The following is a 57,265-nucleotide window of genomic DNA, read 5'->3' as shown; positions in this document are numbered from 1 at the left end:
GCCACACCTGGCGAGCGAAACCACGCCGCCGCTGGGCGACCACGAACTGGACGAGGAGATCGTGGTACAGGCCTGGGACGTACAGGGCCGCCAGGTCTACGCCTCGCATCCGATCTCGCTGCCGCGCGCGGACCTGCCGGGCTTCCATGACCTGCGCGCGCAAGGCCGCGAATGGCGCATCTACGGCGCGCACGTCGGCGAGCGCTATGTGCAGGCCGCGCAATCGCTGGTGTTTCGCCGCAAGCTGGCGGCCTCGCTCGCGCTTGGCGCACTGCTGCCCATTGTGGTGCTGGTCCCGGTGCTTGGCCTGCTGATCCACTTCGTGGTGCGGCGCTCGCTGCGCCCGGTGGAGGAGATCGCGCGCGCGGTCGGCAGCCGCTCGGCCGACAGCCTGGCGCCGCTCGACGACAGCGGCCCGCCTGAACTGGTGCCGGTGGTGGAAGCGCTCAACGCCCTGCTCGACCGGCTCAGGCAATCGATGGACACCCAGCGTGCGTTCGTCGCCGATGCCGCGCATGAGTTGCGCACACCGCTCACGGCGCTCAAGCTGCAGTTGCAGCTCGCCCTGCGCGCCGACAGCGCTGACAAGCAGAAGCTGGCGCTGGCCAAGCTGGGCGACCGCCTGGACCGCACCACCCACCTGGTGGCGCAGCTGCTGACGCTGGCGCGCAGCGAGGACAGTACCTCCGCGGCCCAGTCGCTGGTCGGCGACGTGCGCCTGCACGACGTGGCCGTGCAGGTGGTACGGGAGCTGCTGCCCATGGCCGAAGCCAGGGAGGTGGACCTGGGCCTGGAAGCCCGCGACCCCGAATGCCGGGTGCGCGGCGTGGCCGGCGATCTGTTCATCCTGCTGCGCAACCTGGCCGACAACGCGATCCGCTACGCCGGCGCCGGCGGCCGGGTCGACCTGCGCATCGAGCTGGCCGATGGCGCGCCCGTGCTGGCCGTGACCGATACCGGCCCGGGCATCGCGCCGGCCGAGCGCGACAATGTGTTCCGGCGCTTTCACCGCGGCAATGCCAGCGACGCGCACGGCAGCGGGCTGGGCCTGGCGATCGTGCAGAACATTGCCACGCGCCATGGCGCCACGGTGCGGCTGGAAGACGGCCCGGCGGGCCGCGGCCTCACCGTGGCCGTGGTGTTTCCGGCGCAGGGCAGCGCATGAGCGATCACAAGCATCCGATGCAAGACCGATCTCCCACTCGCGTTCACACCGAGGTTCACCCCGAAGATCACGCCAACGCGCAACCCCGCGGACCCGAGTGGCTTGCCCGGCCGGTGGCGGGCCTGCCGGCCGGCATCTGGCTGCTGGCAGGCCTGGCGGTGCTGCTGCTGTGGTTCGGCACGCTCGGCGCCCGCCACCTGCTCAGCTCCGACGAGGGCCGCTATGCCGAGATCTCCCGCGAGATGTTCGCCACCGGCGACTGGGTCACGATCCGCTACAACGCGCTGAAGTACTTCGAGAAGCCGCCGTTCCACATGTGGGTCACGGCGCTGTCGTACACGCTGTTCGGCGTGGGCGACTGGCAGGCGCGCCTGTGCGTGGCGCTGTCGGGCATGGTGGGGCTGGTGGCGTCGATGTTCGCGGCGGCCCGCTGGTACGGCAAGCGCGCGGGCCTGCTGACCGGCCTGGTGCTGGTGGCCGCGCCGATGTGGAGCGTGGCGGCGCATTTCAATTCGCTGGACATGACGCTGTCCGGCGCCATGGCCTGCGTGCTGGCCTTCATGCTGGTGGCCCAGCATCCCGCGGCCACGCCGGCGGCGCGCCGCTACTGGATGTGGGCATGCTGGGTGGCGATGGGCGTGGCCATCCTCAGCAAGGGGCTGGTGGGCATCGCGCTGCCCGGGCTGGTGCTGGTGGTCTACACGCTGATTTCGCGCGACGTCGCCCTGTGGAAGCGTCTGCATCTCCTGACTGGCATCGCCTTGATGCTGGCGGTCACCGTGCCGTGGTTCTGGCTGGTATCGGCGCGCAATCCCGAGTTCCCGCACTTTTTCTTCATCCACGAACACTGGCAGCGCTATACCTCAACCGTGCATTCGCGCGGCGGGCCGGTCTGGTATTTCGTGCCGCTGCTGGTGGCGGGATTCCTGCCCTGGCTCGGGCTGGCGCCGCGCATGTGGGCGGTGCTGCGCGACGACCGCGCGGCGGCGCGCACGGCGACGTCACGGCAGTTCCGCCCGCCGCTGCTGCTGGCGGCCTGGGCCGGCGCGATCTTCGTCTTCTTCAGCCTGTCGGGCTCCAAGCTGCCCGGCTACATCGTGCCGGTCTTCCCCGCCCTGGGCATGCTGGCCGCCATTGCGCTCGAGCGCATCGACGACCGCGGCTGGCGCCGCCAGGTCAGCGGCATGATGGCGATCATGGTGGTCGGCCTGCTGGCCAGCCCGGTAGTGGCCACGCTGCATTCCAACCACACGGCCAACGCCGACTACCGCCGCTACGCGGTCTGGGTGGCGGCCGCGTTCGTCGTGATGCTGGCAGGGCTGTGGCCCGCCCGCCGGCTCCTGCGCACCCATGGCCGGATGGCCAGCATGCTGGTGTACTCGCTCGCCTTGTTCGCCGGATTTACCACGGCGCTGCTCGGGCACGAATCGATCGGTGGCCCGGCCTCCGGCGCGAACCTCGTGCCGGCGATCCGGGCCGTGCTCACCGACGACATGCCGATCTACGGCGTACGCACGCTGGATCACACGCTGCCGTTCTACCTGCGCCATGCCACCGTGATGGTGGAGCACCCGGACGAACTGGAGTTCGGCACGCAGCAGGAGCCGGAAAAATGGCTGCCGACACTCGATGCCTTCATCGCAAAATGGCAGGATGGCCAGCATGCCGTGGCGATCATGTCGCCCGAAACCTACCGCCTGCTGCAAGAGCGGAAGGTGCCGATGTCCAAGATCGGCGAGGACAAGCGCCGGGTGGCAGTGAGCAACTTTGCGCCGTAGGATCGCCTGATCCGGCGTCTGTGCTGGCCACGGGGGCGTGTCCTCAGCCCTCCTCAGAGCTGGACCGAGGCGTGTCCGATGCCATCGAACTCCGCGGTCACGAGGTCGCCTTCGGACGCGTCGAGGATGCCCACCCAGGTGCCAGTGGTGACAACCGTACCAGCCTCCACGCGTCGTCCCTCGCGCGTGGCGTGGCGCAGCCACGCAAGCAGTCCGTAGGCCGGATCGCCGAGCGCATGGGTGCCGCGGCGCTCGGTCGCTTCGGTGCCGATCTGCACCCGGCAACGCTGGGTAGCCCAGTCCCGGCCGACATAGTCACGCCACTCTCCGAGCACCAGTGCGCCATGTGACTGCAAGTCGGCGAGCTTCAGCAGGGCTGGCGCGGCCACGTACTGCTGCCAGCGCGAATCGACGACTTCAATGGACACCGCCATCGCATCGACCAACGCCCCCGCGCCGGCGCGGTCAAGACTGGCCGCTTGCGCGGCGTCGACGCTGCGACCGATCCGCAGCGCAATTTCAGCCTCGATGCCGCGCCTTGTGAAGGGCCAGTCGCCGGCCTGCGCGGGACTGGCCCACACGCCGGCTGACGGCAGCTGCGCATGTGTCAGCGTCGCGTCACGCGAAGCACCCCCGGATTTCCAGTAGGCGGTGCCGGCGTCTTTCCAGCCCAGCGAACGCGCCACGATCGCCTGAACGGCATAGGCCTGGTCGGCGTTTTCAAGTGCGGTGGCGAAAAGCTCCGCATCGGCGCAACGGCGCTCGCCCCGCGCGCTGAGCAGCGCCTGCGCAACCCGGTCGATATTGGATGATGTCATGCGTTCAAGTACCTCTTCAAATGTGATGAATATCGCCTTCAGCGCCGCTCGCCGGCGAGCGTGCAACGCGCGCTGCGGCGAGCGGACCGGCTTTCACGACCGGATTGCACTCGCTGTACTGCCATCGACTGCCGGGCCGGCTTCGTCGTCGGCGGCGGTCTCACCCATGGCGCGCCCGAAGGTTTCCGGCGCGAACTGCACGCTCAACGCAAACACGGCGTACATTGCAGCGAGCATGCTGAACATGCCGCCAACACCATGGCTTTCAAACACGCGGCCACTGACCAGCGGCGTCAGCGCTCCCGCCAGCGTGCCAAGCGCCAGGATCACCGAGGTGCCGAATGCGCGCACATGGGTCGGATATTGCTCCGGCGCGAAGATCCAGATCGAGGTGTTCAGCAACACCACACAGAACGTAAAGGCGGCGCCAAATAGCAGCACCAGCGCTACGTTATAGGTCAGGAAGCCGAAGCACAGCCCGGCCGCGCAGGCCAGCCCCGCGCCGACCGTCAGCACGCGCTTGCGCGGAAAGTGATAGCCGCAGTATGACGCCGCCAGCGCGCCAAACAGACTGCCGCTTTGCATCACCATGGTAAAGAGAAAGCTCTTCGAGATGGTGTAGCCCTGCGACATCAGGATGGTCGGCATCAGGGTCAGCACCGAGATCTGCGCGCCGTAGGTCATCGATACCGCAATGCCCAGTGCGATCGTGCGTCGCCCCAGTCGCCCCCTGAAGATATCGCTCAACCGCACCTTGGTGCGCGGGGCGTCGTCCTGCACCGCAGCCTTGATATAAGGTGTCGGCTCCCCGTCGAGCTTGCCCAGGCGGCCGGACGCGAGGACCGACAGCACCCGGTTAGCTTCATCCACGCGCCCCTTGGACAGCAGGAAGCGCGGCGTCTCGGGGATAAATCGCCGGTAGAACACGACAAAGAACGCCGGCAGCACCAGGCAAGCAAACAGCCAGCGCCAGCTGTCCGGCCCCGGGAACAGGGCGAACACGGCCAAGCCGAAGGCCGGGGCCAGCATATTGCCCAGGCCACCGCTGCCCACGCTGACCATCCCTACCGCGGTACCGCGGAAGCGCGTCGAGCACAATTCGGCCAGCATGGTCACGGCAATGGAGATTTCGCCGCCGAGGCCGATGCCGACAATGAAGCGGCCCGCCGCCAATACCCCATAGTTGGGTGCCAGCGCGCAGATGATGGCGCCCAGCGTGAACAGCAGCAAGTTCACGCTCAGCATCGTGCGCCTGCCGTAGCGGTCCGCGATATAGCCGGAGCCGATGCGCCCCAGCGCGGCGGCGCTGAAGGTCAGCGTATTGAGGAAGCCAATTTCCGCGACCGAGATTCCCCACTGCTCTCGCAATATGGGGCCGACCAGGCCAACGGCGTTCTGCTCGAAGACGTCGAACATCACCCCCAGCATGATCAGGAAAATGATCTTCTTGTGCGAGGCCGTTACCCCGATGCCATCCATGGCCCGGTCGAGTTCGTGCTGCTGTGGGGAATTCGGCGATTGAACTACAGTTTCTGCGCCCATCTTTGTCTCCTCCTCGTTGCGAGGGTGTCGCGGTATGTCCGCGACCTTGTCGCCGCCGTGTCCGGCGGGCGTTTGTAGAGCAGCGATAAAACTTCGTTCCGACGGCTGTTCGCTATGCCAGCGCTGGTGTCGAGTGCGGTGGCCGGCGCGCGCGCAACGCCTGCTCCGCGGCAAAGGCAAGCCGTATCAGCACGGGTTCCGTGAAAGGGAGGCCAAAGAACTCCAGTCCGACCGGCACGCCCTGGCGTGCATGGCCGTCCGGTGCCGAAAACCCGGCCGGAATGACAATGGCCGGAAAGCCGGTGGCCGATGCGAGCACACCATTGCGCTCTGCCTGGGTCTCGCCAACCGGCACCACCAGGCGCCGCTGGTGCGGAAACGCCAGAGCGTCGAGCCGATGACGCGCCATCAGGTCCTGCAGCCGCTCGCGCAATGCCTGCTGGCGCCGCAGCCGCTCGCGGTACTCGCGTTCCCGACCGCTCAGGGCAGCAGCGGTAACCAGCGTTCCCGCCACGCTCGGATGGACCTCCCCCGCGGCGATGATGTCCTTCATCGAGCGCACTGGCACGCCGGGTGCCATCCCCTTCAGGTAGGCGTCGAGATCGCGCTCCATCTCGTAGTGGTGCACAAGCGTGGAGGCCAGCAATTCGTCCGGGCTGATGGCGTCTTCAATCGCGACGAGCTCGGCGCCCTGGGCAGCGATCACCGACAGCGCTGCCTGCATGACGGCGTTGACGGGACGGTGCACCTCCTGGTCGCCGAAGAAATGGCGCAGCACGCCGATGCGCGCGCCCTTGAGTCCATCGCGGTCAAGGCTTGCGGTGTAGCTCGCCGGAATGTGCGGCGCGCCCACGCTGGTGACCGGGTCGGCATCGTCATAGCCGGAAATGACATCGAGCAGCCGCGCCGTATCGGCGACGGTGCGGGTGATCGGGCCGATGGTGTCCTGCGTCAGCCCGCACGGGACCAGCCCCGACCGGCTGACCAGCCCCATGGTCGGGCGCAGGCCAACCAGGCTGTTTGCAGAGGCCGGCGAGCGGATCGAATTGACGCCGTCGGTGCCGATGCCCAGCAAGCCGAAGCTGGCGGCGATGCCGGCGCCGGTGCCGCCGCTGGAACCGCCAGGCGTGCGCGTCAGGTCATAGGGGTTCAGGGTCTGTCCAGCCAGGGTGCTGACCGTCTCGCCTCCCGAGGCGAGTTCATGCAGGTTGGTCTTGGCCAGGACGATGGCGCCGGCCTCGCGCAGGCGGCGGATGACAAAGGCATCGCCGGCGGACAAATTTCCGCGCAGGCAGGCGGCGCCCGCAGTGGTTGCCATGCCATCGCATTCGATGTTGTCCTTGACCAGCACCGGGATGCCGTGCAGGGGCGCAAGGGCCTGTGACGGGTTGCGCCCGGCGATGGCGTCGATGCGCGCGGCCTCTTCCAGCGCGAGCGGATTGCATTGCAGGATGCTGCGCAGCATGGGACCGCTCTGGTCATACGCCGAAATGCGGTCCAGGCATTCGCGCGCCAGCTGGAGCGCGGTCAGCCGGCCCTCCCGCATCGCGGCATGCGCGCTGGCAACGGTAGCTTCCACCACGCTGAACGGGGCGTGATGTCGCGGGCCGTCCGGCCCCGGTTCGTACGAGTTTGTCATGAGAGCTTCCATGCGCCGGCAAGGGCGCGCGAAGTGTTGACGAAGGTTGCTGTGGTGCCGGGGATGCGGAGCCAGGGCGCAACGCCCGCGCCCCGCATCACCTGCTATCGGTTGACCAGCTTGGCGGGCAGCGTCCAGATCGCGAAGGCGCCAAGGATCAGAATCCCGGCGATCATGTAGTAGGCGCTATTGCCGCTCTGGGTCACGTCGCGGAGGTAGCCGATCATGTAGCCGCTGGTAAAGCCGGCGAGATTGCCGATCGAGTTGCTCATGGCAATCGCCGTCGCCGCCGCCGCGCCGCTGAGGAATGCCGTCGGCAAGGACCAGAACAGCGGCGTGCAGGTCAGGATACCGGCTGCGGCGATCGACAGGAACACCAGGGACAGCGCGGTGCTGTGCATGACCCAGGGCAGTGCCAGGAAACCGATCGCCCCCATCATGCAAGGGATGATCAGGTGCCAGCGCCGCTCGCGGTGCCTGTCGGCGCTGCGCCCGAAGTAGTACATCGCGACGATCGCCGCCATATAAGGGATGGCGCTCAGCAAGCCGATATGGAAAGGGTCGCTGACACCGGTCGACCTGATGAACGTGGGCAGCCACAACGTGATGCCGTACTGGCCCGTGACATAGCAGAAGCAGATCAGGCTGATCAGCCAGACGCGAGGGTCGGTGAATACCTTGCCGACGCGCGCCTGCGGATCCGCCGCCTTGACGTCCTCGGTCTTTGCCTGCTCGAGGACTTGTTTCTCTTCGCTGGTCAGCCACTTTGCCTTGGCAATGGAGTTGTCCAGGTAGTAGAAGCAGAAGCATCCGAGCAGGACTGCCGGTACCGCCTCGATGAGGAACATCCACTGCCAGCCGCTCCAGCCGGCCACACCCGCCATGCCGCCCATCAAGTACCCGGACAGCGGATTGCCGATGATGCCGGACAGCGGCGAACCCATGCAGTAGATGGCCATGATCTTGGCGCGCCGGTGTGACGGGTACCAACACGACAGGTAGTACACGATGCCCGGCGTGAAGCCGGCTTCGGCCAGCCCCAGCAGGAAGCGCAGCGTGTAGAACTGGGTTGGCGTCTGCACGAACGCGAAGCACGCGGAAAGCAGCCCCCACGTGATCATGATCCGGCCGATCCAGATCTTGGCGCCAAACTTGTGCAATGCCAGGTTGCTCGGCACTTCGAACAAGAAGTAGCCGATAAAGAAAATCCCGGCGCCCAGCCCGTAGACGGTTTCGCTGAAGCCCAGTTGCTGCGCCATCTGCAGCTTTGCAAAACCTACGTTGACACGATCGAGATAAGCGATCAGGAAGCAGACCATCAGGAATGGCACAAGTCGCCAGCTCACCTTGCGATATGTCGCATCCTCGAACGTCCTGATCTTTGCTCCCGCCTGCAGTGTTGTATCCACAGCGTCTCCTCTGTTTTTTGTCAGGTACGGCAGTGCTGCGCTGATCCGTTGCGATCCGTCCCGGCAGGCGCGTTGGGCACGCGTGGCGCCCGCCCCTGTCCGGGATGGAGTGGCTACGTCAGGCCGCAGCCTTGAGCGGCAGCGGCGTGGCGTGCGCGGCGAGATAGTCCATGGCGGCCACAGTGCCGCTTGCCGCGACCGGCACGCCCGACATCTTCAGGCCCATTTCGCAGCCGGCCAGCGTGGCCATCAGCGTGAGGTCGTTGCAGTCGCCCAGATGGCCGATGCGGAACATGCGGCCCTTGACCTTGCCGAGGCCCGCGCCAAGCGACATGTTGAAGCGGTCATAGATGTTCCGGCGCACCAGGTCCGCATCGACCCCGTCGGGCATCATCACGCCGGTGAGCACCGGGCTGTAGACCGCCGGGTCAGCGCACTGGATCTCCAGGCCCCAGGCACTGACCGCGCGCCGGCAGGCTTCGGCCAGGCGCTGGTGGCGGGCAAACACCTGGTCCAGCCCTTCCTCCAGGATCATGTCGAGGGCTTCGGACAGGCCATAGAGCAGGTTCGTGTTGGGCGTATAGGGCCAGTAGCCGGTGYGGTTCATCTCGATGATCTCCTCCCAGCCCCAGAAGCTGCGCGGCAACCGGGCCGCGCGAGACACTTCGATGGCCTTGGGCGACACCGCATTGAAGCTGATGCCCGGCGGCAGCATCAGGCCCTTCTGCGAGCCTGACACGGTGACGTCCACGCCCCACTCGTCATGGCGGTAGTCGGCAGACGCCAGCCCCGAGATGGTGTCGACCAGCAGCAATGCCGGGTGCCCGGCCGCGTCGATGGCGCGGCGCACGGCGGCGATATCTGAAGTCACGCCGGTCGAGGTTTCGTTGTGCACCACGCACACTGCCTTGATCGCATGCGCGGTATCGGCGCGCAGGCGGGCTTCGATCATATCGGCCTGGACCCCGTGACGCCAGCCTTCCACCCCGGGCAATCCGAGGAACTCGGGGCGGATGCCGAGGTTTTCGGCCATCTTCTTCCACAGCGTGGCGAAGTGGCCGGTCTCGAACATCAACACCGTGTCGCCGGGACTCAGGGTGTTCGACAACGCCGCTTCCCATGCCCCTGTGCCCGAAGCCGGATAGATCACCACCGGCTGCGCAGTCTTGAAGATTTTCTTGATGCCCTCCAGCACCTTCAGGCCCAGGGCGCCGAATTCCGGCCCGCGATGGTCAATGGTCGGGTAGCTGATGGCGCGCAGGATGCGATCGGGCACCGGGCTCGGTCCGGGGATCTGCAGGAAGTGACGGCCGGCCGGGTGGAAGTTGAGATTCAGCATTTGACTCCTCCTTTTGAGTTTTGAATGCAAAATACTTTACCAGACAGACTTCACGAAGGAAGCGGCAATTTGCGTAGTGTTTACCCCGGCATGCCATATACGGCGCGGGTTTACGCGGATTTTTGAGTTTCGGTTAAGCGTCTGCTAAAATCGCATGCAAACGCCAAGAGGGAATTTTGAATGCTAAAACAAGAGGTCCAAGTGATGGATTCGCCGGCCCTGGTCCTGCCTAAGGTTGAACGCCAGCGCCTTCACGACACGGTGGTCGCTCACCTGCGTTCATTCATCGTCGAGGGGGTTCTGGAGCCGGGCCGCAAGCTCAATGAACGCGAACTCTGCGAGACCCTCGGCATCTCGCGCACGCCGCTGAGGGAGGCACTGAAGGTGCTTGCCGCCGAAGGGCTGATCGATATCTCGCCCAATCGCGGCGCGACCGTATCGCGCCTTACTACCGACGAGATACTGGATACCTTTGAACTGATGAGCGGCCTGGAAGCCTTCTCCGGCGAGCTGGCCTGCGAGCGCATCACGGCCGTCGAACTGGCGGAAATCAAGGCCCTTCACTATGCGATGCTGGCATGCCGGGCGAACGAAGACCTGCCCGGCTACTACCGCCTCAATCACCAGATCCATGACCAGATCAACCTTGCGGCACGCAACACCGCGCTGCGCCAGACCTATCTGTCGGTGAACCGGCGGCTGCAGGCATTGCGCTTTCGCTCGAACTACCAGAAGCCGAAATGGGACAGCGCCATCCACGACCACGAAGAGATGCTGCTTGCCCTGGAAACCCGCGATGGCAAGCGGCTTGCCGCCATCCTGCGCCAGCACTTGCTCAACAAGCGCGATGCGGTGCTGTTGATCCAGGCTGGCGCGGCCGGCGGCACGCCGCAGGCCTAGAACGCCAACGCCGGGAGCAGGCCATCTGTCGCGCGGCGTGCCTCTCAGGACGACCGCTTTGAACTTACCAGCGTCTTCTACGACTACTGACAACGCCAGCCCCATGCGAATCGCCCTCCTGAACCCCAATGCCAGCCAGCACATCACCGACCGCATGCTTGCGCAAGCCAGGCGGGCGACCGGCGACACATGCGAGATTTTCGGCTTGACCAACGCCGCGGGCCCCGCGGTTATCCGGTCGCGGGTGGACAATGCCGCGTCAATCGATGGCCTGCTGAAGATGGCGCGGACGCTGGATGCCAATGTCGATGCAGTGATTCTCGGGGTTTCGATGGACACGGCCCTTTACGCACTGCGGCAAATGCTGACTGTCCCCGTCGTTGGAACGACCGAAGCGGCCCTGGCCACGGCAAGCATGATAGGCGGCAGGATCGGACTGTTGACGATCGGCCCTGCCTTGACGCCGTTGTACCGCGAACTGGCGGCCTCATACGGTTATGCCGGGCGCGTGGCTGGCATCCGCGGCATCGAAACGGCGGCCCCATATGGCGCCGGACTTGCGGACGAGGCCGGCGCAATGATGCTCGATGCGGTGATGTCGCTCAGCCGGGAAGACGGTGCGGACGTTGTCGTCACCGTGGCCGCTGCGTTATGCGGGTACGTACCGGCGATCGCCGCCCAGGCAGACGTGCCGCTGCTTGACGGCATCGCTTGCGCGGCCGTGCAGGCAGAGGCGCTCGCAAAACTAGGTCCTCGCAAGGCTGCCTACGGCTCGTTCGCCACGCCCTGACGACTGAACCGGCTGGCGGACACGGACCTGTGCGTGCGCGCTTGGAGTGCTCCTCCGCAACCGGTTCGTCGACCTTGTAACCCTGCGATCCCCGCCCTGTCTCACCGGGCCGCCGCCCGCAGCGCCGCCATGAACTGCTGCATGGCCTCCGACGGCAACTCATGCTTGCGGATGACAATGCCGTAGCTCGACATGGCGCGCCGGATCGGCACCGGCACGTGCGCCAGCATGCCTTCCGCGACGAAGCGCTCGACCACGGCGCGCGGCTGCAGCGAAAGCATATCCGTCGCCTGCAGCAGTTCCAGCGTGGAAAAGATCGATGGTGTCTCCACCATGCCGACCAGGCCCTGGATGCCCGCCGCCGCGACGGTTTCATCAAACAGTTGCCGGATGGCGGTGCGCTGCGGATAAAGGATCCACGGCCATGCGCCGATGTCGGCAATTTCCAGCCTGGGCCGGTCCAGCAAGGGATGTCCCGGCCGGCAGACGACCCAGACCGGCTCTGGTGACAGCGCCTCGAAATCGAAGATCGCCTGGTGCCGTGGCTCGGTGAGCCGCCCGACCATGATGTCCAGCTTCCGGTCTTCCAGCCAGATCGCGAGCTGGTCACTGCTCTGCTCGATCAGCTTGACGACCAGCCGCGGGCGCTGCTGCAGGATCTCGCGGATCGCCGTAGTCACCACCTGCGCGGCCGACGCCGAAATCGCACCAACGGTGAGGTGGCCGTGCCCGCCGGCTCGCAGCGCTTCCAGTTCGCTCACGAACTTGCCGAGCTCGGCCAGTGCGGTCGACGCGTAGCGCAGCGCGAACTCGCCCAGTTCGGTCGGGCGCATATCCCTTGGCAAGCGATCGAACAGCCTGGCCTGCAGGGTGTCTTCAATGTCGCTCAGTATCTTGGTGGCAGCCGGCTGGGAAATATGCAACTGCTCGGCCGCGATGCGCAGGTTGTGGCTGCGTCCCAGCACATCCAGCAGCTGCAGGTGCCGGAAACGCAGCTTGGCGAGCACGGCGGAAGGGGCGGAAGCAGTTTGTCTGGGCATAAACGGGGTAAACCCGGTCGAATCAATAACTAAACGGAATTGATTCTACCCAATAATCGATTGGATGTTTATCGGACTGCCACGTAGAGTTCCATCCAACGCCGCGGTGATCACGGCGCTCATGACAACAACATCAGGTGGAGACAATCGATGACATTGCCGCTCGCGCTCAGCGCCAAGCAAACGCTTCCTGCCGACGGGCTGGCGGGGACGCTGGTCGGCCGCGCATGGATCCCGGCCGGTGACGGCGCGCCGGCGGGTCCGGCCGTGGTGGTCCTGCGGCCGGATGGTGTATTCGACATTTCCGATGTCGCTCCGACCATGAGCACCCTGCTCGAACACGACGACCCGGTCACGGTGGTTCGCAATGCGCGCGGGCGCTTGGTCGGCACGCTCGACGAGCTGCTGGCCAATATGGCCGGTCCCCGCGGCGGCGACGCTTTGGCCCGCTTGCTGGCACCATGCGACCTGCAGGTGATCAAGGCGGCAGGCGTGACCTTTGCCGGCAGCCTGGTGGAGCGCGTCATCGAGGAGCAGACCAAGGGCGACCCGCAAGGCGCCGCCGAGGTCCGCAGCCGGATCTGCGCGCTGGTGGGCGAGCGCCTGTCCCGGATCCGGCCCGGTTCCCGCGAAGCGGGCGAACTCAAGGCCTTGCTGATCGAGCATGGCATGTGGTCCCAGTACCTGGAGGTGGGTATCGGCCCGGACGCCGAGATCTTCACCAAGGCACCGCTGCTTTCTGCGCTCGGCACCGGTACGGAAATCGGACTGCATCCCGGCTCGGCATGGAACAACCCGGAACCCGAGATCGTGCTGGCCATCAACAGCCGCGGTGATGTGCCCGGCGCCACGCTGGGCAATGACGTCAACCTGCGCGATTTCGAGGGCCGCAGTGCGCTGCTGCTGGGCAAGGCCAAGGACAATAACGGCTCCTGCGCGATCGGGCCGTTCCTGCGCCTGTTCGACCAGAGCTTTTCGCTGGACGACGTGCGGCGGGCGACCGTGGACCTGCGCGTCGATGGCCCGGACGGCTTTGGCAGCCTGGTCAACCGCGTGGGCCGAAGCGACCGCATCGCTCCGTGGACGTTCGGCGTACGCGCCCTGATGGCCAACCTGGCCGCGCGCGGCCACACCAACTTCTGAACGGCGCTTGCTGAACGGGCGCCACGGCGCCCCGCCCTGAACACAGCAGCTATCCTCGCGCGAGCAAAAGACGGGGATGCCGCAATCCATGACATGAGGCCGCGACGCGCGGCTTCGTACCGGAGACAACCCATGCAGACTCAAGCTGCCAAACACGATCCGCTCGCAAGCGCGGTAAGCAAGGCACGCCTGCGCCTCGCGCCTTTCCTTGCGCTGATGTTCGCGCTGTCGATGCTCGACCGCTCCAATGTCGGCTTCGTCAAGCAAGCCCTGATGGTCGATTCGAATATCGGCAACGCGGCCTATGCGCTTGGCGCCGGCATCTTCTTCATCGGCTACGCCGTCTTCGAAATCCCCAGCAACCTGATCCTGCACCGGGTCGGCGCCAGGATCTGGCTCAGCCGCATCATGGTCACCTGGGGGCTGGCGTCCGCGGCCATGATGTTCGCGCACGACCAGACCTCGTTCTACGTGCTGCGCTTTATCCTTGGCGTGGCCGAAGCGGGCTTCTCGCCGGGCGTGATCCTGTACTCGACCTACTGGTTCCCTGCCAGCCAGCGCGGCAAGGCGCTCGGCATTTACTACTTCGGCTTGCCAGTGGCACTGGTGCTGGGCGGGCCGCTCTCGGGGCTGCTGCTCGAAGTGATGGGTGGCCACCTGGGCCTGCGCAACTGGCAATGGATGTTCATCATCGAAGGCCTGGCGGCGTCGGTGGTGGGCGTGATCGCCTTCTTCTACCTGGTCAGCAGGCCGCGCGATGCCAAGTGGCTGGACGCCGACGAGAAGACCGCGCTCGAAGCCGCGATCGCCGCGGAAGACAAGCAGAAGACCGCGCACGGCCCGGCCACCGCACTGGGCGCGCTGGGCAACTGGCAGGTGCTGCGTTTCGTCGCCATCTACTTCGCCATCCAGGTCAGCGTCTACGGCGTCATCTTCTACCTGCCGACGCGCATTTCCGAGCTGACCGGCACGGCAATCGGCGCCAAGGTGGGCCTGCTCACCGCGATTCCGTGGCTGTGCGCCCTGATTGCCCTGCGCCTGATCACCAGCATCGCGGACGCCAGGGGCAAGCAACGGGAATTCGCCATGGCCATGCTTGCCATGGCGGCCACGGGTATTGGCCTGTCGACGCTGGGGCATGAACTGGTGCCCGTGCTGATGGCTTTCTGCCTGGCTACTGTCGGCTTTGTGGTGGTCCAGCCGCTGTTCTGGACACTGCCCACCGCGTATTTGAGCGGCACTGCAGCGGCCAGCGGCATCGCCCTGATCGGCGCGCTGGGCAATCTCGGTGGCTTTATCGCGCCGACGCTGAAAACCGCGGTCGAATCCGCGTTCCATAGCCAGCAAGCGGGCATGCTGGCCCTGGCAATCGCGGGCGTAGTCGGCGTGCTGCTGCTGACGAGCGTCGGCGCACGGGCCCGCCCCTCCCCGGCGTTGCCGCTTGGTTCCTCCGAGGCGGCCTGACCGCTTCCCGTATTCCCTGCATCCAGACACCTGACATGACCATCCCCGGACTTCACGATATCGGCGGCGAACGCCGTGCCGCCGCCCCCCTGCCGGAGGCCGCAGCATGAGCGCCGTCCTGGAACAAGCCGCAGCAGTAGCCGGCGAACCCGTCATACGTCTGCATCCGGATGACGATGTCGTCATCGCGCGTGCGCAACTGGTGGCGGGCGTGCGCCTAGGCGCAGGCCTGGTGGTACGCGGCCTGGTGCCCGCGGGGCACAAGCTGGCAGTGCGCGCACTCGAGGCCGGCGCGCCGGTGCGCCGCTACGGACAGGTGATCGGCTTCGCCACGCGCCCGGTCGCGCCAGGCGAGCACGTCCACACCCATAACCTGGCCATCGGCGAGTTCGAGCGCGACTACGCGTTTGGCGCCKCCAGGCGCCCTGCCGCCGTGGCGGCGCAGCGCGCGCAATTCATGGGCATCGTCCGTGGCGACGCGCGGGTCGGCACGCGCAACTACATCGGTATCCTTACGTCCGTCAATTGCTCTGCCACCGCGGCACGCGCCATCGCCGAGCATTTCCGGCGCGAGATCAATCCGCAGGCGCTGGCAGACTACCCGAACGTGGATGGCGTGGTGGCCCTGACGCACGGGCAAGGCTGCGCCGTGGATGGCGAAGGCGAAGGCCTGGCGCTGCTCCGACGCACGTTGGCGGGCTATGCGCGCCACCCCAACTTCGCAGCCGTGCTGATCGTCGGGCTGGGCTGCGAAACCAACCAGATCGACGGCCTGCTCGACAGCGAGGGACTGGCACGCGGTGCCGCGCTGAAGACCATGACCATCCAGGCCACCGGCGGCACGGCCCGTACGGTGGCGGCGGGCATCGAGCAGATCAAGGCGATGCTGCCCGACGCCAACCGGGTGCGACGCGAGCCCGTCGATGCCAGCCACCTGCTGGTCGGACTGCAATGCGGCGGCTCCGACGGCTATTCCGGCATCAGCGCCAATCCCGCGCTTGGCGCGGCGGTCGACCGGCTGGTGGCGCACGGGGGCACTGCCATCCTGTCCGAGACCCCGGAGATCTATGGCGCCGAGCATTTGCTGACGCGCCGTGCCGTATCGCCGCAAGTCGGGCACAAGCTGCTCGACCGGATCCGCTGGTGGGAAGCCTACTGCGCACGCATGAACGCCAGCCTGGACAACAACCCGTCCGCCGGCAACAAGGCGGGCGGGCTCACCACCATCCTGGAGAAGTCGCTCGGTGCCGTGGCAAAAGGCGGCACCACCAACCTGGTCGACGTATATGGCTACGCGCAGCGGGTGGAGGCGGCTGGACTGGTCTTCATGGACACCCCTGGCTACGATCCGGTCTCGGCGACCGGCCAGGTGGCTGGTGGCGCCAACCTGATCTGCTTCACCACCGGGCGCGGCTCCGCCTATGGCTGCGCGCCGGCCCCGTCCCTCAAGCTCGGCACCAATACCGCCTTGTGGCAGCGCCAGCAGGAGGATATCGACATCAACTGCGGCACCGTGATCGATGGCTCGCAGTCGATCGACGAACTGGGGGAAGTGATTTTCAGCCTCATGCTGGCGACGGCTTCAGGACAGCGCTCAAAGAGCGAATTGCATGGCTACGGCCAGAACGAGTTCGTTCCCTGGCAGCTTGGCGCGATCACCTGATCACGACACCCGTCTTGGTGCATGCGATTCACCGGCGGTCTTCATGGCATCGACACTAGCTCAATACCGTGAGCAACGCGAGCTTCAAGGACCCCGGGTTCCGCAAGCGCCGGGAGGCAATCGGAACGCCTGTGGCTGGTCTTCGTCGCTATAATTGGCACGTGGCTCACACACTGCAGCCGACGAAGACCATACTCCCGACTCCACGGCCCGCTCAGATGGGATATTCACAAGCTGACAAGCAAAGTTCGCACGCACGTATCGTGGAAATCGCAGCCCGGCGTTTTCGCGTCCACGGCTTGCGTGGCATCGGCGTGGCGGAAATCATGAAGGAGGCCGGCCTCACGGTCGGCGGCTTCTACAAGCACTTCGATTCTCGCGAAGCGCTGATTCGGGAGGCCATGACACAGGCGTTCCTCGATACCACCGCATGGCGCGCAAAGGCACGCGCCGATCTTCGCCGTGCCGTGCGCGAATACCTGGCCGAACCCCATCGCGACAACCTGGAGACCAGTTGCGCCATCACCGCTTTCCTCAACGACGCCGACAAGACCGGTGATGCGCCGCATGCCTTGTACACGGCGCGCCTGCAACAACTGCTGGCGCTGATTACCTCGCTGCTACCGCCCGAAAACCAGCCAAAGGCCGTGGCCCAGGCCAGGCTGATCTGCAGCGCCTGCGTCGGGGCGCTGGCCATGTCCCGTGCGGTCGACGACCCGCGGCTCTCGCGCGAACTGCTTCACACGGTCGCCGACCAGCTGATGGCGCTGATCCCATCTCGCGGCGCCGGCGACCGCGCCTGACACTACTCGGTCTGCCAGCCACCCCCGGCCGCCGCAAAGATCCGCACCAGATCCTTGCGGAGATCCGCATCGGACGTCGCCTGCCGCGACTCGGCTTCCAGCAGGTCTCGTTCGGCCACGAGCACGTCCAGCAACCCGACGTAGCCATACTTGTACTGCATCCGCGCCAGTTCGGCAGCCTTGCGGTTCTGCGTCACGCCTGCCAGCAGCGATGCATTGCGCACGTTCTCGTTCAGGTAGCCGGATAGCGCGTTCTCCATGTCTTCCAGCGCATCTAGTACGGTCTGCTGATAGCTGAGAAAGGCCTGGGTCTGCCTGGCATCCGCGGCGTTGATCTGCGACCGGATGCGGCCAAAGTTCAGCACCGGCTGAAGCAGGCCCGCACCAATGCCCCACGGCGTGGAGGAGAATGGCGTGGCATTCTGCGCGCCGAAGAAGGCCGTCAGCGAGATGTTCGGGAAGAGTTCCGCCACGGCCGCCCGCCTTGCCGAGATGGTCGCCGCGAACTGGCGCTCCGCGGCGCGTACGTCAGGGCGTTCCGCCAGCACCGTCGCCGGCGCCGATACCACGATACCGTGATCGATGGCCTGCCACGGCTGCGCTGTCGCCAACGTCGCCGCGAGCGTGCCAGGCGGCCGCCCGAGCAGCGTCGCCAGCCGGTTTGCCGCCGCGTCGTAACCGGTGCGCAGCGCGGGCAACAGCGACTCGGTGGCCGACACCTGCGCGGCGGCACGCTGGACGTCGAAGTTGCTGACAAGCGCGCCGCGTTGTTGTGCCTGGATCAGTTCGAGCGTGCGTCGCTGGCTGTCAAGATTGCGTTGCGTGAGGTCCAGCTGACGATCGACGTTGCGCAGTTCAAAGTAGGTGCGGGCCACCTCGGCCAGCAACGCCACACGCACGGCCTGCCGCGTCGCCTGTGTCGATTGCAGGATCGCCGTCGCCTGTGCCGTGCGTGCCTGGTTGCGCCCGAACAGGTCGACCTCCCACGCTGCGGAAATCGCCACCTGATTGATCGTCACCGCGTGATCGTTGGTCACGAAGCCACGATTGGCGCGCTCGCTGCTGGCCGATGCATTGACCTGCGGTGCCAGCGCGGACTGCGCCAGCAGCCGGCCGGCGCGCGCCTCTTCCACGCGCGCCGTGGCAATCGCGAGTGATTTGTTGCCTTCCAGCGCCTCGGCCACCAGCGCGTCGAGGGTCGGGTCGCGGAAGCGCGACCACCACTTCTGATCGACGCTGGCATCCTCGTCCCCTGCGACAAGATAGTCACTTGCGCCCTGCCCGCCGGCCAGTTTCGGCCATTGCGACGGGCTCGCGATATCGGACGATTGCGGACCGGGAGGGGTCGTGCATGCCGCCAGCAGCGCAGCGGCGGCCAGCACGGTCATCGCCTTAAGCTTCAACATGGTGATGCACCTTTTCAGTCTTGGTGATGCGTTTCTCCAGGGCACGCACCATTACATAGAAGATCGGCGTCAGGAACAGGCCGAAGAAGGTCACGCCGATCATGCCGAAGAACACCGCCACGCCCATGGCGTGCCGCATCTCGGCGCCGGCGCCGTGCGAAAGCACCAGCGGCAGCACGCCCATGATGAACGCGATCGACGTCATCAGGATGGGCCGCAGGCGCAGGTGCGCGGCCTCCACCGCTGCCGCGAAGGTCGACTTGCCATGGATTTCCAGTTCCCGCGCAAACTCGCCGATCAGAATGGCGTTCTTGCATGACAAGCCAATGAGCACGAAGAAGCCGATCTGCGTGAACAGGTTGTTGTCGCCGCGCGTCAGCCAGACMCCCGYRATGGCCGAGAACARGCACATCGGCACGATCAGGATGATGGCCAGCGGCAGGAACATGCTCTCGTATTGCGCGGTCAGGACCAGGAAGACCAGCAGGATGCAGATCGGGAACACGATCAGCGCGGTGTTGCCTGCCAGAATCTGCTGGTAGGCGAGCTCGGTCCATTCGAACGTCATCTCCCCCGTCAACGTCTGATCCAGGATCTTCGCGATAGCGGCCTGAGCCTGTCCCGTCGAATAGCCCGGGGCGGGCCCACCATTGAGGTCCGCGGAACGGTAGCCGTTGTAGCGCGACGCGCTGTCCGGTCCGCTCGTATCGCTCAGCGTGATCACCGCTCCCAGCGGCACCATCTTCCCTTCGACGTTGCGGACCTTGAGGTTCAGGATGTCCTCCCGCTTCGAACGGAAGTCCTTGTCGCCCTGCGCAATGACCTGATAGGTACGGCCGAACTTGTTGAAGTCGTTGACATACAGGGATCCGAGATAGATCTGCATGGTCTTGAACACATCATCGACGTCGATACCGAGCTGCGAAGCCTTTGTACGATCCACATCGGCAAACAACTGAGGCGTCGTGACGTTATAGGTCGTATAGACGCCGGCCAGTTCCGGCGCCTTGCGGGCCTTTTCCAGCACGGCATTGACGGTCTTGCTCAATGCCAGATACCCAGCGTCGCCACGGTCTTCGATCTGGAGCTTGAAGCCCCCCGATTTGCCCAGCCCCTGCACCGGCGGCGGCGGGAACACCGCGATAAACGCATCCTTGATGGAGGCAAATTTCTTCTGCAGGTTCGCGGCCAGCGCCGGGCCGGAGGCACCGATCTCACGCATTTCCTCGAACGATTTCTCGCCGATGAACACGGTGGCCGACGATGGGCTGTTGATAAAGCCGTTCAACGACAGCCCCGGAAATTCCACGGCGGTCCGGAAACTCGGATCTTTCGAGGCAAGCTCCGTCATCTGCCGCGCGACCGCTTCGGTACGTTCGAGCGTGGCGCCATTGGGCAACTGGACCAGATTGACCAGATAACCCTTGTCCTGAATCGGCACGAAACCAGACGGCACCTTGGCGAATCCCAGCACGGTAGCGCCAAGCAACACCAGATAGATCAGGATCGAGCCACGCTTGCGGTGCAAGGCGCGCGTCACGCCGCCGCTGTACGCGTCGGAACTTCGCAGGAAGAACCGATTGAACCTGACGAAAAATCCGCCCAGAAATCGATCCATGAAGCGAGTCAGGCGATCCTTGGGGGCATCATGGGCACGCAGCAACAGCGCGGCCAGTGCCGGTGACAAGGTCAGCGAATTGAACGCCGAGATCACGGTCGAGAACGCAATGGTCAGGGCAAACTGGCGATAGAACTGACCCGTCAGCCCGCTGATGAACGCGATCGGCACGAACACAGCGCACAGGACGAGCGCGATGGCGATGATTGGCCCGGTCACTTCCTGCATCGCTTTGATCGTCGCCTCCCTGGGCCGCAAGCCGTTGGCGATGTTGCGCTCGACGTTCTCGACGACCACGATGGCGTCATCGACGACGATACCGATCGCCAGCACAAGCCCGAACAAGGACAAGGCGTTGATCGAGAATCCGAACACGTGCATCGCCGCGAACGTGCCAACCACGGATACGGGCACCGCCAGCAAGGGAATGATGGCAGCCCGCCAGGTCTGCAGGAACAGGATCACCACCAGCACCACCAGTACGATGGCCTCCAGCAGCGTGTGCGTGACCGCCGAAATGGAGTCACGCACGAACGTTGTCGGGTCGTAGGCAATCCGATACTCGAGGCCCTTGGGGAAGCGCTTGCTCAACGTCTCCATCGTTGCGCGGACATTCTTTGAGATCTCGAGCGCATTGGCGCCCGGCGACTGGAAAATCACCAGCGCGAGCGCCTGCTTGTTGTCCAGCAGCGCGCGCAGCGCGTAGTCGCTGGCGCCCATCTCGATGCGCGCAACGTCGCGGAGATAGGTCACCACGCCGCCATCGCGCTTGATGATGATGTTCTCGAACTGGTCGACATCCGTGAGACGGCCCTGCACGTTGACCGGCAACTGGATCTCGACGTTGTCCTTGTAGGGCGCGCCGCCGACCACGCCGGCCGCCACCTGGATGTTCTGCTTGCGGATCGCGGCAACCACCTCCTCGGGATTCAGGTTCCGTTCCGCAATCTTCTGCGGATTCAGCCAGACGCGCATGGCATAGTTGCCTGACCCGTTCAGGTTGATCTGGCCGATGCCGGAGATCTTCGACAGCTCGTCCTTGACGTTCAGCAACGCATAGTTGCGCAGGTACAGGTTGTCATACTGATCGTTGGGCGATACCAGATGGACCACCATCGTCAGGTCTGGCGAACTCTTGACGGTGCTGACGCCAAGCTGGCGCGTCACGTCGGGCAACCGCGGCAGCGCCTCGTTGACGCGGTTCTGCACCAGCTGCGTGGCCAGGTCAGGGTCCGTGCCGAGCTTGAATGTCACGGTCAGCGTCATCACCCCGTCGCTGGCGGCCTGCGAGGACATGTAGAGCATATTCTCCACGCCATTGATCTGCTCCTCGATCGGCGTGGCGACGGTTTCCGCAATGACCTTGGGGTTGGCGCCCGGGAACTGTGCCCGCACGACGACCGACGGGGGAACGACCTCCGGATATTCCGAGATGGGCAGTTTGGGGATCGCAATCAACCCGGCYAGGAAGATCAGGATGGAGATCACGGCCGCGAAATTGGGCCGGTCGACAAAGAATTTGGAGAGATTCATCGTGTCACTCCGGCCGCGTCGCCGTTCCCACGGCGGCGGTCTTGACGGCCTCTGGCGCGCCTTCCTTCGGTGCCACCAGGATATCCGGACGAACGAACTGCACGCCCGTGGTGACCACGCGGTCGCCGGCAGTCAGCCCGCTCAGCACAATGTGCTGCCCGTCGACGCCTGCGCCCAGCGTCACCTCGCGATAGACCACCTTGTTTTCCGGGTTCACCACGAAGACGAACTTCTTGCTCTGGTCGCTGCCGATCGCGATGTCGGGCACCATCAGCGCCCGCGTATCGGCGCTGCCCGCCAGGCTGATCGATACAAACATGCCCGGCAGGAGCGCTCCGTCCTTGTTGGCGAACTTCGCGCGCGCGCGGATCGTGCCGGTATTCACGTCGATGCTGTTGTCGAAGGTATAGATCGTGCCCTGGTACGTGTGGTCCGTATCGCCCTGCACCTTCAGGTCGACCGGAATCTGCTGCTCCTTGCTCTGCGTGCTGGCATGCGTGCGGATCGTCCGGACGTAGCTTTGCTCGTCGACCTCGAAATCCGCATAGATGCCGTCGCTCGAGACGATCCGGGTCAGCACTGGCGCGTTGGGCCCCGGCTGTACCAGATTGCCGAGCGTGATCTCGGCGCGGCTGATGCGCCCGGCGATCGGTGCCTTCACATAGGCATAGTCAAGGTTGATGCTGGCCTGACGCAACGCGGCCTCGGCGGCGAGCACGGCGGCCTGCGCCATCCGGTTCTCGTTGCTGCGCTGGTCGTGCACGCTCTTGGGGATTGCCTCGGCATCGATCAGCCCCTTTGCCCGCTCATATTCGGTCGCGGCGAATTCCGCACGCGCACGAGCCGAGGCCACATCGGCCCGCGCACGAGCCACGGCGGCCTCGTACGGGCGCGGATCGATGACGAACATCACATCACCGGCACGAACGTTCTGACCATCCCGGATCCGCACTTCGACGATGCGACCGCCGACCTCCGGCCGGACCAGCGCTTCGTCCACCGACTTCAGACGACCGGAAAAGCTGGTCCAGACCCGCACATTCTCTGGCTGGAGTGACTTGACGATGACCTCGGTTGGCGGGGGCGCTGCAGGCGCGGCAGCACGCGTGTCCTTCTGTACAAAGGCCGCAGCCAGGCCGCCGGCCACGGCCACGGCCGCGACACCGGCCAGCACTGGCGGGCGACGAAGGATAGATCGGGGATGTTCCATGGCTTCACTCCTGGGAAGGTCGACGTTGGGAATCGGGAAGGAAATCGGGTGCGGGTTGGGGACGGGTCCGGCGTCCACGGGGTGCGGGCTCGCCAGAGTGCAGCCGAAGAAACGCCGCCACCTCGGCCAGCGCCCCCGCGTGGGTGACGATGGACCCGTGCGTGGCCTCGCTGTAGCAGCTGGCCTCGGTCGGCACGCCGGCCGCAAGCAGACCGCCGGCATAGAGCTCGCCTTCGACGTGGCACAAATCCTGGGCGGCGCCGACAATCAGGGTCGGCGGCAGGCCGCCCAGTCGGCGCGATTCGAGCGGCGCCGCGTACGGATGGAGTTGCTGCAGCACGTCAGGCAGGTAGGCCCGATAGCCCTGAGCGCAATCACGGGCGGAGAGATCGTTCTCCTGCAACCGTGCAGCGTCGGCGAGGCGCGTCATGCTTGGATCCAGCAACGGCGCCAGCAGCGCCTGGGCGCGCAGGACCAGGTCCTTCCGGTCGCGCGCCATCGCGCAGATACCGGTCGCCAGGTTGCCGCCGGCATCGTATCCGGCAATGGCCATGCGCCGCGCATCGCCGCCAAGCGCCTGTGCGTTGGCCTGTGCCCAGCGACCCGCCAGATAGCCGTCTTCGAGCGGCGCGGGAAACGGAAACTGCGGCGACAGCGAATAGCCCACCGCCACGACGATGGCCGGCGCCTGGCTGGAAATCGCCGTGGCCGGCACATCGGCGCAGTCGAGACCACCGGTCAGAAAGCCGCCACCGTGGAAATAGAGCACGATGGGCAACTTCTCCCGCGATTCGGCCGGGGCATAGATGCGCAAGGGAATGCGCTGCGCATGACCGGCAATGGTCACGCCACTGACGCGCACGGCAATGCGATGGAGGGGTGAATCGGCCATGACGGAGGGGAGGTCCTGCGGATGTTGCGATGCATGAATTCTGGTACAGTGCGCGAATCTGATAAACGCCTATAATCCAGAACACAATTTGGCGCAGCCAAACAATCGGACAGCCACGCTGCATTCGTTCGGTGCTGCGTACCGAAGCAGGGAAAGCCATAGATGGACAAGGTGCAAGCAATGGAGGTCTTCACCCGCGTGGTGGAGATGAGCAGCTTCTCGCGCGCGGCAGAGGCGCTGGGGCTATCCCGCACGTCGGCCACGACGATCATCCAGAACCTCGAAGCGCACCTGCATGTGCGCCTCATTCACCGCACGACGCGCCAGCTCAGGCTGACGGCGGAGGGCGCCGAGTATTACGAGCGCTGCATGCGAATCCTCGGCGAGATCGCCGAGACTGAAGTCGCCCTGACGCGCTCAGGCAAGGGGCCGACGGGCAAGCTGCGTATTGAAATGCCGGCCTCGCTCGGCCGCACCGTCGTCACGCCCCGGCTCCATACCTTCCACGCAAAGTACCCGGACATCGAACTGGTCGTGGGCTACGGCGACAAGCTCGTGGATCTGATCCAGGACGGCGTGGATTGCGCGATTCGTGCCGGGTCATTGCAGGATTCCAGCCTGGTCGCGCGCGGCCTTGGTGATATCCACACCGCCACGGTGGCCAGCCCCGCCTATATTCACCGTCACGGCATGCCGCGCAGCCTGTCGGACCTGCAAGATCACAAGGCCATCCACTACATCTCGAACCGTACCGGCCGCACGCTCGACATGAATTTCGTGGTAGATGGCAATCCCGTGGACGTGAGCATGCGCGGCAACGTCAGTTTCAATAGCCTGGATGCATACGTCACCTATGGGCTCAGTGGTGCCGGGATACTGCAGCCGCCCCGCTTCATGATTCAGGAGCATCTGCGCAGTGGCGCGCTGGTGGAACTGCTGCCCCAATGGCGGCCTCGCCCGATCCCGGTCGCGGTGGTCTATCCGCAGAACCGGCATCTGGCCCCCAAGGTGCGCGTATTCGTCGACTGGGTCGCCGAGTTGTTCGAGTCGTGTCCGCTGATGGCGGCAGCCGATTCCACGGGCGAGGCTTGCGAACTCGCCAGGAGCCGGGTTGCCCGCGCCGATCCTCCGCCTGCGCGGGCCCGGCCGGCCGTCGCGCAAGCGCTCGCGGTCTGAAGCCCGGTCGCTCGTTCGAATCCGTTCCTGCTGGTTCTTACCCGGGCCGGGCGGGCACCTTGGCGCCGATCGCATTCAAGCCGTTGGCCACGTCGTCGAGCAACGCGACGGATAGCGCCGGATCTGCCGAGGCACGCGCCAGCCCCATCGCGCCAACACAGGTAGAGAACTGAAAGATCGCCATGGCCCGTGGATTGCTGCAGCCTTGCGCCGCAAGCAGCCCCTCCAGGAAACGCAGGACCCGCTGCACATGGTGCGTGTAGGCGTGACGCGTGGCGGCGTCGCCGCGTGCCGCATCGTTGGCCAGCGCGACGATCGGGCAGCCGCTTCCGGGCGCATCGCGATGGGCGGTGCTCAAGTAATTGCGCAGCGCGGACGCCAAGTCCGGTGACGAGGCCGCCCAGGTATCGAGGCTCCGCGCGGCTTCATCAAAGGCTTCGGCCAACATCTCTTCGCGGGACGCGAAATGCCGGTAGAAGGCACCGGTCGTGACGCCGGCTTCCGCCGTGATCTCCGCCAGCCCGACCCCAGACATGCCGTGTTCACGGAAACGCCGCGCCGCGATCTGGATGATTCGTTGCCGGGTTGCGGCCTTGGCCGCCTGGGAATGGCCCATGGGTATCTTCGCGCCTGTCTTGGCTTCCTGGCTGGCACATCGCCAGCCTGCGCGAGATTTTAATCCATGCCCGGCGACACTGGCTGCGGGAGTGATGGTATCCGGCCTCGCGCTTGAAATTGCCGCGGTTCGGCCATTCCGTAACGACTGCAGGATCTGCTTCCAGGCGATCGCAAAACGTGGAAGAAGGCCTCATGCTCGCGCAAGGCGAATGCACCCAAAGGCAGCACTGTTGGCGCCGTGCAATATTGCAGAGCGCCCTCGCGGGCTTCCCCGTAACGCTGGCCACGAATCACGAATACATGCAGATGATCGTTGGTCCAGCCCATGACCATCTGGATGACTTCGTGGAATTGCCCAAGCGTCATGGTCTCGGGAATGAGCACACGTCGCCAAGCCGACGGACTCAATCCGCGGAGCGCGATTCGGAGTTGTAAGACGGAGGGCGCGGTTCGAGAGTCCGAAGTCATTAGCGCATTCTAGGTGGCTCATCAGCCTCACAGCGCGGGTCAAGGACTTCGCCCCCGTTTTGGCGCGATCTCCTTGCCGTCATCGTTGCTGTCCCTGGCCATGCGGCCCCCCGGTCCGAATTGAGGTCACTGCGATCCCATCAAGCTCGTGGTCGAAAGCCGCATACGAAACAAGCGATTATCCAGCGGCGCCTGAGAGTGTTTCCGCCTGCGACGTGTTTATCCGGGCGCCCGCAGAGCGTAACTTCGTCCCTAGCGTAATAACGCGACAACACAATATTTGGAGACACGTAATGCAGTCCGCCTACGGATACCAGACCCCACCAGCCGCTTCCGAACTCACCTCCGTCGAGGCGGGCACCCCAATGGGTGAGCTGCTGCGACGCTACTGGCAGCCTGTCTGCACCTCGGATGAGGTCAAGGACCTGCCGCGTAAGGAAAAGCTCCTTTGTGAGGAGATCGTCCTGTTCCGCGACGGGACAGGACAAGTGGGTGCCTTGAAGCCGCACTGCGCGCATCGCGGCGCTTCTCTTGAATGGGGCCGGGTAGAAGACAAGGGATTGCGTTGTTGCCTTCACGGCTGGCTTTACGACACCCAGGGGCGCTGTGTCGAAATGCCATGTGAAACCCAGGAATTCTGCACGCGGATGAATGTCTGGCAGCCGGCCTATCCAACCCACGAATTTGGCGGGCTCATCTTCGTCTATATGGGGCCGCCCGGCACCGAGCCGGTGTTCCCGATTTATGACGTCGTCGATCCGGACGTGGTGGGCGAGGTCGAACTTCGCGGCATGCGGCTCTGGGGCGACTACGGGATTGGCTACGTCAAGGACTGTAACTGGTTGCAGCATTACGAGAACATTGTCGATCCCTGGCACCTGATTCTGTTGCACCAGGTTATCAGCGGAAACCAAGGGCACAACATGCTCGATGGGCTGACGCAGGAAATGATGGCGCGGGACATGGCCAAGATAGATTTTCAGAAGACGCCATTGGGGGTGCGCTTCAACATGGTGCGCGAGCTACCGAACGGTGACTACTTCATTCGCCACGCCGAATGCATCGTGCCGAACGCCTTCCTCGTTCCCGCCGTCAACGACAGTGGTGCGCGCAAATCGCGCGCCACTGAACTGTCCTGGGCAGTGCCGGTAGACAACGAACATGTCCGCGGTCTCAGCATCGTCGCCTGGCCGCTGGAGGGTGGCGCACCGAAGCCCGGCTGGCGTCCCGGGACCGATATCAGCGACGCGATCCGGCCGGGCGCGGCCTTGGAGCGGAGTTACGAGGAGCGCCAGCGTAAGCCCGATGACCGCGAGGCGCAGGAGGGGCAGCGCGCCATTGCCGTGCACGCGCTCGAAAACCTTGGCACCTCCGACACTGGCGTCGTCATGTTGCGACGCATGCTGCGCGAGCAGTTGAAGCGGCTGGAACAGGGGCTCGACCCACTCAACATCGTGCGCGACAAGGACGCCGCGCGCGGCATTCCGACCTTCACCTGGAACGCGGTCCTCACCGCCAGCGAAGCCGCCGCGCTTGGCGACAACGTCGGGCGCTTCGGGTGATTTTCCGGAGCCCACGTCCCTGGCGCCCGATGCGCCGGGGACGCGTATTCCGCGATGCTCGACGGATTCATCCGCATCGCAGGCGAGTGCAGCGATGTGGAGGTACACGACACCTGCCACGCCTATATCGCGGAGTGCGATCGCGGCTGTAGCCCAATGTGGAGCGAAAACGAGATGCTCAAATTCACCTCCTGCAAGCACCGTCCGGACAGTCGCCTGTCCTACCCATTACCAGCATCGCCAAAAATCTGCGGGCTCGCCTTGCACCTGATGGGTCCCCGGGTATGAAGTACAACTCGACTGTCGTCATCATCGGCGCCGGCCAGGCCGGCTTCCAGGCAGCCGCGTCGCTGCGCCAGGCGGGGTTCGACGGCAGGATCCGGCTCGTCGGCGACGAGCCCTGCATCCCCTACGACCGCCCGCCCCTTTCGAAATCCTATCTTGCGGGCGAAGCCCAGATCGACAACCTTTGGCTGCGGCCGGAGACGTTCTACCAAAAGGAGCGCATCGAACTGGAACTCGGCGAGACCGCGACTGCCATTGACCGGCAGACGCGGCATGTCGAATTCGCCTCTGGCCGCAAGATTGCCTACGACCGATTGGTGTTGGCGACCGGTGCCCGCTGCCGTCCCTTATCGGTCCCAGGTGCCGGACTTGACGGCGTTTTTCCGCTGCGCAACCTCGCTGACGCAGACGCCTTGCGGCCGCGGCTCGCAGAGGCGAGCGAAGCGATTGTGATCGGCGCCGGATTCATTGGCCTTGAATTTGCCGCCGTTGCTCGTCAAGCCGGGGTTGGCGTACGCATCGTCGAAGTCACGCTGCGCCCGATGGGACGCGTTGTCTCCGAGGAGACATCACGCTTCTACACCAAGGCGCACCGGGACTGGGGCTCCGAGATTCTGCTCGGCACTGGTGTCACCCGTATTCTTGGCAACGGCCGCGTCAGCGGCGTTGAGACTAGCGATGGCCGCAGACTGCCGGCCGACCTCGTACTCGTTGGCATCGGCGTCCTGCCAAATACCGAGATCGCCGCGGCAGCGGGGTTGGCGACCGACAACGGCATTGTCGTCGACCAAAACCTGGCGACGTCCGACCCAGCGATTTTTGCGATTGGCGATTGCGCCAACTTCCCCAGCCGCTTCGCGGCGGGACGCTGCCGCCTCGAATCGATTCAAAACGCCGTTGACCAGGGCCATGCCGTCGCTGCTGCAATCGTCGGCAAGCCAATACCTTATGACAAGGTGCCATGGTTCTGGACCGACCAAGCAGATTTGAAATTGCAGATCGCCGGCAACACCGTCAGCCGTGATCGCGTAGTGCTGCGCGGCGATCCTGAGAGCCGCAGCTTCTCAATGTTCTGCTTCCGCGCCGGCACGCTGACGGGCGTGGAATCGATCAACCGGCCGAGCGACCACGTGATCGCGCGCCGGCTGCTGCTTGCCAGCCCGCGCCTGTCCCCAGAACAAGCCGGCGACCCTGATTTCGATCTGCGGGCGTATGCCACCAGCGTTTCGCGACGCGAGGCGGCGCACACATGACGATCGAATAACACGGGTGTGTTTCCAATCTTGGCTTGCCATTGAATGGCGAACGAACAACTGGGAGGACCGTAGAGATGGCGGGAGAAACTGCAAATTTCGGATTGCGCAACTGGCCGCCGGCGCCGGCAATCCGACCATTCGAGCCGACACCGCGCCAGCAGAAGATGCGCGACCTGGCGCTAGCCGGCCTGGCCGAGCCGTTTCGCGGAATAAGCTGCGCAGCCTCGCTAGTCGAGGGGCCATCCCCGCGCACTGCCACCGGCGCCTCCCTTGCCCCGTTGGTCGACGCGGCACACACCTTTCTCGCGAGCCTCGACGCCAGGCAGCGGCAAGCCGCCTGCCTGGCCATCGACGATGACGCGGGCCGGCAGTGGTCCAACATTCATGCCTGGTTGATACCGCGCAATGGGATTTGCCTTGCCGATCTCGACCATAGCCAGCGCGAGGCAGCGCTGGCACTGCTGCGCGAGACGATGAGCGAGACGGGTTATCAAACCGCGCGTGACGTCATGCGCCTCAACGAGCATGCCCTAGAGATAACGGGCAAGCCTGAGGAATACAGCGAGTGGTACTACTGGATCAGCATGTTCGGCACGCCGTCGCCGAACGCCCCCTGGGGCTGGCAGATCGATGGTCACCACCTGAACGTCAATTGCTTCGTGCTCGGTCACCAACTCGTCATGACGCCGACCTTTATGGGGTCGGAGCCCGTTCTGGCGCGGTTCGGCAAATATAAAGGTCTCCGCGTGTTTGCCGCTGAAGAGGAACACGGCCATGCGTTGATGGGCGCGCTGTCGGCCGAGGCGCGGCAACAGGCGACCATCGGCACTGACCTGCCGCGGGAAGTGTTCGCTGGTCCGTTCAACGATAACCGGCATATCGAGCCGGGCGGCATCCGTTATGCGGACCTGCCGCAGGAAGGCCGTGAGCGTCTCGAGGCGCTGCTGGCGACCTATGTCGGGCACATCCGCCCCGGTCACTCGGCACTGCGCTGGGACGAGGCCAAACGCCACCTCGCCGATACGCATTTTGCCTGGATCGGGCCGTTTGACGAGTCCAGCCCGTTCTATTACCGCATCTTGAACCCGGCAATCCTCGTCGAGTTCGACCACCAACCCGGCATCGTCTTTGACAACGATATGCCGTCGCGCGACCACATCCACACGCTCATTCGCACACCAAATGGCAGGGATTATGGCAAGGATCTGCTGCGCCAGCATTACCTCCAGTGGCATACCGGTGGGCACGGTACCCATACCCACTCGCACACCCACGGGTCACCCGCCCGTAGCACGGCTGAGCCCGGCGGCCGAAGTCCGGCCGAACCGCCGAAGTGAACGCCTGGCCGACGACGCATCGGCACGACTAAACCTGCAATGCTTAACCAACTGAAGGAGACGACTGATGCCCTACGCCATTCGCATTCACGAGACCGGCGGACCCGAGACTCTCACTTGGGACGAGATCTCCATCGGAGATCCTGGTCCGGGAGAAGTACGCCTTCGCCAGACGGCCGTCGGCGTCAATTTCATCGACACCTACTACCGTACCGGCCTCTACGAGCTGCCGTTGCCCTTGATCCCGGGGCGCGAAGCCGCCGGCGTGGTGGAGGCAGTCGCGCCTGACGTGACTTCGCTGAAACCGGGCGACCGCGTTGTTTATGGCGGTACGCAAGGCAGCTATGCCGAAGTCCGGCTCATGCCTGCCGATCGCCTCATCAAACTTCCCGACGGGATTAGCGACGAGCTCGGTGCCGCAATGATGCAGAAGGGCATGACCGCCCAGTTCCTGTGTCGCCAGATCTACCCGGTCGGCAAGGGTGACACGATTCTCGTGCATGCCGCCGCGGGCGGCGTCGGCCTCGTGCTCTGCCAGTGGGCCAAGCATCTCGGCGCGACCGTCATCGGCACAGTGTCAACCGAGGAAAAGGCGAAGCTTGTGAAGGCCCACGGCTGCGACTATCCGCTGATCCACGGCAAGGATGACTTTGTCAAAGCAGTGAAGGAGATCACAGGCGGTGTCGGCGTCCCGGTCGTCTATGACTCGATCGGCAAGGACACCTTTATGAGATCACTCGACTGCCTTAAGCCACGCGGCCTCATGGTGTCATTCGGCCAGGCGTCCGGCGCGGTGCCGCCGTTTGACATCAGCATCCTGAATAAAAAGGGCTCGCTATTCCTGACTCGCCCTACCCTCAATGCCTACCTGGAGACCCGTGCGCAGGTCGACAAGGTTGCCCAGGACGTGTTCGACGTCGTGCAGTCGGGGGTAGTGAAGGTGTACATCGGCCAGCGCTTTCCGCTCAAGGACGCAGCGCAAGCGCATCGCACCCTGGAGTCCCGCAAGACAACGGGCTCCTTGGTGCTTCTACCCTGACATAAAGCGCCACGTTCTACCTCACGATGTCGAGGTGCTGGCTCGATCATCGGCAAGCTCACGACATCACAGCTCGAAAGAAAAGGATGCCATTGATGACACACGCCAACTTCGACATGAATGCGGTCAGAAGCAAGATCGGCTCGTACGCCGATACGCTAACGCCTCTCGCTGATCGCGAACAGGAATACAAGGACCTGGTCGGTTTCGTGCCGCCGCGCATCGCCGCCCGACTTGCCGTGACGGGCGCGCTCGATCCGATACTGCTTGGTATGCAAGAGGACGTGCGCCGCCGCGCTATGTATCCGACATGTTTCGATACGAAGACCGCCCAGCTCATGGCATTCGGCATCCTCCTTGTCAAACTACTCGATGCAGCCACGTTGCACGCTCGCGCGGCGCGCCGTGCCGGTGCGACCTGGGAAGAGCTGCAAGCGGTCGTCAATCTCGCCTACTTATACGGTGGCATGCCGATCGCGAACCGCGGAGCGGAGATCATGGCTCAGCTGGCTGCATCCGAGATCGAGGTCCGGACCGATCCCACTGCCTAGCCGCAAAGGCGGCTCAAGACGTCTTGAATGATCCGCCATCGCGGCGGCTCTCCCCCCGCCGTTCTTGCCAAATACCGGAAATGAAATGCCGCAGCGCATGCCCGGTGGTGAGCGGCGGTGTCCTGGCATCGAGACGCTAGTTGGGCCACCTTCCGCAGGGCACTGAGAGGCCTGGCGGATTACGACTCCAGTCCTACCGATCAGGCATGGCGGCAAGCCAGCGCTGCTCGTCGGCAAACCGCTCGATCAGCATGTCGAGGAGCAGCCGGACCTTGGTGCTTAAGTGTCGCCGATGGGGGTAGAGCGCGACGATCTCCAACTCCTCTGTCCGGTAGTCGGGCAGCAGCGGCACCAGCGCGCCAGAAGCGAGAAGATCAGAAACAATAAACGGGGGGCACAGCCACAATCCGAGTCCGGCAGTTGCAGCCGAGCGCATGACGGTAATGCTGGCGGTGACCATGTTGCCCGACACGCGAGTGGTCGTTGTATTGCCGGCAGCATCGATGAAACGAAACTCGTTGCGGAAGAGCGAATAGGCGTAAAGCAGGCAGTTGTGGCCGGCCAGGTCTGCTGGCGTGTGCGGTGTGGAGTGCGTGTCGAGATAAGCCGGCGCACAGTACAACTGGTAGTGCCATTTCGCCAAGGTCCGTCTGATCAGGGTCGAATCAGGAGGCGATACAGGCATGATCGATAGGTCGAACCCATCCCGCACGGGGTCGATCGTCGCGTCGGTCTCGAAATCCAGCGAGACTTCCGGGTACTTGGCCGAGAAGTGGGTGGCGACAGGTGCAATAAAGCGGTCCAACGAGTGGTGGCAACGCAGGCGGAGACGACCGCGCGGAGTCGCCTGCAACGCGCTGGTATTTTCGTCCGCTTCCGCCAGATCCAGCAGGATCCTCGAGCAGCGTTCGTAATATTCGCGGCCAATCTCCGTCAGGCTGACATGCCGCGTGGTGCGGTTCAACAGGCGCACACCGAGGCTGTCTTCCAGCGCCTGTACCTGGTTGCTGATTGTCGTTGTCGAAAGGTCGAGGCGCCGCGCTGCCATGGTGAAGCTGCCGCTTTCGACAACGCGGACAAAGGCGGTAAGACTGGCCATCCGATCCATGCGTTCCACCGACCATCGCGTCACAGTTGACAGTCACTCATGATGGAGCGCCAAGCCAGCGTTTGTCAATGTGGCTGTCGTATCGCATCAAGCACATCGCTTTCACTTCCGCGGCTGTTCCTGCCCTGGATTCAGCCACATTTCTTCCCGCAAATCTCAATTGCGCGTCTCTCGCGATCGGCGCCGCGCCGCTGTGCGTCGGATATGGCGGCAACCAGTCCGCCCACAGGGGGAAATGCCCTCCAACCAGGTACATGATTTTTTCATGTCACCTGAAAGTCTATCCCGTTTTCGGGGAGTTATTCCCTCGGAAAAAGCGTTTATCTTGGACCCAATGCAGACGGGCCGCCATGTTGATCCAAACCGTCTGATTGACAAGAAACGCGTCAGGAAAAACCAAGTGAAACGGAGGTGAAACATGCCCAAAGGTCATGATGTTTGCAGCGTTGCCGAATTAAAGTCGGGCGACATGAAATGTGTCTTTATGGGAGCCACGCGGGTTCTGCTCGCCAACGTGGACGGCAAGGTCTACGCGACCAGCGATATCTGTTCGCACGCTTTGGCCTATCTCTCGGACGGATACCTCGAGGGCTCTGTAGTCGAGTGTCCGCTTCATGGTGCGCAATTCGACGTCATAACCGGGAAGGCGTTGTCGCCGCCGGCAGACGGAGATATTGAAACCTACGAGGTCACAGAGGCAGACGGCAGGATCTTTGTAGCCCCAGTGGAATTGGCGCTCGCGAAAAGCTGAGCCAGACCCATAGACCTGATAGATGCTCAATCTGAGCGTGGAGGAATACTGATATGCCTTTCGAAACAGCGTTGACCAGAGCGCTTGATTTGCGCGTTCCGATCTTGGCGGCCCCTCTCGGACGAGGTACAAACGCGGAATTTCTCGGAGCGATGGCCAATAGCGGCAGCTTCGGGTTTACTGCGCTGGCGCATATGGCGGAAGAGACTGTAAGCGACGAGCTTGCAGCGATAAACCGGGTCACGAACGGCCGGTTTGGTGCCAATCTCACCTTGGTCGTTGATCAACGGAAGCGGCTCGCTGCAGCATTGGATGCCGGCGTGCGCGTCTTCTCTCTATGGCAAGGAGATATCGAGCCCTATGTTCGTGCCATCAAGGATGCGGGCGGGCTTGTTTTCTGGACAGTGGGTGACGCAGAAGATGCGGCGCGGGCAAAGGAGTTGGGCGTCGACTTTATCGTTTCTCAAGGAAGGGAGGCTGGCGGTCATTTCGTAGGAAGCGCACCTACGATGACGCTCCTCCCCTCCATTGTTGACGCCGCGAATGGGGTCCCCGTGGTAGCTGCGGGCGGTATTGCAGACGGCAGGGGCCTGCTCGCTGCGATGGCTCTTGGTGCTTGTGGCGTTTGGATGGGAACGCGCTTTGTTGCGAGCAAGGAATCGGCCAATCACAGCGGTTACAAGGAACGCGTTGTTTCAGCTCGCGCGCGGGATCTTGTCGAGACCGAGCTCTTTGATCCGGTTGGGCAGGAATGTCCCCATTGGGTAATTCGCAACTCCACATTCTCTAAATGGGAAGCGGCCGGTTGCCCACCCGCCGGTCAACGACCTGGGGAAGGCGAGCCTATATCGCGCTTTCCGAATGGAAAGCCACTCTATCGCTATAACGTCGCGGCGCCTTGGGACGCCATGGAGGGAGAATGGGAAGCTAGCCCACTCTATGCCGGCGCCACAGTTGAACTCATACATGATGTGAAGTCTGTCGCAGAGATCGTTACGGAGATCGAGGCAGCGGCGCAGGCCGCGCTTGCCAAGGTTGCTCACTGGCAGACCGTCGTCAAATGAGGCAGGTGATCTATCAGAATGACAATCCACAACGGATCTTGGCGCCAGGCCTCGAATGGGGATGCGGCGCGCGACGTTCCGGGGCACCACGTAGCGTTCAGTCGCGAAAACGGGACTCGCAAGTGCATCGCCGGGTGTGCAGAGGGGTGTCAGCTGAAGGCTTCGCGCAGTGCGCCAAGGCGCTGGAAGATGCAACCAGGAAAGAGGAGTTGGCGTAAATGACATATCCGAATACTCAGTTGTTGATTGGTGGTGAGTGGGCCGACGCGCAGAACGGCGAGACCATGGACGTGGTGAACCCGGCCACCGGCCTCGTCATCGGGAACGTGGCGAAGGCCTCCACCGCCGATCTCGATCGCGCGCTTGAGGCCGCACAGAAGGGTTTCGAGGGCTGGCGCGACGTGCCTGCCAACGAACGGGCCCAGATCATGCGCCGCGCCGCCGCGCTGATCCGCGAGCGTGCCGATACGATCGCCCCCTGGATGACCCAGGAACAGGGCAAGCCGCTGGCCGAGGCGAAGGTTGAGACGCTGGCCGCCGCCGACGTCATCGAATGGTTCGCCGACGAAGGCCGCCGCGTCTACGGCCGCATCGTCCCGTCGCGCAATATCGCCGCGCAGCAACTGGTGATCAAAGAACCGGTCGGCCCGGTCGCGGCGTTCACGCCCTGGAACTTCCCGATCAACCAGGCCGTCCGCAAGGTGTCGGCCGCGCTTGCCACGGGCTGCTCGATCATCGTGAAGGCGCCCAAGGAAACCCCGGCATCGCCGGCCGCGCTGATGCGCGCGTTCGTCGACGCCGGCGTGCCGGCGGGCGTGGTGGGCCTGGTGTTCGGTGACTCCGCCGAGATCTCCAGCTACCTGATCCCGCATCCGGTCATCCGCAAGGTCACGTTCACGGGTTCGACCCCGGTCGGCAAGATACTGGCGGCCATGGCCGGCCGGCACATGAAGCGCGTGACGATGGAACTGGGCGGTCACGCCCCGGTGATCGTCGCCGAGGACGCCGACCTGGAACTTGCGGTCAAGGCCGCCGGCGGTGCCAAGTTCCGCAACGCCGGCCAAGTTTGCATCTCGCCGACACGGTTCCTGGTCCACAACAGCGTTCGCGCCGAATTCGCCAAGCGCATCGCCGCCCACGCCGAAAGCCTGAAGGTCGGCGACGGCCTTTCCGAAGGCACTACGTTGGGCCCGCTGGCCAATCCGCGCCGCGTCATGGACATGACCAGCCTTGTGGAAGACGCGCTCAAGTCGGGCGCCAAGCTGGAAACTGGTGGCACGCGGATCGGCGACGTCGGCAACTTCTTCGCACCGACCATTCTGAACGACGTCCCGCTCAACGCCTGCGTGCTCAATGAAGAGCCGTTCGGCCCGATCGCGGCTATCCGCGGCTTCGACAAGATCGAAGAGGCAATCGCCGAAGCCAACCGCCTGCCGTTCGGCCTGGCTGGCTATGCGTTCACGACGTCGATCGCAACGCTCCACATGCTGTCGCGCCGTCTCGAAGTCGGCATGCTCTGGGTCAACCAGCCGGCAGCGCCGTTCGCCGAACTGCCGTTCGGTGGCGTGAAGGATTCCGGCTACGGCTCGGAAGGTGGGCCAGAAGCGCTCGAAGCCTACCTGAACACCAAGACCGTCAGCGTCATGTCGGCAGCCTGATCGATATTGCGCGCCCGCATGCCCGGCGGCACAGGTCGGGTCGCGGGCGCCGGCTTAGAACAGGCCTTGAACCTTTTCGGGATAGTCTCCCGACATCTCCCTCGGAAGACTTCGCTTATCTCGACTCAGGCGCATGTGCGATCCCGCCGGGCCGCCCGTGTGCCGCCGAAGCTGACGACTCACCCAGAACCAACTCAAGCGGCACATTCACGCTACGTGGTTGTTTCACACCCTCCCCGGTCAACCGGTCAAGCATCAGATGTGCGGCCGCCTCCGCGGCGCGCTCGATGTCAAAGCGCAAAGTGGTTAGCGGGGGATACATCAACTCAAGCGTCTCGGGCGTACCGATGCCGATCACCGAAAGGTCTCCGGGAATATCCAACCCCGCCTTGCGCGCAACATAAACGGCGCCAGAGAGCAGGCGCGTTCCTAGTCCGATGATTGCGGTCGGGGGCACGGAAAGAGCGAGCATGGTCGCCATTTGGGTGCGTGACGAATCGATCGCCGAGCGTGACATGCAAACTAATTCGGGGTCGAACTCCAGACCCGCCTCCGCAAGGCCATCCCGGTAGCCGAGCAGCTTTTCGCGCCCTGGACGAATGTGCTCGCCGGGCCCGAAAAACGCGATACGGCGGTGACCTAATGAAACAAGATGTGCCATCGCCTGCTTCATGCCGCTACGGTGATCCAGATAGACGGTATCCATTGGTAGCGGCGTTTCCCGATCCAGAATCACCACCGGCAGGCTGCAGTTGCTGAAGAGGCTGTTGGCGGGGTCCGCGCTCTCCAAGCTCGGCGCGGCGATGATGCCCTCCAGCCGGCGGCTCTCGAACAGCGCAACCAGGTCGCGGTCGCGCTGTGGCTGGTCCAGCGTATTGCCGACCAGCATGGAGTACCCGGCAGCCTGCATATGCCTCTCGACTTCGCGGAAATGCGCCGCCAGCAGCGGGTTTCCGATGTTCGAAACGAGATAGCCAACCGTCTTGCTGCGCCCGGTGCGCAGATGGCGGGCTGCAAAGCTGGGCTCATAGTTCAGTGCCTCCACGGCCGCGTGCACCCGGGCTCTCAGCGCCTGGCTGGCATAGCCGGTGCCGTTCAGAACCCGCGACACGCTGCCGATGGAAACCCCCGCCGCCTCAGCCACATCTCTGACGGAAATCCGTTGCGTCATGGTCTTCCCTAATGAAAACGTTCCACAGTTGGACGCCAAATTTGTTGCCTGATAACTTATCACAAACGGAAATCGTTTTCACATTTCCCCACATTAACTGAGACAGCACCAAACTATCCAATGCAGCCAGACCGTCCTTCGCGCCCCATTTCCGCGCCCGCCGGCGCCGGCCTTGCAGGCGAGGCCATGTGTGGATCGCTGGGCGGCCAACGCATCCTCGTTGTCGGAGGCGGACAGCTCCCTTCCGCCGATACGGGGAATCCTGTCAACAACGGACGCGCCATCTGCATGACCCTGTCCCACGCTGGCGCCAGCATCGCCTGCGCCGACAAGAGCACGGAGGCAGCGGAACTCACCGTACGCAGTGTGCGGGACGGCGGCGCGGTGGCCATCCCGGTCGATGTCGCCAGCGCCGGCGGCATCAAAGGGATGGTCCAGGCTGCACGCGCGGCGCTGGGCGGCCTCGACGGACTCGTACTAAACGTGGGCATTAGCCGCCGCGAGCGCCTGGCGGAACTGACGGCCGACAGCTGGGACGAGGTGATGGCGGTCAATCTGCGCGCGCACATGCTGACCGTGCAGCAAGCCTTGCCGCTTATGTCCATGCACGGCGCCGTCGTATTCGTGTCTTCAGTTGCGGCCAGGCTGCCCGCGGGAATGAATCCGGCATACGAAGCCTCGAAGGCAGCGCTCGGTGCCCTGTGTCGTGCGACCGCGCTGGCCGGGCAGCCTAACCACATACGCGCCAATGTGGTCATGCTCGGCCTGATCGATACGCCGATGGGCCGCGCGGCCTCCGCGGCGCGGCCTGGACGCACCGCCGCCTTGCCGTTCGGGCGGCAAGGCACGCCCTGGGAGGTCGCGCATGCAGTGCGCTTTCTGCTATCGGCGCAAGCCTCCTATATCAACGCAGCCGAACTTCCCGTCGACGGTGGCTTAAGTGCAGGCGTTGCATCTGCGCCGTCCTGAATCCCGCTAGGCGGCTGGCACCAAGCCTGGCGCGGCTCCACCCGGAGCTTGCCGCCGGCAACAACTACGACAACGGAGACATCCCATGCTTCACAGACTGATCTGTGCGGTCGCGGCCGCGCTCGCCCTGCACATTGCGGGGCCGGTACGGGCCGAGGCCTATCCCTCACGGCCAATCCGATTGGTGGTGCCGTTCCCGCCCGGCGGCGCCGCGGACATTTTCGGACGGCTGCTCAGCCAGCAACTGACCCAAAGCCTCGGGCAGCCGGTGCTGGTGGAGAACCGCGCCGGCGCTGGCGGCAACATCGGCGCGGCCGCCGTCGCCAACGCGGCGCCGGACGGCTATACCTTGCTGCTGGGCACGATCGGCACCCATGGCATCAACCCGACGCTGTATGCCAACCTGCCCTACGACCCGAAGAAGGACTTCCAGCCTGTGGCCCTGGTTTCTTCCGGCGCGAATGTGCTGATCGTCAACTCTGCCTTGCCGGTGCGCAATGTGAAAGAACTGATTGCGCTGGCCAGGAGCAAACCTGGCCAGTTGATGATGGGCTCGTCCGGCAATGGAAGCAGCATTCATATGTCCGGTGAACTCTTCGAGCATATGACCGGCACACAGCTCACGCACGTGCCCTACCGCGGTGGCTCGCCCGCGCAGACCGACCTGATGGGCGGGCGGGTCCAGTTGATGTTCGACAACCTGCCCACCTCGCTGCCGCTGATCGCCAAGGGCCTGGTGCGCCCTCTCGCCGTGACCTCGGCGCGCCGTTCGCCCGCACTGCCGGATGTGCCGACCGTTGCCGAAGCCGGCGTACCGGACTACCTCGTTAGCAACTGGAGCGGCATCTTCGCGCCTGCACACACGGCGCCGGAGATTGTGAACCGGCTCAATGCCGCGGTCGGCCAGGCCGTGACAAGCCCGGCGCTGCGCCAGCGCTACGCGCAGATGGGCGCCGACAGCGGCGCGGACCTCGGCACCGGCAGGAACGCAGGCAGCCAGCCGATGAGCGCAGCGGAATTTAGCAGATTTGTCGATGAGGAGATGAGCAAATGGGCAAGGATCGTCAAGGTATCGGGAGCACGGGCGGAATGAGTGAAATGAACGAGACGCAACGGATGAAAACATGCAGCCAATCGACTACCTGCTGAGAACCGCCAGCGCCACGCCGGCGCGCATCGCCTTGCAGGCGTCCGGCGAATCGCTGACCTATGGCGAGCTGACGCAGAAGGTGCTCGCGCTCGCAGCGGCCTTCCAGGCGCTGGACTCCACGCCCGGATCGCGCGTCGGCATCTGCGCCGGCAATAGCGTGCAGCATGTGCTCGCGCTGCTGGCTACGCTGGCCGCCGGCAAGTGCTGGGTGCCGCTGAATCCGCGCGCCTCGGTCCACGAACGGGCCCGTATCGTCGACTTCACCGAGCCGTCCATCCTGGTGGTGGAAGACAACGGCCCGAGCCAATCCGGCACGATCACGCAGGGCACCCGCGTGATCGCCTGCGGGCCGCAGGCATCCGGCCCGGACAGCTTGGCCGGACTACTAGCTGCCTGGCGCGGCCGCGTCCCGCTACGCGTGCAGCGCGAACTTGGCGAAACGCAGGCCATCAAGTTCACCGGAGGTACCACCGGCGCGCCCAAGGGCGTCATGCAGTCGCTGCGGACCTGGAACACGACAGTGGTGTCCATCCTCACCGCAATGCAGTTGCGCGAGGACGAGCGCTATCTCGCCGTGGCTTCCATTACCCACGGCACATCTACCTTCCTGCTGCCGGTGTTCGCGCGCGGCGGCACGGTAGTGCTGGCGGATACGACGAGGCCGTGCGCACTGCTCGATCAGCTGGAGCGCGAGCGCATCACCGCGGTGTTCATGCCACCCACGCTGATCTACGATTTGCTGGACGAACCGGGCGTAGGCGCCCGGGACTGGTCCGCGCTGCGGCACCTGATCTATGCGGCGGCGCCGATGCGCGCCGACCGAATTGCCCAGGCCATCGAAGTCTTCGGCACCCTGGAGACCTCGTTCGGGCAGACCGAAGCCCCCGGCATCATGGCTTTCCTGCCTGCCAGCGAAATGCGCGACCCCGCCCGCCACGGCTCTGTGGGACGTGCCACCTGCCTGACCGAGCTCGCCATCATGGGGCGCGATGGCAGGTTGCTGCCGGCTGGCGAGACCGGAGAGATCGTGGTGCGCGGCGACCTCGTCATGTCCGGCTACTGGCGCCAGCCCGGCAAGACCGCCGAGGCACTTGCCGATGGCTGGCTGCATACGGGCGACGGCGGCTACCTGGACGCGCAAGGCTACCTGTACCTGAAAGACCGGTTGCGCGACGTCATTATCACGGGCGGCTTCAACGTGTACCCAAGCGACGTGGAGAACGCGCTCGGCGCCCATCCCGCGGTGTGCCGCTGCACTGTGCTCGGCATGGACGACCCGCGCTGGGGAGAGGCCGTGCATGCGGCCGTGCAACTGCATGCCGGCGTCACCGCCAACGCCGCCGAATTGCAGGCGTTCGTCAAGGAACGCCTGGGTTCGGTGCAGGCACCCAAGCGCATCCATTTTGTGGAAACCCTTCCGCTCACGGCCAACGGCAAGGTCTCGAAGCTCGAAGTGAAGACCCTGCTCGCCGCCAGTGCATGCAATTACGCCAACGACAACCCTCAAGGCAAGGAGCCTCTTTCATCATGACACCGACAGATATCCTGGTAACCGGCGGCTCCGGCGGCATTGGCTGGGCCCTGTGCAAGACGCTGCGCGAGCGCGGCCACACGGTAGTGAACTTCGATCGGGTGGCACCTCCCGAGGCCGGCGTGACGCATTTCGTCGAAGTCGACATGGCCGAGCCGGCGCAACTCGCCGCCGCGCTTGGCGAAGCCACGGCCAGCTTTGCCTTCGCCGGCCTCGTCAACAACGTGGCGACCCTGCGGGCGGCGAGCCTGGAGGAAACCAGTCTTGACGACTTCGACAAGCAGATCGATGTCAATGTCCGGGCGGCGCTGCAATGCACTCAGGCACTGGTGCCGGCCATGCGTGCGGCGCGCCACGGCCGCATCATCAATATCTCCAGCCGTGCCGCGCTGGGCAAGGAACTGCGCACGGCGTACTCGGCCAGCAAGGGCGCCCTGAACGCCATGACGCGAACCTGGGCGCTGGAACTCGCGGCGCACGGCATCACCGTCAACGCCGTTGCTCCGGGGCCCATCGCCACGGCGGCGTTCGGCGAAGTCAACCCGGCCCGGGATGCGTTGACGCAGCGCATTGTGAACGGCGTGCCGGTCAGGCGGCTAGGCAAGCCGGAAGACATCGTCCACGCTGTCGAGTTCTTTCTCGACGAACGCGCGTCCTTCGTCACCGGGCAAGTGCTGCACGTCTGCGGCGGCATCACCGTGGGGCTGAGCGCATGAATGGCGTACGCACCGAGATCGGCTACACCACACCCGATCGCATCACGCTGCGCGGACTCGACCTGGCCACCGAGGTGATTGGCAGGCTGGATTTCGTGCAAACGCTCTGCCTGGTCGCGCTCGGCCGCCTGCCCAGCGCGGCGGAAGCACGGATGATTGACACGCTGCTGGTGACCGCGGTCGATCACGGGCTGACGCCAAGCGCGATCAGCGCCCGCATGACCTGGCTCGGCGCGCCGGAATCCTTGCAAGGCGCGGTCGCCGCAGGATTGCTGGGCGCCGGGGAGCGCTTCCTCGGCACCGTTCAGAACATGGCGGAGATGCTGTTGCAGGAAGGTGCAACGCTGGCGGCTGATGCTGACGGCGACACCATCGCGGCGCAGGCACGGCACATCGTCGCCGCTCGCCGGTCAGCCGGCAAGCCGATACCTGGCGTGGGCCATCCGATCCACGCGCAGGGCGACCCGCGCGTGCCGGCCCTGATGGAGGCAGCCAGGGCAAACCACTTCCACGGCAAGTATTGCCGTCTTGCGCTTGCACTCGGTGAGGCCTGCGATGACGGCGCGCGCCGCGCCCTGCCGCTCAACGCCGCTGGCGCGATCGGCGCGATCCTCGCCGAAATGGGGCTGGACCCGTTGTTCGGTCGAGGCCTGGCGCTGATCGGACGCTGCGCGGGACTCGTCGCCCACTTGATCGAGGAATGCGAGCAACCGATCAGCCAGCAGGTATGGAACCTGGTCTTGCGCCAGGACGCTCGCAACATATTGCCGTAAGCGGCCAACCCTTCTACCCCTGTTCCCACCACGACATCACCTGCCGCAAGGCAGGAAACGGAGACAACGCAACATGGCAAGATTGCCTTATTTCGATGTGGACAACGTGCCCGGCCGCCTTGGCGAGCAACTGCGCGGACGTCCCGCCCTGAACCTGTACCGGGTGCTGCCGCATGCGCCAGAGATCGCGCTCGGCTTCCTCGGCCTCGGCCGGGCCATTCTCACCGAGACCGTGCTGCCGGCGACGCTACGCGAGCTGGCCATCCTGCGGGTGGGCGCGCTCAGCGGCGCCAGCTACGAGGTGCATCAGCATCGCCGCGTGGGGCGCGCCGCCGGCCTGCCCGAGGAAAAGATCGATGCCGTGCTGACGCCCGACGCCAACGGCGACTTCAGCGAAACCGAGCGCCTTGTCATCGCATTTACCGATGCCGTGGTGCGTGACGTCAAAGCGCCGGCGGCGCTCTACGCGCAGGTTGCCGCGGCGCTGGACGCGCAGATGATGGTCGAGCTGCTGGCGACCATCGGCTTTTACATGCTGGTGTCGCGCCTGCTGGAAAACCTCGAAGTCGATATCGAAAACCCACCGCTGGAAAAGCTGGAGCTGCGTCATGACTGAATTCCTGGAAAGTCGTCCGGACCAACAACTCTTTGCGCCCGCGCTTGGCCTGCCGCGCCGCGAAGGTCGGCTCGCCGGGCGCCGCATCCTGGTGGTCGGCGCGGGCCAGCGCCGCACCGTCGATCCGGTGCCATCCGTGGGCAACGGCCGCGCCATGTCGCTGCTGTTCGCGCGTGAAGGCGCGGCCGTGGCATGCGCCGATATCGACATTACCGCCGCGCAGGACACGGTCGACCACATCCGGCTCGAGGGCGGCGTCGCCGTGCCGGTCCAGGCGGATGTGGCGGACCCCGCGCAGATCGCGCGCATGGTGGCGCAAGCCAACGCCGCGCTGGGCGGGCTCGATGGCTTGGTGGTCAACGTCGGCATCGGCAACCAGAATCGCTTCGGCGCGGAGACGCCTGAGGACTGGGGCCGTGTGCAGGACATCAACCTGCGTGCCCCGATGTTCTGCGCCCAGGAGGCGGCCGCGGTCATGCCCGCCGGCAGCGCCATCGTGTTCGTCGCCTCCACTGCAGCAATCTCGCCACTGAGCGGGCTGCCTGCCTACGAAACCTCGAAAGCCGCATTGATGGCGCTCGGCCGTGCCGTGGCGTTCGCCGGGCAGCCCAGCGGCTTGCGCGCCAATGTGCTGGCACCGGGACTGATCGACACCCCGATGGGCCGCGACGCCTCGCGCGCCAGGCCCTCGCGCGCAAGCCGCCCGCTGCCGTTCGGCCGGCAGGGCACAGGCTGGGAGGTTGCACATGCCGCGCTCTACCTGATCAGTGCCGAGTCCTCCTATGTCAACGGGCAGATGCTCATTGTCGATGGTGGCCTGTCGATCGGTGCCGTACGCGCCGCGGGCTGAAGGTTGGTGCACAGCCGGGCCTGTGCCGTGCAATGTGCATTGGCTCGGCCCACCATCACAACATCATGATGGAGACAAACATGATGCGGTATTGCTGCAATACATTGAAACTCGGCCGTTTCCTGGCCCTGGCATGCGCGCTTGGCATGGCCCTGGACCTTCTTGGCGCCGCGCCGGCGATCGCGCAGCCGTGGCCGGCACGGCCGGTTCGCCTGATCCTGCCCAGCGCCGGTGGCAGCGGGCCCGACACCATTGCGCGCATCTTTGCCGAGCGCTTGTCGCGCACGCTGGGCCAGCCCGTCGTGGTCGACAACCGGCCGGGCGCTAACGGCGTCATCGGCGTCGACGCGGTGGCCAAGGCGCCGCCTGACGGCTACACCTTGCTATTCGCCAGCTCCTCTTCGACCGTCATCAGCCAGGCCCTGTTGCACAAGCTGCCCTTCGATGTGACGCGCGACTTTGTGGCCGTGGCGCAGATCTTCTCAGGGGGCATCCATCTGGTCGCCTCTCCGGATTTTCCAGCGCACAACCTGAAGGAGTTCGTTGCCCTCGTCAAGGCGAATCCCGGCAAGTACGACTATGCCACCTGGGGTCCGGGCTCCACCGGACAGCTTGTGATGGAGTACCTGAAGCGGCAGGAGGGACTCGACATCCGGCATGTGCCCTACAAGACGATCGGCCAGATCTACCAGGACATGCAGGGCGGGCGGGTGAAGGTGGCCTTCGTCGACGCGACCAGTTCCGTGCCGCTGATCAAGACCGGAAAGCTGCGCGGCCTCGCCATCACCGGGTCGCACAGGGGCCCGGCGCTACCGGACCTGCCGACCATGACCGAACAAGGTTATCGCTTCGATACGGATGCCTGGTACGGCGTGTTCGCCCCGCGCGGTACGCCGGCCAGCATAGTAGCGGCCGTGCATCGGGAGATCCTGAACACGCTGTCCGCCCCGGAACTGCGTGACCGGTTCGTCCAGCTGAACCTGGTCGATCCGCCATTGAAAAGCCCGGAGCAGTTTGCCAATACCGTCCGTACCGACCTGTCCCTCTGGCAAGGCATTGCCAAGGCAAACGGAATCAGCCTGGACTGAGAGCCCGGGGTCTTGCGCCCTCGCCTGCACGGCCGCCAGTTCGGTGCGCAGGTCCGCGACAGGCCCGGGCATTGCATGACCTGTTCGGCCTGTCGGTCGACGGGCTCGCTGGCCAAATGATCCTCAGTCGATCACCCACCCACCCTCGATCAAGCTTTCGAGACTTGGGTAGCTATGCCCTTGCCCGTCAGTGAGCAGGCGTCACCGAATTGYCCGCAGCCTCGCATTGACCGCATTCACATCAAAGCCAACTGGATCGAATACGCCGCCAACCCACGACCGGAAGTCATTGTGCTGTTCGTGGTTCTTGTCCCGGAGCGCTGCAAGGAATTGCGCATAACCGTGTGGCCCGCCAACGTCTTCCGGAGGGCAAGCGTTCTCGCCAGCCAGGCAAGCCGGCAGAGCCAGCGCCAGGTCAGGGTAGCCAACTGATTCGACAATGACACGGTGCCGCCAGTCATCGCCAAAATCATAGCGGTACTCGAATTCAGTGACCGCGCCGAGTGCATTGTTCAGCCGGACGCCCTTCTCCGACCGCAGGCCTTCATCCGAGACGTCCTTATCCTGCACACCGAACCGCTCGCTGTCGATGTCGAATTCATGCAGGTGAGTGTCCTCCCAGCCCATCACAGAATGGATTACCTTGTGGAGCTTGGGGAGTTGCATATCGGCCGGGACAACAAAGCGACGCCAGACCAGAGGCTTGACGTGGAGCAGTTCGATACGAAGGGTTGCGGCAAGCTTGAGCATAGGCGGAAGAGATAATACATAGGTCCGGAGACCACGCTAACTGGCTTGCATGGTGAAGCTGATGAGCCATGAGCGAGCGGCTCCCGATGGCGCGGGTGAAGGAAATCGAAGTGGTAGCCTCTACTCGCCAACCACTAAACGCGGAAATGCTCCACGCTCTGCCCGGCGTTGACCGCCCGCTGCAGCCAGTCCGGCATGGCGCCGCGGCCATCCCAGCCCTGCCCGTGCGCGTTGCGATAGCGCACCGCGCCAGGCAACGTCGCCGGTGGCGGCTCGGGAAAACAGCCAGCGGCCTGCAACTGGGTCAGGGTCAGGCCGTGCTGGGCCATCTGGATGCGGATCCAGGTAATCGCTTCGGCGCGCTCGATTTCGATCGACATTATTTTCGGTGCACAGATTGGAGGAAGCTGCGGAGCAGGATCCTGCGTGGTCGTCTTAGAGACCGTTGGGCCTCAGCATTGTTCGGGCGGCTCGTTGGTGTCAAGCCACCCACCGCATTGGGGACTGGGCATCACGTGCCCACCCATCGCTTAAAAATTAATCAGATCCGAGGGGCCCGCCGAATAGCTGGTCCTCGCGCGGCTTGTCCACAGGCTTATCCCGTGGCGCAGTGGACAAATCCTCGCCCCCTCTTCTCTTCAGGCCGGCCCCGGCTTGAACTTGGTGCGCGCCACCGGCGTCCGACGCCGGGCCGGCGCCAGATGGCGCGCCGCAGCGGCCTCCGCCTGGGCACGCTCGGCCCGCCGCAGCGCCGCTTCCAGTTCGGCCCGCAGCCCGTCCTGTGCCGCCTGCCCTTGTCCGAGCGCCTGCCGGGCCTGCGCCAGTTGCTCGCCGAGCGTGTCGCGCTCGGCCTGCAAGCGCGCCCGCGCCTCGGCACCGGCCACGGCGGCGTCCTGCGCCCTCGCCTGTACGGCCGCCAGTTCGGTGCGCAGGTCCGCGAGCACCTGCTCGCCCTTCTGGCGCAGCGTGCGTTCCTGGTCGATCTCGCGCAGCGCGCGGCGTTCGGTGGCGCTGGCCCGTTCCTGGGCCACGGCGACCTGCTCGCGGGTGTGCTCCAGCTCCGTCGAGAATTGGGTGCGCAGCTCCTGCAGTTGCCGCTCGAGCGCTGCGAGCTGGCGCGTGCCTTCCTCCTGACGCGCCTGGGCAGCCGCGAGAGCCTGGCGCGCGGCCTCCAGTTCGCCCTGTAGCGCCGCGCGCGCCTGCTGGGCGGCGTCACAGTCGGCCTGGACGGCGGCGGTCTCCTGTTCGGCCACCACCACCGCGGCGCGCGCTTGGTCGCGCTGGGCCTCGGCTTCACTGGCCTGGAGCCGGGCCTCGGCCCGCAAGGCGGCCAACTCGCCGGTGGCCGCCTCGTTGGCGGCCTGCCAGATCGATTGCACGGCATTGGCGGCGATCGCCTTGAGCGCGTCCGGCAGGCCGGGATGGTCGATGGTCACGCGCATCTTGTCGCGCAGGTCGGTCCAGAACTGCGCCAGCACCTCGGTCGGCGTGCCCATGCTGCCCTTGCGCACCAGTTGATAGAGCTTGTTGGCGGTGGGGGTGATGCCGTAGCGGAAAAAGAGCAGGCCGCAGACCTCGCGGTAGAGCGCGCGGGTCTCGGGGAATTGGGTGCGCAGGGCGGCCACGTCGGCGGCGAGCGTGGCCTGCAAGGCGGCGTCGGACGGCGTGGATTCAGGGCTGGCGGTCATGGTTTGGCAAAAATCGTCCGAGAATTTTCAATATATTACTACGTAATACGTATTTAATATTGATTTTTATCTCACACGTTAGACATAATTACGCTTCTGTCTATAACTTATGGCGCACTGCCCTCCTGACTTGCGCCTCGGCCACACTTTCGGCAAACCGCTCGCACGAAAGTGATCGCGGCGGCTAGGAGAGGCTGACCTGGAAGAACTGGAAGCGGCGGGAGGCCTCGGCCCGGCTGGCTGCGGCGGGCGGTCAATGCGGGGCTGACGGCGGGATTTTTCCGGGATCGGATAAGAGTCCTGGAGAACCAAGCGGGGCCCRGAATCTCGCAGGAGCCTTGCTTGCCCCCGGCCCAGTCACCGTCACACTTGTGGCAGCCGAGCTGGTGCTCGCCGGGAAGGGTGACTTCCGCAGCCCACGTGGCTATGCCCACGCGGGCCTGATGGCCTTTGTTCGGCTGCGCTGCTCGTCGGATTCGGCCCATCATCCCCGGCGGGTCATACGCCACGGCGGCCTTGGCCCCAGGGCTTTGCGCAGCATCTCGACGAAGAGCCGCGCACGCATTGATGACTGGCGCGACTGCGGCACCAGCGCCATCACGTCGGCGTCGGGCAGCCGGTACGCTGGCAGCAGCGCTACAAGACGGCCGGAGAGCAGTTCATCGGCCACATCCCATTCTGACCGCGCCATGATGCCTTTGCCGGTCAGGCACCAGTGATGGACAACATCGCCGTCGTTGCTCTCCATCGTTGGGCGCACCCGCACTGTCTGTTCTCGCGATCGCGCATGGCGAGGGTTCTGGCTTTGGCTGTTTCCGCCGTCCTTTGCGCCGTCATCGCAGGTAAAGCGCCACAGCGTCACATCCTCCTCGTTCTCCCTGAGAACCAGGCAGGCGTGCCGTTCGAGATCTGCAGGCGTTTCCAATGGCGGTACTTTGGCCAGGTATTCGGGCGCCGCGCACAGGATGCGTCGGTTCGGCGCAATGCGATGCGCAATCCAACGCGAATCCGGGATCTCGCCGATGCTGACCAGCACGTCGAAGGCATCACGGCCATGCACCGGCTGGCGCGGCAGCATCAGGTTGTCCGACAGGTACAACTGCACCTCGAGATTGGGATGCGTGCCATGGAACTGCGCCAACAGCGGACCGAGGTAGCGGCGCCCAAAGCCAAACGGCCCGTGGACTTTGAGCTTGCCTGCCACGGCCTGGCTGCGCTGCTGCAGTGCCTCTTCGATCGCCTGCATCTGTTCCAGGACACCGGTGGCGTGCTGCGCCAGCAGATGCCCTTCGTGCGTGAGTTGGAGGCGCCGTGTGGTGCGCTGGGCTAGCCGGATACCCAGGCGCGCCTCCAGTTGGCCCAGGCGCTTGGTCACGGCCGGTGGGGTGACGTTCTCCTCCCGGGCCAATGCGGCCAGGCTTCCTAAGCGATCCAGCGCCAGAACGAACCGCAGATCTTCGATGTCTAGCTTCATTATTAACCTTCAGGTGAATTAAGAAATTCTATGGCATTAACCACATGAGGGCATGGCATACCTACACTGGCGACTCGAAACCCGGAGACCGCCGCCATGACACAGCCAACACATCAGCCACTGCAAACACCTCAAGCCCGCCAATACGATTTCGTCCTGTTCGATCTGCTAACCGCGTTGCTCGACTCCTGGTCCCTGTGGAATAGCGTCGCGGGCAGCGAGACGGCAGGCCGGGCCTGGCGTGCCGCCTACCTGAAGCGCACCTATGCGTGCGGCGCCTACCGCCCCTACGAGACGCTAGTGCGCGAGGCCGCGATCGAGACCGGGCTGCCACCATCCATGGCTGACGCGCTCGAAGAACGGTGGACAGAGCTCACGCTGTGGGACGGTGCCGCCGCTGTTCTCGACGCCCTGCGCGCATCGCATGGACTCGGTGTTGTGACCAACTGCTCCGAGCGTCTCGGGCGGCTGGCGGTCGAGCGCCTCAATGTGCCGATGGACGTGATAGTGACGTCCGAGCGCGCCGGCTTCTACAAGCCGGATCCGCGCCCCTATCGACAGGCGCTGCAGGAATTGGGGGCGGAGGCTGCCAATACGCTATTCGTCGCCGGATCCGGCTTCGATCTGTTCGGAACATCGGCGGTAGGGCTCGACACCTACTGGCACAACCACGCAGGGCTGCTTTTGCCCGACGGCGCGCCGGCACCGTTGCAGCAGGGCCCGAGCCTCCTGCCCGTGCTCGAGCTCGTCGCAACGCCGCGCAGCGGAACCCAAGCGCAGGGTTGAGAGGCGCGCTACTTGCGAGGAGACCCAATGAAATCCGCCATTGCCACCGCCCTGCTCGTCGGCTCGCTGAGCGCCGTCGTTGTCCCAACCGCGTTTGCTGCCACTGCGCCCGCTGCACCGCCCGCGCCGGCGCAAAAGTGGCCAAGCAAGCCACTTACGCTCATCATGCCGTTCCCTGCCGGCGGCCCCAGCGACGCGCTGGCCCGCGCCGTTGCCGCCAGGATGGCATCCGGCCTGGGCACATCGATCGTGGTCGAGAACGTTGCGGGCGCAGGCGGCTCGATCGGCATGCAAAAACTCGCTCGCGCGCCCGCCGACGGCTACACGATCGGTTTCGGCACCATAGGCACCCAGGCGGCCAACATGATCCTGTATCGCAAGCCGCTGTATGACGCGCGTCAGGATTTCGAGCCGCTGGGGCTGGTCGGGTCCGCGCCCGTGCTCCTGCTGGTCAAGCGCGATCTGCCAGTCAATGACTTCAACCAGTTCACCGACTACCTTCAGGGACATCCGGCCACCACGTCATATGGCACCGCTGGGATCGGTTCCATCTCGCATCTGGCGTGCCTGATGCTCCTGGGCGACCTGAAGCTGAATGCCATGCACGTTCCGTACAAGGGCGTGGCGCCGGCGATGGCAGGTTTGATGGGTGGCGAGACAGACTTCACCTGCGATCAGACCACCACATCACTCGCGCAGGTGGCGAGTGGCCGTGTCCGCGCCATCGCGGTGCTGACGCGGGAGCCTCTGCCCACGCTGCCCAAGGTCGCCACGGCGCAAAGCAGTGGCAAGACACGCATCGATTTCCATTCCTGGAACGGCCTGTTTGCTCCCAAGGGCACCCCTGCTCCTGTGGTGGCCAGGCTGAATCAGGCAATCAACGACGCGTTGGCTGACACTGCCCTGGTGCGCCAGATGCACGAAGTGGGTGTCGAGTTCCCGGCCCGCGCCGACAACACGCCCGCCAATCTAGCCCGGCTTGTGGAGCGCGATTTCCGGCGCCTGCGGCCGCTTCTCGAAGCCAACAAGGTGCAACTGGATTAAGCAAGCGGGCAGCCGCTCGCTGCGTGCTGCCCCCAACAAAGGATTCCCATGACTTTGCAAGAACTTGAAACGCCGGCGCTTGTGCTGGACCGAGCCAAGATGGAACGCAATATCGCGCGGCTGCGCAACCGCCTTGCGCCCTCCGGCGTCACGCTGCGGCCACACGTCAAGACCAACAAGTCGGTCGACGTCACGTCTTGCATCGGTGCAGCTGGTACGCCAATCACCGTGTCCACACTGAAGGAAGCTGGCTACTTCCTTGACCACGGCTGGAGCGACATCCTGTACGCGGTGGGCATCGTGCCGTCCAAGCTGGCGCATGTCGAAGACCTGGTGCGGCGGGGCGCAAAGCTGACGCTGCTGCTCGACAACGTGGAGGCGGCCAGCGCGCTCGCGGCCTGGTGTCGCGAGCGCGCCCTCAACGTGCCGGTGCTCATCGAGATCGACACCGACGGTCACCGCTCAGGCGTCAAGCCGGAGGACCCGTCGTTGCTCGATATCGCTGCCGCACTGGGCTATGACGAGGGGACTGGCGCCTGGCTCGCGGGCGTGCTCGCCCATGCAGGCGACTCGTACAACTGCCGTTCGGTCGAGGCGATTGAAGCCCTGGCCGAGCAGGAGCGCGCCGGCGCCGTAAGGGCGGCGGAACGTTTGCGCGCCGCCGGCCATCGCGCGCCGGTGGTTAGCGTCGGTAGTACGCCGACCGCTCATTTCGCCCGCTCGCTCGAGGGCGTGACAGAGGTACGGGCAGGGGTGTTTGTATTCTTTGATCTGGTGATGCGGGGCATTGGGGTCTGCGACACAGATGACATTGCGCTGTCGGTCTTGTGCACGGTGATCGGGCACCAGCGTGAAAAAGGCTGGCTGATCACCGATGCAGGCTGGATGGCAATGTCGCGCGACCGTGGCACCGCGAAGCAACCGGTCGACCATGGCTATGGATTGGTTTGCGATATCGACGGCAAGCCGCTGTCAGATCTGGTGATGATCGACGCCAACCAGGAGCATGGTATCGTCCGCCACCGCACGGATCCGACCGCCACGCCAATGCTCCCACTCGGCACGCTTTTGCGCGTGCTGCCGAATCATGCATGCGCGACAGCGGCACAGCACGGGGCCTACGCGGTAGTAGCGGGCGGCACTGCGTTGCAAGCGCGTTGGACCCGCTTTGGGGGATGGTGAGCGCGATGGCTAAAAGCAATCCTGGCACAATCGCCGCCTCTACGCCCGCGGCAACCACCGGAGTCAACAATGGCGTCGCTTTTTTCGACGTGCCGGCACTAGCTGCGCCACGCGGCCACAACTCGCACGTTGCGACGGGCCAAGGCCTCGTCTTCGTCTTCGTCTTCGTCTTCGTCTTCGTCTTCGTCTTCAGTGTGTCACCGTGATGACAGGGCAGCCTTGCACCGTCTTGGTGTTTCCCCGAGATTGTGCTGACCGCGCCTTACCCTAATAATCGCGCCCTGTGCCTGCGTCGTGCAGGCGCAGTAAGGGCTTGATTGCCCAGGATAAAAAGGAAGTCCAGATGTTCCGCTTCGAGTATGGAACGAGCAATGTTTATGTCCAGCTTGGATTCGCGGATGCCGAAGAAATCCCGCTCAAAGCGGGAATTGTGAGAGACATCACCGACCGCATTCGGGCCGCCGGGCTGACGCTCTCGGATGCCGCCGCCATGCTAGGGACATCACAATCGGATCTGCTCCTGGCGCTTTGCGGGAAATTCCAATCTTTCCGCGCAGCAGAGTTGCACAGTTGGCTTGATCGGCTGAACTTCCCGTTGCTGCCGAAAAGCCGATAAGCCCTGGACGCTTGCAGGGGGCATCGACCTGATGCCCGAGTGGCTGCAGGCTATATTGCCACCGGGACAATGCACGGTACGGCGGAACTGGATACGTCAATACAGCCTCATCCTCGCTAGTCCGATGCAGGGACTACACAGTGGCGGGCTTCGCCCAGCGGATCAATTCCGCCTTCAGTTCCCTGGACTCCTGCTCGAGAGCGCCTCATCGTTCCAGAGCTTTGCCAGCTTCATGCACTCATCGGCAAACGACTCGCGCGCCTGAGGGGTCTCGCCACCATTCCTTCCCGCTCTTTCGCGCGATCCTCATCATCCGCCGACTTGATGCTGGAGCAGATGCGGAGCTTGGTCAGCATCGACCACATTTCATTGCCGCTATTGGCCCGTCACTTGCGGGCTCCACGGGTTGTGGGTGTTTGACGCCTGGCGATTAATTGCGTTTTCCTGCGACGATGGGAGGGCTGAGGCGCCAGCCGACTCGAGGGACGACAGCGTTGCCGGAGCACAATCATCCACTTGATCGCTGATTTTGTCGTCTTTGTCTTGCTTTTATCAGCATCCCGCCGTCAAGTCGCCTCTGTCCGCCAGTTTGCGAAACATGAGAAGACCCGACTAACATCCCCTCTCCGATTCATGCCAGTGCTCGGCCTTCCTGTGAGACGACCGCGCCGAGGATGACCGAAACAGGAGGTGATGTGGGAAATGCATCCACTAGCGGACCTGCCAGCATGCTGGCCCACTGCGATGCGCTGGCTGTGCAACCCGCGGAGCGACCCGCACCTGCAGGAGTTCGGCAATTGCTGATTGACCAACTGAACCAGGTCGCGGCCGAGCGCGCCGCAGGTGCATTGACGCGCCACCGCCGCACCGCGCTCACCGGTTGCGCACCTCACCAGACGGTTAGCGTCAAAGACGGTGAAGCACGTCTTCTGCTGAGTTTTTGCAGCAACGACTACCTCGGGCTGGCAAGCCACCCGGCGGTGATCGCCGCGTTCGCGGAGGGGGCCCGGCGTTACGGCGCGGGTAGCGGCGCTCCCGCCCGCGTCAATGCGCATCCGCTCGCCCACCACCAACTGGAAAGCGAGCTGGCCCGGTGGTTCGCGCCGAATATTCCCAAGGTGCAGGCGCTCTACTTCTGCACCGGATACATGGCCAACCTGGCCGTGCTGAGCGCGCTGGGCACGGCCGACGCCACCCTGTTTTGCGACAAGCTCATCCATGCCTCGCTGATCGATGGCGCGCTGCTGGCTCGCGCCACGATGAAAAGGTACCCACACTGCGATATCACCGCGCTCGCCAGGCAGCTTGCTGCCTGCAACAGCCCGCTAAAGCTGATCGTGACCGACAGCGTGTTCAGCATGGATGGCGACATGGCACCGCTTGCCGAAATGCTGGCACTGGCCGAGCGCCACGACGCCTGGATCGTGGTGGACGATGCCCACGGCTTTGGCGTGCTGGGGCAGCGAGGCCGAGGTGCCCTGGAGCATCTGGGGCTGACCTCCGAGCGCCTGATCTATGTCGGCACGCTGGGCAAGGCGGCGGGCGTGGCGGGCGCGTTTGTCGCTGCCCACCGGACGATTGTGGAGCATCTGGCCAACGTGGCCCGCCCCTACATCCACAGCGAGGCTGCGCCGCCGGCCATCGTTCATGCGCTCCTGAGCAGCCTGGCGCTGATCGCAGGCCATGAAGGACGCGAGCGCCGCGACCACCTGGCGCAGTTGATCGGGCAGTTGCGCAACGGCCTTCAAACCCTGCAGGTCCGGCATCCGCACGCCGGCTGGCATCTCGCCGACAGCAGTACACCCATCCAGCCCCTGATCGTCGGCGACAACGAGGCCGCGCTGTCGCTGTCCCAAGCGCTTGAGAACGACGGCATCCGCGTTACCGCGATCCGCCCGCCCACCGTGCCCAACGGTACGGCGCGCCTGCGCATCACACTGTCGGCGTCGCATACCGCAGCCGACGTGGCACGCTTGCTGGACAGCCTGTCCGCCATCATGGCCCGGCGGGCAGAGCCATGAAAAACCTCTCGCCTCATTGCCGTCGCTTCCGAACCGCGCCAGGCCGAAACCCGACAGCGTCTGGCTGCCAAAGCAGGATTCCACAATGACCAGCATTGCCGACAGCACGACTGCCACCAACCAGGCCACCACGCTCGCTTCCACGTCCCTAAGCCGGTACCACACCGAGGAAGCGATGGCCGGAGCGTTGACCCCCTGCGACCGCCTGGTCGACGACGCCTTCCTGCGTGACCCCTACCCTGCCTACCACGCGCTGCGCGCGCTCGGGCCCATCCATTGGAGCGAAGAATTCTTCGGGGGGGCCTGGCTACTGACCCGGCATGAAGATGTGGAAGCGGTGCTGCGCGACCCCCGGTATTCGGCGCGGCGCACGGGAGGATGGGTGATGCGTGGCAGCGAAGGCGAGCGCCAGGCGCTTTGCCCCTTCCAGCGCTTGTTCAGCCGGGCCATGCTGTTCCTGGACGCGCCCGATCATACGAGGCTGCGACAGGTGCTCAATGCCGGCTTCCGTCCGGCTGCCCTGCGCGCTTTTGCCGGCACCATCGAGCAAATGACGGCCGGGCTGATTGCGCAGCTCGCAGGCGCCGAGGCGTTCGATTTCATGGAGTCGATTGCCAGGCCGCTGCCGGCGATGGTCATCGCGAGGTTGCTAGGCATGGACGTCGAGAACCAGCCGGACTTCCTCGCCTGGTCCGAAGACCTGGCCGCCTTCATCGGCGCACCGGATCCCGACGCCGCGCTGAAACGGCGCGCCCAGGTCAGCCTGCTCAAGATGGCTGCAGCATTTGAATCGATGCTGGCGCGGCGCAAGGCAGAAGACACGGATCTCTCGCAGGCGCAACAGCGGGACCTGATCGGGCATCTGCTGTACGCCGAGGCCGAAGGCAAAATCGAGGCCGGTGCCGAACTACTGGCGCAATGCGCGATGCTGCTGTTTGCCGGTCATGAAACGACGCGCAATCTGCTTGGCAACGGACTGCACGCCCTGCTGAGCCATCCCGAGCAATGGCAGCGCCTGCAGCAGACCCCGGAACTGCTGCCCAATGCCCTGCGCGAGTTGCTGCGCTACGAAAGCCCGGTCCAGTACACGGGACGTCGGGTTGCTACAGACATGATGCTGCACGGGCGCCAGTTGCGGCGCGGCGATCTGGTCGTTGCCCTGATCGGCGCCGCCAATCGCGACCCGGCGCGCTTCCGCAACCCGGACGAGCTGGACATCACGCGACGCGAAGGCTCCCACCTTTCGTTCGGGCATGGCCCACATGTGTGCATCGGCGCCGCGCTGACGCTGATGGAGGCAGAGATCGTGTTCCGGGCGATTCTGCGCCACATGCCCGCGCTTTCGCTCGCAGACGCCGAACCGCACTGGAACGGCAACCCCGTCTACCGGGGCTTGGCCAGACTTAGTTTGCAAGCGCGAGGACAGTCTGCCCGACAGACGTAGCTGGCTTTGTCACAACTTGCCCTCCCGTCCTGGACGGACGGGAGGCAACAGCCTGTCTCCGTGCAAGCACGCCAATATCAATCCGCCGGCTTCAACTCGATCAGCAGATCCTTCGCGGCGACGCGGTCACCCTGCTTCACATGCACCGCGGCAATCTCGCAGTCGCGATCCGCGGTGATGTGGGTTTCCATCTTCATCGCCTCCAGCGCCATCAGCGTCGTTCCCGCCGCCACGCGCTGTCCTGGCTGGACCGCCACCGTCACGATCGAGCCCGGCATGGGCGCGGCGATATGCAGCGGATTGCCGGGCTCGGCAACCGGACGGCTGCTGCGCACCACGCTCGCGTGCGTGGTACTACGCTGCTCGACCAG

General features: G+C 64.7%; 51 protein-coding genes (1 of these 51 cut by a window edge). 32 read left to right on the top strand and 19 right to left on the bottom strand.

Going from position 1 to position 57,265, the window contains the following annotated elements; all coding sequences use genetic code 11:
• Window positions 1-1,165, top strand: partial view of an ATP-binding protein gene (locus AC1DK4_RS31375; protein WP_441643460.1) — the 3' portion only. 152 nt of this gene lie to the left of the window's left edge; only the last 1,165 of its 1,317 coding nucleotides appear in the window; its start codon lies beyond the left edge, outside the window; it ends in the stop codon at window positions 1,163-1,165.
• Window positions 1,162-2,943, top strand: coding sequence for a glycosyltransferase family 39 protein (locus tag AC1DK4_RS31370; protein ID WP_441621818.1), 1,782 nt, complete (start codon window positions 1,162-1,164; stop codon window positions 2,941-2,943). The genes AC1DK4_RS31375 and AC1DK4_RS31370 overlap by 4 nt, the downstream gene beginning before the upstream one ends.
• A 53-nt stretch (window positions 2,944-2,996) precedes the next feature.
• Here the strand turns inward: AC1DK4_RS31370 and AC1DK4_RS31365 are convergent, their stop codons facing one another.
• The 5 genes from AC1DK4_RS31365 to AC1DK4_RS31345 all read right to left on the bottom strand — a co-directional run bounded on the left by AC1DK4_RS31365 (window position 2,997) and on the right by AC1DK4_RS31345 (window position 9,690).
• A complete protein-coding gene (locus tag AC1DK4_RS31365) occupies window positions 2,997-3,761 on the bottom strand; it encodes a fumarylacetoacetate hydrolase family protein (RefSeq protein WP_441621834.1) in 765 nt (254 codons plus the stop codon).
• Between the two features lie 93 nt (window positions 3,762-3,854).
• A complete protein-coding gene (locus tag AC1DK4_RS31360) occupies window positions 3,855-5,303 on the bottom strand; it encodes an MFS transporter (RefSeq protein ID WP_441621816.1) in 1,449 nt (482 codons plus the stop codon).
• Between the two features lie 112 nt (window positions 5,304-5,415).
• A complete protein-coding gene (locus AC1DK4_RS31355; RefSeq protein ID WP_441621814.1) occupies window positions 5,416-6,942 on the bottom strand; it encodes an amidase family protein in 1,527 nt (508 codons plus the stop codon).
• A gap of 104 nt (window positions 6,943-7,046) precedes the next feature.
• Entirely contained in the window at window positions 7,047-8,351 is a 1,305-nt protein-coding gene (locus AC1DK4_RS31350; RefSeq protein WP_441621812.1) for an MFS transporter, read from the bottom strand.
• Between the two features lie 118 nt (window positions 8,352-8,469).
• Window positions 8,470-9,690, bottom strand: coding sequence for a pyridoxal-phosphate-dependent aminotransferase family protein (locus AC1DK4_RS31345; RefSeq protein WP_477131997.1), 1,221 nt, complete (start codon window positions 9,688-9,690; stop codon window positions 8,470-8,472).
• A gap of 180 nt (window positions 9,691-9,870) precedes the next feature.
• On the opposite strand from AC1DK4_RS31345, the gene AC1DK4_RS31340 reads away from it, so the two are divergent.
• Together AC1DK4_RS31340 and AC1DK4_RS31335 are read left to right on the top strand one after the other, a co-directional pair.
• Window positions 9,871-10,590, top strand: coding sequence for a GntR family transcriptional regulator (locus tag AC1DK4_RS31340; protein WP_441621808.1), 720 nt, complete (start codon window positions 9,871-9,873; stop codon window positions 10,588-10,590).
• 103 nt (window positions 10,591-10,693) lie between these two features.
• A complete protein-coding gene (locus AC1DK4_RS31335; RefSeq protein ID WP_441621806.1) occupies window positions 10,694-11,380 on the top strand; it encodes an aspartate/glutamate racemase family protein in 687 nt (228 codons plus the stop codon).
• Window positions 11,381-11,481: 101 nt separating this feature from the next.
• Here the strand turns inward: AC1DK4_RS31335 and AC1DK4_RS31330 are convergent, their stop codons facing one another.
• Window positions 11,482-12,420: a LysR substrate-binding domain-containing protein gene (locus tag AC1DK4_RS31330; protein ID WP_441621804.1), complete on the bottom strand. Its 939-nt coding sequence runs from the start codon at window positions 12,418-12,420 to the stop codon at window positions 11,482-11,484.
• A 150-nt stretch (window positions 12,421-12,570) separates the two neighbouring features.
• On the opposite strand from AC1DK4_RS31330, the gene AC1DK4_RS31325 reads away from it, so the two are divergent.
• The 4 genes from AC1DK4_RS31325 (at window position 12,571) to AC1DK4_RS31310 (ending at window position 17,493) form a co-directional block, all read left to right on the top strand.
• Window positions 12,571-13,563: a fumarylacetoacetate hydrolase family protein gene (locus AC1DK4_RS31325; RefSeq protein WP_477131996.1), complete on the top strand. Its 993-nt coding sequence runs from the start codon at window positions 12,571-12,573 to the stop codon at window positions 13,561-13,563.
• A 132-nt stretch (window positions 13,564-13,695) separates the two neighbouring features.
• Window positions 13,696-15,027, top strand: a complete 1,332-nt coding sequence (locus AC1DK4_RS31320) for an MFS transporter (RefSeq protein ID WP_441621800.1) — start codon at window positions 13,696-13,698, stop codon at window positions 15,025-15,027.
• A gap of 106 nt (window positions 15,028-15,133) precedes the next feature.
• The gene (locus AC1DK4_RS31315; RefSeq protein ID WP_477131995.1) at window positions 15,134-16,690 is read left to right on the top strand and encodes a UxaA family hydrolase; all 1,557 of its coding nucleotides are present in this window, start codon (window positions 15,134-15,136) and stop codon (window positions 16,688-16,690) included.
• A gap of 68 nt (window positions 16,691-16,758) precedes the next feature.
• On the top strand, window positions 16,759-17,493 hold the full coding sequence (locus AC1DK4_RS31310) for a TetR/AcrR family transcriptional regulator (RefSeq protein WP_441621796.1): 735 nt from the start codon (window positions 16,759-16,761) through the stop codon (window positions 17,491-17,493).
• Window positions 17,494-17,495: 2 nt separating this feature from the next.
• Here the strand turns inward: AC1DK4_RS31310 and AC1DK4_RS31305 are convergent, their stop codons facing one another.
• From AC1DK4_RS31305 to AC1DK4_RS31290, 4 genes are read right to left on the bottom strand one after another with little or no spacing between them, the layout of a single operon-like run.
• Window positions 17,496-18,881, bottom strand: a complete 1,386-nt coding sequence (locus AC1DK4_RS31305) for an efflux transporter outer membrane subunit (protein ID WP_441650023.1) — start codon at window positions 18,879-18,881, stop codon at window positions 17,496-17,498.
• A 4-nt stretch (window positions 18,882-18,885) separates the two neighbouring features.
• A complete protein-coding gene (locus AC1DK4_RS31300) occupies window positions 18,886-22,050 on the bottom strand; it encodes an efflux RND transporter permease subunit (RefSeq protein WP_477131994.1) in 3,165 nt (1,054 codons plus the stop codon).
• A gap of 4 nt (window positions 22,051-22,054) precedes the next feature.
• Window positions 22,055-23,260 (bottom strand): efflux RND transporter periplasmic adaptor subunit, encoded by a 1,206-nt coding sequence (locus tag AC1DK4_RS31295; RefSeq protein ID WP_441621790.1) that lies wholly within the window; start codon window positions 23,258-23,260, stop codon window positions 22,055-22,057.
• 4 nt (window positions 23,261-23,264) lie between these two features.
• Entirely contained in the window at window positions 23,265-24,152 is an 888-nt protein-coding gene (locus tag AC1DK4_RS31290; RefSeq protein ID WP_441621788.1) for an alpha/beta hydrolase, read from the bottom strand.
• Window positions 24,153-24,314: 162 nt separating this feature from the next.
• On the opposite strand from AC1DK4_RS31290, the gene AC1DK4_RS31285 reads away from it, so the two are divergent.
• Window positions 24,315-25,328, top strand: coding sequence for a LysR family transcriptional regulator (locus AC1DK4_RS31285; RefSeq protein WP_441621786.1), 1,014 nt, complete (start codon window positions 24,315-24,317; stop codon window positions 25,326-25,328).
• 37 nt (window positions 25,329-25,365) lie between these two features.
• Here the strand turns inward: AC1DK4_RS31285 and AC1DK4_RS31280 are convergent, their stop codons facing one another.
• Both AC1DK4_RS31280 and AC1DK4_RS31275 read right to left on the bottom strand, forming a co-directional pair.
• Window positions 25,366-25,944, bottom strand: a complete 579-nt coding sequence (locus tag AC1DK4_RS31280) for a TetR/AcrR family transcriptional regulator (protein WP_441621784.1) — start codon at window positions 25,942-25,944, stop codon at window positions 25,366-25,368.
• Window positions 25,945-26,003: 59 nt separating this feature from the next.
• Window positions 26,004-26,414, bottom strand: a complete 411-nt coding sequence (locus tag AC1DK4_RS31275) for a plasmid pRiA4b ORF-3 family protein (RefSeq protein ID WP_441621782.1) — start codon at window positions 26,412-26,414, stop codon at window positions 26,004-26,006.
• Between the two features lie 293 nt (window positions 26,415-26,707).
• Here AC1DK4_RS31275 and AC1DK4_RS31270 point away from each other — a divergent pair, with 293 nt between their 5' ends.
• The 5 genes from AC1DK4_RS31270 (at window position 26,708) to AC1DK4_RS31250 (ending at window position 32,444) form a co-directional block, all read left to right on the top strand.
• Window positions 26,708-27,976 (top strand): Rieske 2Fe-2S domain-containing protein, encoded by a 1,269-nt coding sequence (locus AC1DK4_RS31270; RefSeq protein ID WP_441621780.1) that lies wholly within the window; start codon window positions 26,708-26,710, stop codon window positions 27,974-27,976.
• A 284-nt stretch (window positions 27,977-28,260) separates the two neighbouring features.
• Window positions 28,261-29,514 carry an NAD(P)/FAD-dependent oxidoreductase gene (locus AC1DK4_RS31265; RefSeq protein WP_441621778.1) on the top strand — a complete coding sequence of 418 codons (1,254 nt, stop codon included), beginning with the start codon at window positions 28,261-28,263 and terminating at the stop codon, window positions 29,512-29,514.
• 77 nt (window positions 29,515-29,591) lie between these two features.
• On the top strand, window positions 29,592-30,854 hold the full coding sequence (locus tag AC1DK4_RS31260) for a DUF3500 domain-containing protein (protein WP_441621776.1): 1,263 nt from the start codon (window positions 29,592-29,594) through the stop codon (window positions 30,852-30,854).
• A gap of 67 nt (window positions 30,855-30,921) precedes the next feature.
• Entirely contained in the window at window positions 30,922-31,893 is a 972-nt protein-coding gene (locus AC1DK4_RS31255) for a quinone oxidoreductase family protein (RefSeq protein ID WP_441621774.1), read from the top strand.
• Between the two features lie 95 nt (window positions 31,894-31,988).
• Complete coding sequence (locus tag AC1DK4_RS31250) at window positions 31,989-32,444, top strand: carboxymuconolactone decarboxylase family protein (RefSeq protein WP_441621772.1); 456 nt, start codon at window positions 31,989-31,991, stop codon at window positions 32,442-32,444.
• A 193-nt stretch (window positions 32,445-32,637) separates the two neighbouring features.
• Here AC1DK4_RS31250 and AC1DK4_RS31245 read toward each other — a convergent pair whose 3' ends face one another.
• Window positions 32,638-33,552, bottom strand: a complete 915-nt coding sequence (locus AC1DK4_RS31245; protein ID WP_441621832.1) for a LysR family transcriptional regulator — start codon at window positions 33,550-33,552, stop codon at window positions 32,638-32,640.
• A gap of 418 nt (window positions 33,553-33,970) precedes the next feature.
• Here AC1DK4_RS31245 and AC1DK4_RS31240 point away from each other — a divergent pair, with 418 nt between their 5' ends.
• From AC1DK4_RS31240 to AC1DK4_RS31230, 3 genes are all read left to right on the top strand, one after another.
• Window positions 33,971-34,303: a non-heme iron oxygenase ferredoxin subunit gene (locus AC1DK4_RS31240; protein WP_441621770.1), complete on the top strand. Its 333-nt coding sequence runs from the start codon at window positions 33,971-33,973 to the stop codon at window positions 34,301-34,303.
• 53 nt (window positions 34,304-34,356) lie between these two features.
• The gene (locus AC1DK4_RS31235) at window positions 34,357-35,367 is read left to right on the top strand and encodes an NAD(P)H-dependent flavin oxidoreductase (protein ID WP_441621768.1); all 1,011 of its coding nucleotides are present in this window, start codon (window positions 34,357-34,359) and stop codon (window positions 35,365-35,367) included.
• A 218-nt stretch (window positions 35,368-35,585) separates the two neighbouring features.
• Window positions 35,586-37,025, top strand: a complete 1,440-nt coding sequence (locus AC1DK4_RS31230; protein WP_441621766.1) for an NAD-dependent succinate-semialdehyde dehydrogenase — start codon at window positions 35,586-35,588, stop codon at window positions 37,023-37,025.
• 115 nt (window positions 37,026-37,140) lie between these two features.
• Here the strand turns inward: AC1DK4_RS31230 and AC1DK4_RS31225 are convergent, their stop codons facing one another.
• Entirely contained in the window at window positions 37,141-38,196 is a 1,056-nt protein-coding gene (locus AC1DK4_RS31225; protein ID WP_441621764.1) for a LacI family DNA-binding transcriptional regulator, read from the bottom strand.
• A 288-nt stretch (window positions 38,197-38,484) separates the two neighbouring features.
• Between AC1DK4_RS31225 and AC1DK4_RS31220 the strand changes: the two genes are divergently transcribed.
• From AC1DK4_RS31220 to AC1DK4_RS31185, 8 genes are all read left to right on the top strand, one after another.
• Window positions 38,485-39,165 (top strand): SDR family NAD(P)-dependent oxidoreductase, encoded by a 681-nt coding sequence (locus AC1DK4_RS31220; protein WP_441621762.1) that lies wholly within the window; start codon window positions 38,485-38,487, stop codon window positions 39,163-39,165.
• Window positions 39,166-39,250: 85 nt separating this feature from the next.
• Window positions 39,251-40,258 (top strand): Bug family tripartite tricarboxylate transporter substrate binding protein, encoded by a 1,008-nt coding sequence (locus AC1DK4_RS31215; RefSeq protein WP_441621760.1) that lies wholly within the window; start codon window positions 39,251-39,253, stop codon window positions 40,256-40,258.
• 31 nt (window positions 40,259-40,289) lie between these two features.
• Window positions 40,290-41,846 (top strand): class I adenylate-forming enzyme family protein, encoded by a 1,557-nt coding sequence (locus AC1DK4_RS31210; RefSeq protein ID WP_441621758.1) that lies wholly within the window; start codon window positions 40,290-40,292, stop codon window positions 41,844-41,846.
• Window positions 41,843-42,562: an SDR family oxidoreductase gene (locus AC1DK4_RS31205; RefSeq protein ID WP_441621756.1), complete on the top strand. Its 720-nt coding sequence runs from the start codon at window positions 41,843-41,845 to the stop codon at window positions 42,560-42,562. The genes AC1DK4_RS31210 and AC1DK4_RS31205 overlap by 4 nt, the downstream gene beginning before the upstream one ends.
• Window positions 42,559-43,335, top strand: a complete 777-nt coding sequence (locus AC1DK4_RS31200) for a citryl-CoA lyase (RefSeq protein ID WP_441621755.1) — start codon at window positions 42,559-42,561, stop codon at window positions 43,333-43,335. Before AC1DK4_RS31205 ends, AC1DK4_RS31200 begins: the two co-directional genes overlap by 4 nt.
• 73 nt (window positions 43,336-43,408) lie before the next feature.
• The gene (locus AC1DK4_RS31195; RefSeq protein WP_441621753.1) at window positions 43,409-43,951 is read left to right on the top strand and encodes a carboxymuconolactone decarboxylase family protein; all 543 of its coding nucleotides are present in this window, start codon (window positions 43,409-43,411) and stop codon (window positions 43,949-43,951) included.
• A complete protein-coding gene (locus AC1DK4_RS31190) occupies window positions 43,944-44,801 on the top strand; it encodes an SDR family NAD(P)-dependent oxidoreductase (protein ID WP_441621751.1) in 858 nt (285 codons plus the stop codon). Before AC1DK4_RS31195 ends, AC1DK4_RS31190 begins: the two co-directional genes overlap by 8 nt.
• Before the next feature lie 65 nt (window positions 44,802-44,866).
• Window positions 44,867-45,889 (top strand): Bug family tripartite tricarboxylate transporter substrate binding protein, encoded by a 1,023-nt coding sequence (locus tag AC1DK4_RS31185; protein ID WP_441621749.1) that lies wholly within the window; start codon window positions 44,867-44,869, stop codon window positions 45,887-45,889.
• Window positions 45,890-46,090: 201 nt separating this feature from the next.
• Here the strand turns inward: AC1DK4_RS31185 and AC1DK4_RS31180 are convergent, their stop codons facing one another.
• The 4 genes from AC1DK4_RS31180 to AC1DK4_RS31165 form a co-directional block, all read right to left on the bottom strand.
• Window positions 46,091-46,639 (bottom strand): plasmid pRiA4b ORF-3 family protein, encoded by a 549-nt coding sequence (locus tag AC1DK4_RS31180; protein ID WP_477131993.1) that lies wholly within the window; start codon window positions 46,637-46,639, stop codon window positions 46,091-46,093.
• A gap of 134 nt (window positions 46,640-46,773) precedes the next feature.
• Window positions 46,774-47,019, bottom strand: a complete 246-nt coding sequence (locus AC1DK4_RS31175; protein ID WP_441621745.1) for an H-NS histone family protein — start codon at window positions 47,017-47,019, stop codon at window positions 46,774-46,776.
• A gap of 258 nt (window positions 47,020-47,277) precedes the next feature.
• Window positions 47,278-48,327, bottom strand: coding sequence for a DNA-binding protein (locus tag AC1DK4_RS31170; protein ID WP_441621744.1), 1,050 nt, complete (start codon window positions 48,325-48,327; stop codon window positions 47,278-47,280).
• A 484-nt stretch (window positions 48,328-48,811) separates the two neighbouring features.
• Window positions 48,812-49,801: a LysR family transcriptional regulator gene (locus AC1DK4_RS31165; protein ID WP_441621742.1), complete on the bottom strand. Its 990-nt coding sequence runs from the start codon at window positions 49,799-49,801 to the stop codon at window positions 48,812-48,814.
• 96 nt (window positions 49,802-49,897) lie between these two features.
• On the opposite strand from AC1DK4_RS31165, the gene AC1DK4_RS31160 reads away from it, so the two are divergent.
• From AC1DK4_RS31160 to AC1DK4_RS31130, 7 genes are all read left to right on the top strand, one after another.
• Window positions 49,898-50,587 (top strand): HAD family hydrolase, encoded by a 690-nt coding sequence (locus AC1DK4_RS31160; protein ID WP_441621740.1) that lies wholly within the window; start codon window positions 49,898-49,900, stop codon window positions 50,585-50,587.
• 27 nt (window positions 50,588-50,614) lie between these two features.
• Window positions 50,615-51,631 carry a tripartite tricarboxylate transporter substrate-binding protein gene (locus AC1DK4_RS31155; protein ID WP_441621738.1) on the top strand — a complete coding sequence of 339 codons (1,017 nt, stop codon included), beginning with the start codon at window positions 50,615-50,617 and terminating at the stop codon, window positions 51,629-51,631.
• A gap of 48 nt (window positions 51,632-51,679) precedes the next feature.
• Window positions 51,680-52,813, top strand: coding sequence for an alanine racemase (locus tag AC1DK4_RS31150; protein WP_441621736.1), 1,134 nt, complete (start codon window positions 51,680-51,682; stop codon window positions 52,811-52,813).
• A gap of 5 nt (window positions 52,814-52,818) precedes the next feature.
• The gene (locus tag AC1DK4_RS31145) at window positions 52,819-53,019 is read left to right on the top strand and encodes a hypothetical protein (RefSeq protein WP_477117290.1); all 201 of its coding nucleotides are present in this window, start codon (window positions 52,819-52,821) and stop codon (window positions 53,017-53,019) included.
• A gap of 137 nt (window positions 53,020-53,156) precedes the next feature.
• Entirely contained in the window at window positions 53,157-53,429 is a 273-nt protein-coding gene (locus AC1DK4_RS31140) for an XRE family transcriptional regulator (protein ID WP_441621734.1), read from the top strand.
• A 797-nt stretch (window positions 53,430-54,226) separates the two neighbouring features.
• Entirely contained in the window at window positions 54,227-55,450 is a 1,224-nt protein-coding gene (locus AC1DK4_RS31135; protein WP_441621830.1) for an 8-amino-7-oxononanoate synthase, read from the top strand.
• An 85-nt stretch (window positions 55,451-55,535) separates the two neighbouring features.
• On the top strand, window positions 55,536-56,894 hold the full coding sequence (locus AC1DK4_RS31130; protein WP_441621732.1) for a cytochrome P450: 1,359 nt from the start codon (window positions 55,536-55,538) through the stop codon (window positions 56,892-56,894).
• Window positions 56,895-56,971: 77 nt separating this feature from the next.
• On the opposite strand, the gene AC1DK4_RS31125 is transcribed toward AC1DK4_RS31130, so the two are convergent.
• Window positions 56,972-57,265, bottom strand: a 294-nt coding sequence (locus AC1DK4_RS31125) for a biotin/lipoyl-containing protein (protein WP_441643458.1), incomplete at its 5' end; no start/stop codon positions are given.

The sequence above is a fragment of the Cupriavidus sp. 05N38 genome (assembly GCF_056397345.1).
The sequence above is the reverse complement of the archived record's forward strand: the minus strand, read 5'-3'. Positions and strand labels throughout refer to the sequence as shown.

Bases quoted from the DNA above. Each gene is read 5' to 3' on its own strand.
- AC1DK4_RS31255 (WP_441621774.1), top strand. From the start codon at position 30,922: ATGCCCTACGCCATTCGCATTCACGAGACCGGCGGACCCGAGACTCTC.
- AC1DK4_RS31160 (WP_441621740.1), top strand. From the start codon at position 49,898: ATGACACAGCCAACACATCAGCCACTGCAAACACCTCAAGCCCGCCAA.
- AC1DK4_RS31165 (WP_441621742.1), bottom strand. From the start codon at position 49,801: ATGAAGCTAGACATCGAAGATCTGCGGTTCGTTCTGGCGCTGGATCGC.
- AC1DK4_RS31210 (WP_441621758.1), top strand. From the start codon at position 40,290: ATGCAGCCAATCGACTACCTGCTGAGAACCGCCAGCGCCACGCCGGCG.
- AC1DK4_RS31245 (WP_441621832.1), bottom strand. From the start codon at position 33,552: ATGGATCGGATGGCCAGTCTTACCGCCTTTGTCCGCGTTGTCGAAAGC.
- AC1DK4_RS31230 (WP_441621766.1), top strand. From the start codon at position 35,586: ATGACATATCCGAATACTCAGTTGTTGATTGGTGGTGAGTGGGCCGAC.
- AC1DK4_RS31280 (WP_441621784.1), bottom strand. From the start codon at position 25,944: ATGGGCCATTCCCAGGCGGCCAAGGCCGCAACCCGGCAACGAATCATC.
- AC1DK4_RS31195 (WP_441621753.1), top strand. From the start codon at position 43,409: ATGGCAAGATTGCCTTATTTCGATGTGGACAACGTGCCCGGCCGCCTT.
- AC1DK4_RS31260 (WP_441621776.1), top strand. From the start codon at position 29,592: ATGGCGGGAGAAACTGCAAATTTCGGATTGCGCAACTGGCCGCCGGCG.
- AC1DK4_RS31130 (WP_441621732.1), top strand. From the start codon at position 55,536: ATGACCAGCATTGCCGACAGCACGACTGCCACCAACCAGGCCACCACG.
- AC1DK4_RS31365 (WP_441621834.1), bottom strand. From the start codon at position 3,761: ATGACATCATCCAATATCGACCGGGTTGCGCAGGCGCTGCTCAGCGCG.
- AC1DK4_RS31305 (WP_441650023.1), bottom strand. From the start codon at position 18,881: ATGACCGTGCTGGCCGCCGCTGCGCTGCTGGCGGCATGCACGACCCCT.
- AC1DK4_RS31140 (WP_441621734.1), top strand. From the start codon at position 53,157: ATGTTCCGCTTCGAGTATGGAACGAGCAATGTTTATGTCCAGCTTGGA.
- AC1DK4_RS31265 (WP_441621778.1), top strand. From the start codon at position 28,261: ATGAAGTACAACTCGACTGTCGTCATCATCGGCGCCGGCCAGGCCGGC.
- AC1DK4_RS31185 (WP_441621749.1), top strand. From the start codon at position 44,867: ATGATGGAGACAAACATGATGCGGTATTGCTGCAATACATTGAAACTC.
- AC1DK4_RS31320 (WP_441621800.1), top strand. From the start codon at position 13,696: ATGCAGACTCAAGCTGCCAAACACGATCCGCTCGCAAGCGCGGTAAGC.
- AC1DK4_RS31355 (WP_441621814.1), bottom strand. From the start codon at position 6,942: ATGACAAACTCGTACGAACCGGGGCCGGACGGCCCGCGACATCACGCC.
- AC1DK4_RS31150 (WP_441621736.1), top strand. From the start codon at position 51,680: ATGACTTTGCAAGAACTTGAAACGCCGGCGCTTGTGCTGGACCGAGCC.
- AC1DK4_RS31190 (WP_441621751.1), top strand. From the start codon at position 43,944: ATGACTGAATTCCTGGAAAGTCGTCCGGACCAACAACTCTTTGCGCCC.
- AC1DK4_RS31175 (WP_441621745.1), bottom strand. From the start codon at position 47,019: ATGTCGATCGAAATCGAGCGCGCCGAAGCGATTACCTGGATCCGCATC.
- AC1DK4_RS31235 (WP_441621768.1), top strand. From the start codon at position 34,357: ATGCCTTTCGAAACAGCGTTGACCAGAGCGCTTGATTTGCGCGTTCCG.
- AC1DK4_RS31270 (WP_441621780.1), top strand. From the start codon at position 26,708: ATGCAGTCCGCCTACGGATACCAGACCCCACCAGCCGCTTCCGAACTC.
- AC1DK4_RS31225 (WP_441621764.1), bottom strand. From the start codon at position 38,196: ATGACGCAACGGATTTCCGTCAGAGATGTGGCTGAGGCGGCGGGGGTT.
- AC1DK4_RS31145 (WP_477117290.1), top strand. From the start codon at position 52,819: ATGGCTAAAAGCAATCCTGGCACAATCGCCGCCTCTACGCCCGCGGCA.
- AC1DK4_RS31295 (WP_441621790.1), bottom strand. From the start codon at position 23,260: ATGGAACATCCCCGATCTATCCTTCGTCGCCCGCCAGTGCTGGCCGGT.
- AC1DK4_RS31240 (WP_441621770.1), top strand. From the start codon at position 33,971: ATGCCCAAAGGTCATGATGTTTGCAGCGTTGCCGAATTAAAGTCGGGC.
- AC1DK4_RS31340 (WP_441621808.1), top strand. From the start codon at position 9,871: ATGCTAAAACAAGAGGTCCAAGTGATGGATTCGCCGGCCCTGGTCCTG.
- AC1DK4_RS31370 (WP_441621818.1), top strand. From the start codon at position 1,162: ATGAGCGATCACAAGCATCCGATGCAAGACCGATCTCCCACTCGCGTT.
- AC1DK4_RS31290 (WP_441621788.1), bottom strand. From the start codon at position 24,152: ATGGCCGATTCACCCCTCCATCGCATTGCCGTGCGCGTCAGTGGCGTG.
- AC1DK4_RS31170 (WP_441621744.1), bottom strand. From the start codon at position 48,327: ATGACCGCCAGCCCTGAATCCACGCCGTCCGACGCCGCCTTGCAGGCC.
- AC1DK4_RS31250 (WP_441621772.1), top strand. From the start codon at position 31,989: ATGACACACGCCAACTTCGACATGAATGCGGTCAGAAGCAAGATCGGC.
- AC1DK4_RS31200 (WP_441621755.1), top strand. From the start codon at position 42,559: ATGAATGGCGTACGCACCGAGATCGGCTACACCACACCCGATCGCATC.
- AC1DK4_RS31285 (WP_441621786.1), top strand. From the start codon at position 24,315: ATGGACAAGGTGCAAGCAATGGAGGTCTTCACCCGCGTGGTGGAGATG.
- AC1DK4_RS31360 (WP_441621816.1), bottom strand. From the start codon at position 5,303: ATGGGCGCAGAAACTGTAGTTCAATCGCCGAATTCCCCACAGCAGCAC.
- AC1DK4_RS31275 (WP_441621782.1), bottom strand. From the start codon at position 26,414: ATGACTTCGGACTCTCGAACCGCGCCCTCCGTCTTACAACTCCGAATC.
- AC1DK4_RS31155 (WP_441621738.1), top strand. From the start codon at position 50,615: ATGAAATCCGCCATTGCCACCGCCCTGCTCGTCGGCTCGCTGAGCGCC.
- AC1DK4_RS31205 (WP_441621756.1), top strand. From the start codon at position 41,843: ATGACACCGACAGATATCCTGGTAACCGGCGGCTCCGGCGGCATTGGC.
- AC1DK4_RS31325 (WP_477131996.1), top strand. From the start codon at position 12,571: ATGACATTGCCGCTCGCGCTCAGCGCCAAGCAAACGCTTCCTGCCGAC.
- AC1DK4_RS31330 (WP_441621804.1), bottom strand. From the start codon at position 12,420: ATGCCCAGACAAACTGCTTCCGCCCCTTCCGCCGTGCTCGCCAAGCTG.
- AC1DK4_RS31220 (WP_441621762.1), top strand. From the start codon at position 38,485: ATGACCCTGTCCCACGCTGGCGCCAGCATCGCCTGCGCCGACAAGAGC.
- AC1DK4_RS31215 (WP_441621760.1), top strand. From the start codon at position 39,251: ATGCTTCACAGACTGATCTGTGCGGTCGCGGCCGCGCTCGCCCTGCAC.
- AC1DK4_RS31335 (WP_441621806.1), top strand. From the start codon at position 10,694: ATGCGAATCGCCCTCCTGAACCCCAATGCCAGCCAGCACATCACCGAC.